Annotated in this window: 55 protein-coding genes (2 of these 55 cut by a window edge); 40 read left to right on the top strand and 15 right to left on the bottom strand. The window is 67.6% G+C overall.

Annotated elements, in window-relative coordinates; translation table 11 throughout:
- Both FHY06_RS23850 and FHY06_RS23845 read left to right on the top strand, forming a co-directional pair.
- Positions 1-92, top strand: partial view of a porin gene (locus FHY06_RS23850; protein WP_184606509.1) — the end only. 1,069 nt of this gene lie to the left of the window's left edge; only the last 92 of its 1,161 coding nucleotides appear in the window; its start codon lies beyond the left edge, outside the window; the stop codon is at positions 90-92.
- Between the two features lie 382 nt (positions 93-474).
- On the top strand, positions 475-1,086 hold the full coding sequence (locus FHY06_RS23845) for a sensor histidine kinase (RefSeq protein WP_184606508.1): 612 nt from the start codon (positions 475-477) through the stop codon (positions 1,084-1,086).
- Between the two features lie 24 nt (positions 1,087-1,110).
- On the opposite strand, the gene FHY06_RS23840 is transcribed toward FHY06_RS23845, so the two are convergent.
- The gene (locus FHY06_RS23840; protein ID WP_184606507.1) at positions 1,111-2,037 is read right to left on the bottom strand and encodes a LysR family transcriptional regulator; all 927 of its coding nucleotides are present in this window, start codon (positions 2,035-2,037) and stop codon (positions 1,111-1,113) included.
- Between the two features lie 118 nt (positions 2,038-2,155).
- Between FHY06_RS23840 and FHY06_RS23835 the strand changes: the two genes are divergently transcribed.
- Positions 2,156-3,121, top strand: a complete 966-nt coding sequence (locus FHY06_RS23835; RefSeq protein WP_132801826.1) for an alpha/beta fold hydrolase — start codon at positions 2,156-2,158, stop codon at positions 3,119-3,121.
- Between the two features lie 106 nt (positions 3,122-3,227).
- Positions 3,228-4,019, top strand: coding sequence for an SDR family NAD(P)-dependent oxidoreductase (locus FHY06_RS23830; protein ID WP_126186316.1), 792 nt, complete (start codon positions 3,228-3,230; stop codon positions 4,017-4,019).
- A 125-nt stretch (positions 4,020-4,144) separates the two neighbouring features.
- Here the strand turns inward: FHY06_RS23830 and FHY06_RS23825 are convergent, their stop codons facing one another.
- On the bottom strand, positions 4,145-5,125 hold the full coding sequence (locus FHY06_RS23825) for a LysR family transcriptional regulator (protein WP_184606506.1): 981 nt from the start codon (positions 5,123-5,125) through the stop codon (positions 4,145-4,147).
- A 43-nt stretch (positions 5,126-5,168) separates the two neighbouring features.
- On the opposite strand from FHY06_RS23825, the gene FHY06_RS23820 reads away from it, so the two are divergent.
- Genes FHY06_RS23820 through FHY06_RS23810 form a run of 3 tightly spaced genes read left to right on the top strand, consistent with a single transcriptional unit; the run spans position 5,169 to position 8,037 of the window.
- Entirely contained in the window at positions 5,169-6,482 is a 1,314-nt protein-coding gene (locus FHY06_RS23820; RefSeq protein WP_184606505.1) for an MFS transporter, read from the top strand.
- Complete coding sequence (locus FHY06_RS23815) at positions 6,479-7,384, top strand: polysaccharide deacetylase family protein (protein WP_126186319.1); 906 nt, start codon at positions 6,479-6,481, stop codon at positions 7,382-7,384. Before FHY06_RS23820 ends, FHY06_RS23815 begins: the two co-directional genes overlap by 4 nt.
- The gene (locus FHY06_RS23810; protein ID WP_184606504.1) at positions 7,384-8,037 is read left to right on the top strand and encodes an aspartate/glutamate racemase family protein; all 654 of its coding nucleotides are present in this window, start codon (positions 7,384-7,386) and stop codon (positions 8,035-8,037) included. The genes FHY06_RS23815 and FHY06_RS23810 overlap by 1 nt, the downstream gene beginning before the upstream one ends.
- 104 nt (positions 8,038-8,141) lie before the next feature.
- Here the strand turns inward: FHY06_RS23810 and iaaH are convergent, their stop codons facing one another.
- Positions 8,142-9,578, bottom strand: a complete 1,437-nt coding sequence (iaaH, locus tag FHY06_RS23805) for an indoleacetamide hydrolase (RefSeq protein ID WP_184606503.1) — start codon at positions 9,576-9,578, stop codon at positions 8,142-8,144.
- Positions 9,579-9,716: 138 nt separating this feature from the next.
- On the opposite strand from iaaH, the gene FHY06_RS23800 reads away from it, so the two are divergent.
- The 12 genes from FHY06_RS23800 to FHY06_RS23745 all read left to right on the top strand — a co-directional run bounded on the left by FHY06_RS23800 (position 9,717) and on the right by FHY06_RS23745 (position 20,915).
- Positions 9,717-10,724: an ABC transporter substrate-binding protein gene (locus tag FHY06_RS23800; RefSeq protein ID WP_126186322.1), complete on the top strand. Its 1,008-nt coding sequence runs from the start codon at positions 9,717-9,719 to the stop codon at positions 10,722-10,724.
- A 27-nt stretch (positions 10,725-10,751) separates the two neighbouring features.
- Positions 10,752-11,606 carry an ABC transporter ATP-binding protein gene (locus FHY06_RS23795; protein WP_126186323.1) on the top strand — a complete coding sequence of 285 codons (855 nt, stop codon included), beginning with the start codon at positions 10,752-10,754 and terminating at the stop codon, positions 11,604-11,606.
- Positions 11,603-12,361: an ABC transporter permease gene (locus tag FHY06_RS23790; protein WP_126186324.1), complete on the top strand. Its 759-nt coding sequence runs from the start codon at positions 11,603-11,605 to the stop codon at positions 12,359-12,361. Before FHY06_RS23795 ends, FHY06_RS23790 begins: the two co-directional genes overlap by 4 nt.
- Positions 12,340-13,098: an ABC transporter permease gene (locus tag FHY06_RS23785; RefSeq protein ID WP_019658673.1), complete on the top strand. Its 759-nt coding sequence runs from the start codon at positions 12,340-12,342 to the stop codon at positions 13,096-13,098. The genes FHY06_RS23790 and FHY06_RS23785 overlap by 22 nt, the downstream gene beginning before the upstream one ends.
- A 147-nt stretch (positions 13,099-13,245) precedes the next feature.
- Positions 13,246-14,022 (top strand): class II aldolase/adducin family protein, encoded by a 777-nt coding sequence (locus FHY06_RS23780; protein WP_184606502.1) that lies wholly within the window; start codon positions 13,246-13,248, stop codon positions 14,020-14,022.
- Positions 14,023-14,069: 47 nt separating this feature from the next.
- Positions 14,070-14,909 (top strand): TauD/TfdA dioxygenase family protein, encoded by an 840-nt coding sequence (locus FHY06_RS23775; protein ID WP_019658675.1) that lies wholly within the window; start codon positions 14,070-14,072, stop codon positions 14,907-14,909.
- Positions 14,910-15,006: 97 nt separating this feature from the next.
- Positions 15,007-15,741 (top strand): GntR family transcriptional regulator, encoded by a 735-nt coding sequence (locus FHY06_RS23770; protein WP_019658676.1) that lies wholly within the window; start codon positions 15,007-15,009, stop codon positions 15,739-15,741.
- Positions 15,742-15,796: 55 nt separating this feature from the next.
- Entirely contained in the window at positions 15,797-16,630 is an 834-nt protein-coding gene (locus FHY06_RS23765; RefSeq protein WP_184606501.1) for an SDR family oxidoreductase, read from the top strand.
- Positions 16,627-17,802 (top strand): pyridoxal phosphate-dependent aminotransferase, encoded by a 1,176-nt coding sequence (locus FHY06_RS23760; RefSeq protein ID WP_184606500.1) that lies wholly within the window; start codon positions 16,627-16,629, stop codon positions 17,800-17,802. The genes FHY06_RS23765 and FHY06_RS23760 overlap by 4 nt, the downstream gene beginning before the upstream one ends.
- A gap of 13 nt (positions 17,803-17,815) precedes the next feature.
- A complete protein-coding gene (locus FHY06_RS23755) occupies positions 17,816-18,697 on the top strand; it encodes an alpha/beta fold hydrolase (protein ID WP_184606499.1) in 882 nt (293 codons plus the stop codon).
- Positions 18,697-19,977, top strand: a complete 1,281-nt coding sequence (locus FHY06_RS23750) for a Zn-dependent hydrolase (RefSeq protein ID WP_184606498.1) — start codon at positions 18,697-18,699, stop codon at positions 19,975-19,977. Before FHY06_RS23755 ends, FHY06_RS23750 begins: the two co-directional genes overlap by 1 nt.
- Entirely contained in the window at positions 19,974-20,915 is a 942-nt protein-coding gene (locus FHY06_RS23745) for a cupin domain-containing protein (RefSeq protein WP_184606497.1), read from the top strand. Before FHY06_RS23750 ends, FHY06_RS23745 begins: the two co-directional genes overlap by 4 nt.
- Before the next feature lie 98 nt (positions 20,916-21,013).
- On the opposite strand, the gene FHY06_RS23740 is transcribed toward FHY06_RS23745, so the two are convergent.
- Both FHY06_RS23740 and FHY06_RS23735 read right to left on the bottom strand, forming a co-directional pair.
- Positions 21,014-21,262 carry a hypothetical protein gene (locus FHY06_RS23740; RefSeq protein WP_019658682.1) on the bottom strand — a complete coding sequence of 83 codons (249 nt, stop codon included), beginning with the start codon at positions 21,260-21,262 and terminating at the stop codon, positions 21,014-21,016.
- A gap of 185 nt (positions 21,263-21,447) precedes the next feature.
- On the bottom strand, positions 21,448-22,344 hold the full coding sequence (locus FHY06_RS23735) for an oxidoreductase (RefSeq protein ID WP_184606496.1): 897 nt from the start codon (positions 22,342-22,344) through the stop codon (positions 21,448-21,450).
- Positions 22,345-22,429: 85 nt separating this feature from the next.
- Here FHY06_RS23735 and FHY06_RS23730 point away from each other — a divergent pair, with 85 nt between their 5' ends.
- Positions 22,430-23,314 carry a MurR/RpiR family transcriptional regulator gene (locus FHY06_RS23730; protein ID WP_184606703.1) on the top strand — a complete coding sequence of 295 codons (885 nt, stop codon included), beginning with the start codon at positions 22,430-22,432 and terminating at the stop codon, positions 23,312-23,314.
- The gene (locus tag FHY06_RS23725) at positions 23,314-24,174 is read left to right on the top strand and encodes an EamA family transporter (RefSeq protein ID WP_184606495.1); all 861 of its coding nucleotides are present in this window, start codon (positions 23,314-23,316) and stop codon (positions 24,172-24,174) included. Before FHY06_RS23730 ends, FHY06_RS23725 begins: the two co-directional genes overlap by 1 nt.
- A gap of 158 nt (positions 24,175-24,332) precedes the next feature.
- Here FHY06_RS23725 and FHY06_RS23720 read toward each other — a convergent pair whose 3' ends face one another.
- Positions 24,333-25,223 (bottom strand): LysR substrate-binding domain-containing protein, encoded by an 891-nt coding sequence (locus FHY06_RS23720; protein ID WP_165924554.1) that lies wholly within the window; start codon positions 25,221-25,223, stop codon positions 24,333-24,335.
- A 112-nt stretch (positions 25,224-25,335) separates the two neighbouring features.
- Here FHY06_RS23720 and FHY06_RS23715 point away from each other — a divergent pair, with 112 nt between their 5' ends.
- The 8 genes from FHY06_RS23715 to FHY06_RS23680 are packed head-to-tail and all read left to right on the top strand — an operon-like array spanning position 25,336 to position 32,874.
- A complete protein-coding gene (locus FHY06_RS23715) occupies positions 25,336-26,349 on the top strand; it encodes a Bug family tripartite tricarboxylate transporter substrate binding protein (RefSeq protein ID WP_184606494.1) in 1,014 nt (337 codons plus the stop codon).
- Positions 26,350-26,359: 10 nt separating this feature from the next.
- Positions 26,360-27,178, top strand: a complete 819-nt coding sequence (locus FHY06_RS23710; protein ID WP_184606493.1) for an alpha/beta fold hydrolase — start codon at positions 26,360-26,362, stop codon at positions 27,176-27,178.
- A gap of 52 nt (positions 27,179-27,230) precedes the next feature.
- Positions 27,231-28,658, top strand: coding sequence for an FAD-dependent oxidoreductase (locus FHY06_RS23705; RefSeq protein WP_184606492.1), 1,428 nt, complete (start codon positions 27,231-27,233; stop codon positions 28,656-28,658).
- A complete protein-coding gene (locus tag FHY06_RS23700) occupies positions 28,655-29,473 on the top strand; it encodes a sugar phosphate isomerase/epimerase family protein (RefSeq protein WP_184606491.1) in 819 nt (272 codons plus the stop codon). The genes FHY06_RS23705 and FHY06_RS23700 overlap by 4 nt, the downstream gene beginning before the upstream one ends.
- Complete coding sequence (locus tag FHY06_RS23695; protein ID WP_184606490.1) at positions 29,460-30,275, top strand: shikimate dehydrogenase family protein; 816 nt, start codon at positions 29,460-29,462, stop codon at positions 30,273-30,275. Before FHY06_RS23700 ends, FHY06_RS23695 begins: the two co-directional genes overlap by 14 nt.
- Positions 30,272-31,162: an alpha/beta fold hydrolase gene (locus FHY06_RS23690; RefSeq protein WP_184606489.1), complete on the top strand. Its 891-nt coding sequence runs from the start codon at positions 30,272-30,274 to the stop codon at positions 31,160-31,162. The genes FHY06_RS23695 and FHY06_RS23690 overlap by 4 nt, the downstream gene beginning before the upstream one ends.
- A gap of 23 nt (positions 31,163-31,185) precedes the next feature.
- The gene (locus FHY06_RS23685; RefSeq protein WP_132753062.1) at positions 31,186-32,247 is read left to right on the top strand and encodes an SMP-30/gluconolactonase/LRE family protein; all 1,062 of its coding nucleotides are present in this window, start codon (positions 31,186-31,188) and stop codon (positions 32,245-32,247) included.
- Positions 32,248-32,277: 30 nt separating this feature from the next.
- On the top strand, positions 32,278-32,874 hold the full coding sequence (locus tag FHY06_RS23680; protein WP_184606702.1) for a nuclear transport factor 2 family protein: 597 nt from the start codon (positions 32,278-32,280) through the stop codon (positions 32,872-32,874).
- Positions 32,875-32,972: 98 nt separating this feature from the next.
- On the opposite strand, the gene FHY06_RS23675 is transcribed toward FHY06_RS23680, so the two are convergent.
- The gene (locus FHY06_RS23675; RefSeq protein ID WP_184606488.1) at positions 32,973-34,649 is read right to left on the bottom strand and encodes a tannase/feruloyl esterase family alpha/beta hydrolase; all 1,677 of its coding nucleotides are present in this window, start codon (positions 34,647-34,649) and stop codon (positions 32,973-32,975) included.
- A gap of 214 nt (positions 34,650-34,863) precedes the next feature.
- On the opposite strand from FHY06_RS23675, the gene FHY06_RS23670 reads away from it, so the two are divergent.
- From FHY06_RS23670 to ligD, 3 genes are all read left to right on the top strand, one after another.
- Entirely contained in the window at positions 34,864-35,502 is a 639-nt protein-coding gene (locus FHY06_RS23670; RefSeq protein ID WP_132753068.1) for a TetR/AcrR family transcriptional regulator, read from the top strand.
- Between the two features lie 297 nt (positions 35,503-35,799).
- Complete coding sequence (ku, locus tag FHY06_RS23665; protein ID WP_184606487.1) at positions 35,800-36,750, top strand: non-homologous end joining protein Ku; 951 nt, start codon at positions 35,800-35,802, stop codon at positions 36,748-36,750.
- 31 nt (positions 36,751-36,781) lie between these two features.
- Positions 36,782-39,319: a DNA ligase D gene (gene ligD, locus FHY06_RS23660; RefSeq protein ID WP_184606486.1), complete on the top strand. Its 2,538-nt coding sequence runs from the start codon at positions 36,782-36,784 to the stop codon at positions 39,317-39,319.
- A 96-nt stretch (positions 39,320-39,415) separates the two neighbouring features.
- Here ligD and FHY06_RS23655 read toward each other — a convergent pair whose 3' ends face one another.
- The 6 genes from FHY06_RS23655 to FHY06_RS23630 form a co-directional block, all read right to left on the bottom strand.
- A complete protein-coding gene (locus FHY06_RS23655) occupies positions 39,416-40,198 on the bottom strand; it encodes an exodeoxyribonuclease III (protein ID WP_184606485.1) in 783 nt (260 codons plus the stop codon).
- Positions 40,199-40,243: 45 nt separating this feature from the next.
- On the bottom strand, positions 40,244-40,579 hold the full coding sequence (locus tag FHY06_RS23650; protein ID WP_184606484.1) for a hypothetical protein: 336 nt from the start codon (positions 40,577-40,579) through the stop codon (positions 40,244-40,246).
- Between the two features lie 291 nt (positions 40,580-40,870).
- Positions 40,871-42,355: a serine hydrolase domain-containing protein gene (locus FHY06_RS23645; protein WP_184606483.1), complete on the bottom strand. Its 1,485-nt coding sequence runs from the start codon at positions 42,353-42,355 to the stop codon at positions 40,871-40,873.
- Positions 42,355-43,347 (bottom strand): Bug family tripartite tricarboxylate transporter substrate binding protein, encoded by a 993-nt coding sequence (locus FHY06_RS23640; protein ID WP_184606482.1) that lies wholly within the window; start codon positions 43,345-43,347, stop codon positions 42,355-42,357. Before FHY06_RS23640 ends, FHY06_RS23645 begins: the two co-directional genes overlap by 1 nt.
- Before the next feature lie 65 nt (positions 43,348-43,412).
- Complete coding sequence (locus FHY06_RS23635) at positions 43,413-43,718, bottom strand: DUF4387 domain-containing protein (RefSeq protein ID WP_184606481.1); 306 nt, start codon at positions 43,716-43,718, stop codon at positions 43,413-43,415.
- Positions 43,711-45,087 carry an acyclic terpene utilization AtuA family protein gene (locus tag FHY06_RS23630; RefSeq protein ID WP_260310621.1) on the bottom strand — a complete coding sequence of 459 codons (1,377 nt, stop codon included), beginning with the start codon at positions 45,085-45,087 and terminating at the stop codon, positions 43,711-43,713. Before FHY06_RS23630 ends, FHY06_RS23635 begins: the two co-directional genes overlap by 8 nt.
- A gap of 92 nt (positions 45,088-45,179) precedes the next feature.
- Here FHY06_RS23630 and FHY06_RS23625 point away from each other — a divergent pair, with 92 nt between their 5' ends.
- From FHY06_RS23625 to FHY06_RS23590, 8 genes are all read left to right on the top strand, one after another.
- The gene (locus FHY06_RS23625; protein WP_184606479.1) at positions 45,180-45,989 is read left to right on the top strand and encodes a GntR family transcriptional regulator; all 810 of its coding nucleotides are present in this window, start codon (positions 45,180-45,182) and stop codon (positions 45,987-45,989) included.
- 387 nt (positions 45,990-46,376) lie between these two features.
- Positions 46,377-47,852, top strand: a complete 1,476-nt coding sequence (locus FHY06_RS35075) for an NHL repeat-containing protein (RefSeq protein ID WP_184606478.1) — start codon at positions 46,377-46,379, stop codon at positions 47,850-47,852.
- 479 nt (positions 47,853-48,331) lie between these two features.
- Positions 48,332-49,180 (top strand): STAS domain-containing protein, encoded by an 849-nt coding sequence (locus FHY06_RS23615; RefSeq protein WP_184606477.1) that lies wholly within the window; start codon positions 48,332-48,334, stop codon positions 49,178-49,180.
- 20 nt (positions 49,181-49,200) lie between these two features.
- The gene (locus FHY06_RS23610) at positions 49,201-49,575 is read left to right on the top strand and encodes an STAS domain-containing protein (protein WP_020723284.1); all 375 of its coding nucleotides are present in this window, start codon (positions 49,201-49,203) and stop codon (positions 49,573-49,575) included.
- Complete coding sequence (locus FHY06_RS23605) at positions 49,565-49,969, top strand: anti-sigma regulatory factor (RefSeq protein WP_184606476.1); 405 nt, start codon at positions 49,565-49,567, stop codon at positions 49,967-49,969. Before FHY06_RS23610 ends, FHY06_RS23605 begins: the two co-directional genes overlap by 11 nt.
- Complete coding sequence (locus tag FHY06_RS23600) at positions 49,960-50,979, top strand: ATP-binding protein (RefSeq protein ID WP_184606475.1); 1,020 nt, start codon at positions 49,960-49,962, stop codon at positions 50,977-50,979. The genes FHY06_RS23605 and FHY06_RS23600 overlap by 10 nt, the downstream gene beginning before the upstream one ends.
- Before the next feature lie 3 nt (positions 50,980-50,982).
- Positions 50,983-51,855: a sensor histidine kinase gene (locus FHY06_RS23595; RefSeq protein WP_019657173.1), complete on the top strand. Its 873-nt coding sequence runs from the start codon at positions 50,983-50,985 to the stop codon at positions 51,853-51,855.
- Positions 51,852-53,867, top strand: coding sequence for a hybrid sensor histidine kinase/response regulator (locus FHY06_RS23590; protein ID WP_184606474.1), 2,016 nt, complete (start codon positions 51,852-51,854; stop codon positions 53,865-53,867). The genes FHY06_RS23595 and FHY06_RS23590 overlap by 4 nt, the downstream gene beginning before the upstream one ends.
- Before the next feature lie 205 nt (positions 53,868-54,072).
- On the opposite strand, the gene FHY06_RS23585 is transcribed toward FHY06_RS23590, so the two are convergent.
- Positions 54,073-54,990 (bottom strand): MBL fold metallo-hydrolase, encoded by a 918-nt coding sequence (locus FHY06_RS23585; protein WP_184606473.1) that lies wholly within the window; start codon positions 54,988-54,990, stop codon positions 54,073-54,075.
- A gap of 7 nt (positions 54,991-54,997) precedes the next feature.
- On the bottom strand, positions 54,998-55,276 hold the 3' end of the coding sequence (locus FHY06_RS23580) for a Bug family tripartite tricarboxylate transporter substrate binding protein (protein WP_184606472.1). Its footprint extends 717 nt past the window's final position; 279 of the gene's 996 nt are visible here — the last part of the coding sequence; its start codon lies beyond the right edge, outside the window; its stop codon occupies positions 54,998-55,000.

Genomic DNA, 55,276 nt, shown 5'->3' with positions numbered 1-55,276 from the left:
GCACGACCGGCTACGGCAGCACGGGCACGGGCTACAGCGGCCTGCCGCGTTCGTCCACAGGCTACGACTTCGGCATCCGACACGCGTTCTGAGCGTGCGACCTCGCCGTGCGAAGGAACGGGCGTGCACCCGCCGCCTCTTTTCCTTCGCGCGGCTCTTTCTTTTTCCGCTTCCTTCTTCGCTTCTGCCAACCGGCAGTGAGCTTCCAATCATGAACCGATTCCGACTTCTCGCGAGCGTGCTGGCGGCATCCGGACTGACCGGCTGCATCATGCTGCCCCCGCCGCCCGTGCCCTATCGTCCACCGCCGCCGGGTTTCCGCGGCGAAGGCCCGTGGCCGATGCGCTTCGACAATGCGCAACGTCTGCCGCCTCCGGAGAGGAGTGCTTGCGAGGTCGACCGGGCGCCAGCTCAGGAACGCTGCACGCGCGACCCCTCTGGCGAATACACGCCTCGGCCTGCGGGAGTGCGCTGATGGCCGGCGCGGGGCAGCTGCAAACGGGGAGCCTTGGTTTCATCATCGCTGCCGTGATCGTGCTGGGCCTTGGCGGCGTGGTCGGCACGATGTGCTCGCTGTTCTTCGCCAACCTGCGGCAGGGCGCCAGGGCGCGCGAGCTCGCCGCGCAGGCCCGCCAGGAGACGCTGCAGCGCCTGAGCGCCAGCCGACCGCAGGACATCCGTGCACTGCTTGGCGCTGCCTCGATCCGGCCCGATTCAGGAGCCATCCGCCTCGACGTCAGGCTGCCGCCGGAAGCAATGCGCGTGTTCGCGATCGAGTCGGAGTTGCATGAGCTGCTGGCGAAGGTCATGGCCTATGCCGCCGGCGTGATGCGCGCGGGCGCCACGCTCCAGCTGTCGGCGCATGCCGATCGCGAGCAAGCGGTGATCCACTGGCGTGACCTCGATGCCGTCGACATGCATCCTCCACTCGCGAAGTTCTTCGACAGCAGGCATTCGGCCGCGGTGGTGGCCAGCGCGAGGGCCTGCGAGCGCATTGCCGGTCACCATGGCGGACGCATCTATTCGGCCCCGGTTGGCGGCGGAGTGCTGGGGCTCACGCTGCGACTGCCGCTGTTGAAGGGATGAATGCCTGGGATCGGCAGCCCTTGGTCACCTGCCGACGCCCGCTGGTCCGCCTTTCTCCCATGGCGAACCCTGCAAGGCCTCCACCAGGAAGTCGACCATCACCCGCACCTTGGCGCTGAGGTGGCGGCGGCTTGCGTAGATCGCCAGGATGTCGATGGCAGGCATGCGGTAGCCAGGCATGACCTCGACCAATCGACCAGCTCGCACGTCCTCTCCGACCACGAAGCTCGGCTGCCAGATCACGCCGACGCCGGCGATCGCCGCTGCGCGGGCGGTTTCGCCATTGTTGGCCCTCAGGGCCCAGCGCACCCGCACGGACTCCAGCGTGCCGTCGGGGCCTGCGAACTGCCACTCATCCGATGTGGCGCCGTACGTGTAGCCGAGGCACTGGTGCCGGGAAAGGTCCGCCGGGACTTCGGGCATGCCATGAGTCGCCAAGTACTCGGGTGAGGCACACACCAGGTTCTGCGAGCGGCCCAGGCGGCGCGCGATGTGGGTGCCCGACATGGTCCGCGAGATGCGGATGGCCAGGTCATAGCCCTCTTCGACGATGTCGACGACGCGGTCGATGAGCGCGACGTCCAGTTCCACGTCGGGGTACTTCGCCATGAACCTGGGCCACACGGGCGCCAGCACGATGCTGCCGAAACTCAGTGGTGCGTTGATGCGCAGGCGCCCGCGCGGCTGGAGCGAGGCGGTGGTGGCCAGCGCCTCGGTCTCCGCCACTTCCTCGAGGATCGACTTCGCCCGATCGAACAGCGCTTCGCCGCCCTCGGTGAGCGACAGGCGCCGCGACGTGCGGTTGATCAGCCGCGTGCGCAAGTGGGCCTCCAGCTCGTTGACATAGCGCGTCACGTTGGCTGGAGAGGTGTCCAACGCGTCGGCCGCCTTGGTGAAGCTGCCTCGCGCCACCACCGTGACGAACACCTCGTAAGCGCGAAGACGGTCCATGGCGGTTGGTTCCAATCATTCAGGAAAGCTGAATGAGTAAACCATCTTTGGGCACTTTCTGGAAGTGAAGCTGAATCATAAATTTCGCTCACCTCGAAACACACAAAGGAAATTCAGCATGACATCGACCCAGCCCACCTCCCTTTCCAGCCCTGTCCGGCGCACGCTGATCGCTGGCGCAGCCGCGGTTGGCGCCGCACTTGCCATGGGTGCCCCGGCGCATGCCGCACCGGTCGTCGACGCCGTCCCTGGCTTCCGCGCAGGCAGCGCGCAGGTGAATGGCACCCGCATCGACTACCGCATTGGCGGCACCGGCCCGGCCGTCGTGCTGCTGCATGGCTACGCCGAGACCGGACACATGTGGAATCCGCTGATGCCGCTGCTCGCGAAGACGCACACGGTGGTCGTGCCCGACCTTCGCGGAGCCGGCAATTCGTCGAAACCCGAGACGGGCTACGGAAAGAAGAACATGGCCGTCGACATCCATGAACTCGTCCGCTCGCTGGGCATCCGCAGCGCCAGCATCGTGGGTCATGACATCGGGCTGATGGTGGCCTACGCGTACGCTGCCCAGTTTCCTTCGGAGACGGACAGGGTGGTGCTCATGGATGCCTTCCTGCCCGGTATCGGCGCATGGCAGAACGTCTGGCTCCTTCGCGACCTCTGGCATTTCCACTTCCACGGCCCGACGCCGCTGGCGCTCGTGAGTGGGCGCGAGCGCATCTATTTCGAGCATTTCTGGAACGACTTCGCGGCCGATCCCAAACATTCGGTGCCCGAGGCCGATCGCCGGTTCTATGCAAAGGCCTACGCACAACCTGGCGGCATGCGCGCGGGATTTGAGTATTTCAAGGCCTTCGAGCAGGATGCGGCAGAGTTCGCGGAACTGGGCAAGACGCCGCTGCCCATGCCGATGCTGGTTCTCTCCGGCGAAAAGGCGGGCGGCACGTTCCTGATCGAACAGGGCAGGATGGTGGCGACCAACGTGCAGGGCGTGATCGTGAAGGGGTCCGGGCACTGGCTGATGGAAGAGGCGCCAGACCAGGTCATCCCCGCGCTGATCGCTTTCCTGGGCCAGGGCTGATGGGGCTGCCTCCTCACCGACAGCGAGTGCCTGCCGCGCGCCGTCGTGCCGACGGCACGGGTGCAGGCCTTCACGGACACAAACTTCGAACCTAAGGAGAACGGACATGGACCTTCAACTCAGTGGCAAGCTGGCGCTGGTCAGCGGCAGCACGGCCGGGATCGGCTACGCCATCGCGCGCACCCTGGCCCAGGAGGGCGCGAGCGTCATCGTCAACGGCAGGTCGCAGGCGGCGGTCGACGAGGCGGTGGATCGCATCCGCCTGGAGACGCATGGCACGGTGACGGGCTATGCCGCGGACCTCAGCCGGGCCGACGCCGCCGAAGAGGTCGTGCGCCGTCATCCAGGCATCGGTATCCTCGTCAACAACCTCGGCATCTTCGAAGCCAAGGCTTTCGAAGACATCCCCGATGAAGACTGGCAGCGCTTCTTCGACGTCAATGTCCTCAGCGGCGTGCGCCTTGCGCGCCTGGTGTTGCCGGAAATGAAGCGCACGAACTGGGGACGGATCATCTTCATCTCGAGCGAGAGCGCGGTGCAGATTCCGACCGAGATGATCCACTACGGCATGACGAAGACCGCGCAGCTCGCGGTTTCGCGCGGCCTTGCGGAATCGGTCGCCGGCACGAACATCACGGTGAACAGCGTGCTGCCGGGCCCGACGAAATCGCGCGGCGTCGGCGACTTCGTGGAGGGCATGGCGCGATCGAGCGACAAGAGCTTCGAACAGGTCGAGGCCGAGTTCTTCGACCACGTCCGCCCCACGTCGCTGATCAAGCGCTTCGCTTCGCCGCAGGAGGTGGCCTCGCTCGTGGCCTTCGTGGCAAGTCCGCTCGCGTCGGCAACCACCGGGGCCGCGCTGCGCGTCGACGGCGGTGTCGTCAAGAGTGCCTTCTGACGAAGGCCGGCTTTCGAACTGCCGCGAGACCTGCGCGGGACCTGCCTGAGCCCGCGCCTGAGCTGCGACTGGGCCGCTGCTTTGCTCGATCGTCCGGACTCCTAGCCGCCGCTGCGTGGTCCGGCTCAGCGACTGTCCACGTCTGCCGCCTCATCCGGCAGGCCCCGGTTGGTGCGAACGAAGCTCTGCAGATGCTTGAGGAATGCGTTGGCGGCGGGGGTGAGCGCTGCGTCATTTCGCCAATAGACACCCATTTGACGCTTGACGGTCGGTCGAACCAGCATCCGGGCCTGCACGCCTGTGCGGCCCGAGAGCTGTCGGACGTTCACCGGAAGGGCCGCAACGCCCATGCCTGCGGCCACCATGCTGATCAAGGTGGAGGAGAAGGTCGCTTCATAGGCAGGCACCGGTTTGAGCCCGGCGGCCTCGAATGCGTCGTCCGCCAATGCCCGTGACGGGCTGCGCTCGGGCAGGCAGACCAGAGGGTGCTGCGCCAGCTCGCGCCAACTCACCGAGCCGCGTTGCGTCAGCGGATGGCCGTCGGGCATCAACGCCACCAGATGGTCCCTGTACAGGGTGACTTCCGACAGGCCTGGCTCGCCTTCGATGAGCGTTCCCACGCCGAGGTCCACCTCTCCCCGGCGCACCTGGTCGCGGATGGTCTCCTCGAATCCATCCTTGAGGATGCACTGGATACCCGGGTGGCGTTGCCGGAAGGACTGCATGACCCAGGGCAGCAGGGTGGCTGCGACCACAATGGACGCCGCCACCGTGACCCTGCCGCGCTTGACCTGGGCGAGGGCGCGGGATCCGGCGACCGCCGCCTCCAGATCGTCGAGCGCCTTGCGAGCCAACGGACGGAACTCGGCCCCTGCCTCGGTCAACTGGACCACGCGCGTGCTGCGATGGAAGAGCTTCAGGCCGATCTGTGCCTCCAGTTCCTTGACCAGGGTGGACAGGGCAGAGGGCGAGACATGCATGCGCTCGGCCGCGCGCGCGAACGCGCCCGTGTCCGCGACGGCCAGGAATGCCTTGATCTGCCTGAGCGTAATATTCATGTTTGGAGAATAATCGTTCAGATCATTCTGATTGTCTGATGATTGCATGGGTGCTGCAATGACGCGAACACAAGCAATGCAGGAGATGCCCATGACATCAGCTTCCACCGCCCGCGTCGCGCAACAGGCCGACGCACGGTCGGCCCGCAAGACCACCAGCCCCCGGCGCGTCGCCGCCGCAAGCCTGATCGGTACCACCCTGGAGTTCTACGACCACTTCATCTTCGGCACCGCCGCGGCGCTGGTCTTTGCGAAGCTGTTCTTCCCGCAGTCCGATCCCTTCATCGCCACCCTCCTGTCGCTGCTTTCGTACGGCATCGCCTTCGTCGCGCGCCCTGTCGGTGCCGCGATCTTCGGCTCGCTCGGCGACAAGGTCGGCAGGCGCTTCGTGCTGGTCTCGACGCTCCTGATCATGGGGCTGTCCACTTTTCTGATCGGCCTGCTTCCCACCTATTCACAGGTCGGGCTGCTGGCTCCGCTGACGCTTGCGATCCTGCGCTTCGCGCAGGGGCTGGCGCTCGGCGGCGAATGGGGCGGGGCCGCACTGATGGTCAACGAGTTCGATACCGCAGGGCGCCGCAGAGGCTTCTATGGAAGCCTGGTGCAGGTGGCAAGTCCGATCGGAGTGCTCATCGCCAACGGAATGTTCGGCTTCATCAACACCATCACCGACGACGCCGAGTTCATGGACTGGGGATGGCGGATTCCCTTCCTCGCCAGCATCTTCCTGGTCGGCATCGGCTACTTCATCCGTCGCACGGTGTCCGAATCGCCGGTGTTCCAGAGCCTGGAGCACGGTTCGCGCAAGGCCCAGGCTCCGCTGATGGAGACGCTTCGCCACCACTGGCGCCAGGTTCTGCTCGCCATCGGCGTGCGTGCGGGCGAAGGCGTCATCTGGTATGTCTTTTCGATGCTGCTGCTGATCTATGTGCCGACCCGGCTGGGTCTTCCGCGCCAGCTGGCCCTGAATGCCGTGCTGTGGGGTGCTGTCGTCGGCGTGGTCGCGATCCCGCTGTTCGGGGCCTTGTCGGACCGCTTCGGCCGCAAGGGGATGCTGCTGGCCGGCGTCGCCGCATCGATCGTCTGGTCCTTCGCCTACTTTCCGCTGCTGGAGACGCGCATTCCCTCGCTGGTCATCCTGGCTTCCGTGGTCGGCATGGTCTGCCAGGCTTCCTTGTGGGCGCCGCTGGCCGCCTTCATTCCCGACATGTTCGAGTCCAGGGTGCGGTGCACCGGCGCATCGCTGGGCTTCCAGCTGGCAGGCGTCTTCGGCGGCGCGCTGGCACCGAGCATCTGCATCTGGCTGCTCGATCGCTTCGACAATCCCCTGTACATCTCCTTCTATTGCGCGATCGGTCTCGCGACGATTGCCTTGTGCGTGTCGAAGGCCAGGACGCAGCAATGAACGCGCCGGCCAGGGATTTCGTCGGCTATGGCCGCAGCCGGCCCGACTTCGAATGGCCGGGCGGCCGGCGGGTCGCCGTCAGCGTCGTTGTCAACTACGAGGAAGGCGGGGAGAACTGCGTCCTGGAGGGCGACACCCATTCCGAGGCACTGAACAGCGACGTGGCCGGTGCAGTGGCTCGTGCAGGCCGCCGCGACCTCGTGGTGGAGTCGCACTACGAGTACGGAAGCCGGGTCGGCCATTGGCGGATCCTGGAACTGCTGCGCGAGTGCGGCTTGCCTGCCACCTACTTCGCGGTGTCCGGCGCACTGGAGAAGAACCCCGAGGCGGCGCGCTCGATCGTCGATGCCGGCCATGAGGTGGTTTCGCATGGTGCGCGCTGGATCGACCACGACGGCATGCCCGAGGCGAAGGAACGCGAGCACATGGTGCGATCGCTCGATGTGCTGGAGCGCCTCTGCGGCCAGCGCCCGGTCGGCTGGTACACCGGACGCGTCAGCGCCAACACGCGCGCCCTGGCGGTGGAGCAGGGGCTCATGTACGACAGCGATGGCTACAACGACGACCTTCCCTACTGGACGGACGTGCGCGGTCATTCCCATCTGGTGCTGCCCTACAGCTTCGATTGCAACGACATGCGCTTCGCTTCGGCGCCGGGCTTCGACACGCCGGACGATTTCACGGACCACCTGCGCCGCACCTTGGCCTGCCTCCGCCGCGAGGCGAACCGTCACCCCGCGATGATGTCCATCGGGCTGCACCTGCGCCTGGCGGGAAGGCCCGGACGCGCGGATGCGTTGCGCGATTTCCTGCGGGAGGCGTCCGCTTTTCCCGATGTGTGGTTCTGCCGTCGCCGGGACATCGCCGACTTCTGGCGCAGCAGGTTCCCGGCGGGCCGTTGATGAGAACGCTGTTCCTCAATCCCAACTCGAGCGACGAGATCACCGCCACGCTGCGGCGGCACATCGCGCGGTGCGGGTGGCACGCCGACGAATGGGAGGTCGCGAAAGTGGAGGGCGCCCCTCGGATCATCGGTACCGCGCTGGAGAACGCGCAGGCAGTCGAGGCCCTGGATCGGAGCCTTCGCAGCCTTCGCGCGGGCTTCGATCGGGTCGTGGTGATGTCTTCGCTCGACACGGGCTATGACATCGTGCGCGGGCAACTTGGGGACGCGGCCTTCGGCTTCACCCGCAGCGTGCTCGCGCAGCACCGAAGCCTGGGCCGCAAGCTGCAGGTGATCACCTTCGACATGAGCATGACGGCGCTGTACGAGCGTGCGTTCGACGCCACGGGCCACGGCTCGGTCGTGGGCAACTGGAGGGTCTTGGACGCCATGCCTGCTGCCGTGGCGGCCCGGCCGGACGATGCGCTCGCAGAGCTGCGGAGATTCTGCCGCGAACTGGAGCCCGCTTCGCAGGACAAGATCTTCGTGGTGGGTGCCGTCGGCCTTGAGCTGGCCGCGGCATTGCGGGCAGAGGGGCTGCATTCGGTCATCGACCCCGTGGCCGATCTCCTGGCCTGGCTGCGCGCTGCCGAATCAAGCGCTTCCGGTTAGCGTCCCTGCCTCTGGGTTGATCTCGCCCCGGCCGCGCGATTGGCTGTATGGCTTCGATGCGCGCGAGCCTTGCCCTTGCCCATCAGGGCTTTCGCCAGTGGGTGTCAGCAGCGCAGCTGCACCGCGTTCGCAACGGGCGCCGGGGGCAGCACCGCTTCCACGCCGAGGGCCAGCGCCAGCAGTGCCGAGTCGGTGCCCTCGGCGCCGGTCAGTTCCAGTCCGGCGGGCAGGCCCTCCAGGGTCAGTCCCATCGGCAGGCTCAATGCCGGCAGGCCGGCCATGCCGGCGGGGCCGGTGTTGCGGATGTAGGCCGAGAAAGCGGTGGTGGCGCGGCCGCAGAGCATGACTTCCACGTCTTCGCCGATGCGCGCGGCGGTCAGCGGGCTCGTCGGAAAGACGAGCGCGGCGAGCGCGTGCCGTGCGAAGCATTCCCGGTAGGCCGCCTGCATGCGTGGGCGCAGCGTGTGCAGTGCGCGCGCGTAGGCCTCGGGGGTGATCGCGGTCGCGCCGAAGAGGCGCTCGAAGAGCGGCCGCACGTCGGGGCTGACCACGGCATCGGCGAGCGCGCGCGCATCGAAGGGGCGGTCGTGCCGCGCGAAGTAGGCCGCCAGCGCGGGCAGGATCTCGAACAGCGAGATCGTCATCGATCCTTCGCGAAACAGCGCATCGGCCTCGGACAGGTCGCAGGGCACCAGCACGGCGCCGGCCTCCGCGAGCCGTTCGAGGCTCTCGCGCGCCAGCCGCTCCACGGGCGGATCGAGCTCCTCCCAGAAGCAGGCTTGCGGCACGCCCAGCCGCACGCCCGCGAGCGGCGTGGCGCCGAGCTGAGCCGGGCTTCCCGCCACCGCGTGGTCGATCAGGACGCAGTCATCCACGCACCGCGCCATGACGCCGGCAGTGTCGAAGGTCGGCGAGATCGGCACGAGGCCTTCGTCGGGCCAGCGGCGCACGGTTGGGCGGAAGCCCGTCAGTCCGCACAGCGCGGCGGGGACGCGCACCGAGCCGCCGGTGTCGGTGCCGATGGCGGCCGGCGCGGCGCGCAGGCCCAAGAGTGCTGCGTTGCCGCCGCTGGAGCCCCCGGTCACGCGGGCGGGGTCGAAGGGATTGCGCGAGGGGCCGAAGCCGTGGTTGTGGCCCGTGACGCCCTGCGACCACTCGTGCAGGTTCGACTTGCCGAGCACCAGCGCGCCCGCATCGAGCAGCCGCTGCGTCACGCCCGCGTGGAGGCGCGGGCGGTGATCGGCCATCCACGGGCTGCCGGCTGTGGTCGGCATGCCGGCGACGTCGATGTTGTCCTTGAAGGCCAGCGGCACGCCGTGCAGCGGACGTGTTCCCGGCGCCGGGCGCGGCGCGGCGTCGAGCGCCGCGGCGGCGGAAAGGAGCGCGGGCGGGTCCAGGTGCAGGAAGGCGCCGTAGGACGCGGTCGCGCCGGCCCTGTCCAGCAGGGCCTGCGCGTAATCGGTGACGCGCAGTTCGCCGGACCTCATCAGGGCGGCAGCCTCGCGGGCGGACAGGTCGGTCAGCGCATGCATTCGGTTCATGGGAAGTTCGAAGTGGGGCGGAAGCTGCACTCCGGTGCATGTTTCGGGCCAATTTCCACTTCCGTGCGCCGAAAACAGCCTGAAACAGCATGGCATGAATACTGCTTAAAGAAGTTTTTGTATTCACGAGGCCATCCAATGTCTTTCAAGTCCTTGCGTATCCTGGCCGCCGTCGCGACGTCGATGGCTCTTCTGGCGGGCATGCCCGCGTCCGCCGCCGAGAAGGTTTCGCTGCGCCTCAAATGGCTGGCGCAGGCGCAGTTCGCCGGCTTCTACGTGGCCAAGGCCAAGGGGTTCTATGACCAGGCAGGCCTCGACCTCACGATCAACCCCGGCGGTCCCAATCTCAACGTCGAGACGCTGGTGGCCTCGGGCAACGACACCTTCGGCTTGGCCGGCGGCACCGAGACCGTGCTTCTCGCCCGCGAGAAGGGCCTGCCGCTCGTATGCATCGGCGTGACCGTGCAGAACACGCCCTTCACCTATGTGACCTACAAGGATTCCGGGATCACCAAGGTGAAGGACTTCGCGGGCAAGAAGGTCGCCACCTGGTTCACCGGCACGCAGTACACGCTGTACTCGATGCTCGCTTCGGCTGGCGTGAAGCAGAGCGACCTGACCATCGTTCCCCAGTCGGGCTCCATGGCGCCGTTCGTCGAGAAGCAGTTCGACGTGGCCGCGGCCACCTACTACAACGAGCTCAACACGCTCAAGGAGCAGGGCCTGGGCGACAAGCTCACGCTCATCAAGCCCGACGACTACGGCGTGGTGGTGCAGCAGGACACGGTGCTGGTTTCCGAGAAGTACCGCAACGAGAAGCCGCAGCAGGTGCAGGCCTTCCTCACGGCCACCATCAAGGGCTGGAAGTACGCGCTGCAGAACAAGAAGGAGGCCATCGACATCGTCATGGCCGCGGCCCCCAGCCTCAACCGTGCGCACCAGGAAGCCATGCTCGACGAATTCGAGAAGCTGGTGAAGGCCGGCAAGGGCTCCACCGACGGCATCCTCGCCATCGACCTGCCCACCGTCGAGAAGATGCAGACCCAGCTCGTGGGCTACAAGGCGCTGAAGGCTCCGGCGGATCTCTCGAAGGCCTACGACCCCAGCTTCTGGACGCAGGTGCCCGTGGCCGACAAGAAGTTCTGAGCCCCATTGCCGTCGCGACCCGAAGCCATGAAATTCATGCCCCATGAAGTGATGCCGCCCGCCGCCGTGGGCGATACGGCGCCGCCCATGCTCGAACTGGTCAACGTGTGGAAGCGCTTCGGTGACGCGCAGGCGCGCACCGTTGCGGTGTCGAGCGTCAACCTGCGCATCGCCAAGGGCGAGTTCGTCACGCTCGTGGGCCCATCGGGTTGCGGCAAGTCGACGCTCTTCAACATGATCGCCGGGCTGCTGCCGCCCGACGACGACGGCTCGCTGCTGTTCGGCGGCGCGCCGCAGCGCGACGGCCAGCTGCTGGGCAAGGTGTCGTTCATGCCGCAGCGCGACCTGCTGTTTCCGTGGCGCACCGTGCTCGACAACGCCATCCTCGCGCTTGAAGTGGAGGGCGTGCCGCGCAAGGAAGCGCGCGAGCGGGCCCGTGCGATGCTGCCGGAGTTCGGTCTCGCAGGTTTCGCGGGGCACTATCCGCACCAGCTCTCGGGCGGCATGCGCCAGCGCGTGGCCCTGATGCGCACCTTCCTGTTCGAGCGCGACCTGATGCTGCTCGACGAGCCCTTCGGTGCGCTCGACGCACTCACGCGCAGCCGCATGCAGCACTGGCTGCTTGAGATCTGGGCGCGCCATCGGCGCACGGTGCTCTTCATCACGCACGACATCGACGAGGCCATCGTGCTGGGCGACCGCGTGCTGGTGATGAGCGCCCGCCCGGGCACCGTCAAGAGCGAGACCGCGATCGACCTGCCTCGTCCGCGCGATCCCTCGGTGGTGCTGACGCCGGAGTTCATCCGCATCAAGCAGCGCCTGCTCGCCGAGATCGAGGAGGAAAGCCGCAAGACCTTCGCGCAGGAGGGCACTGCTTCGTGAACGCCTTCTTGCAGCGTGCAGTGCGCTCTCCCGCGCTGGCCTTCGTGGGGCTGGCTCTGGTGTGGGAGCTCTGCGTGCACGCCTTCGCGCCATCGCCAAGGCTGCTGCCCGCGCTCAGCGCCATCGCGCAGGACGCGTGGTCGGTGTGGCCCCAGCTGGTGCGCGGCTTCGGCCGCACTCTGCTGGAGACCGTGCTCGGCTTCGCGACCGGTGCGCTCTTCGGCTTCTTCTGCGGCACGGTATTCACCTACTCGCGCTGGATGGAGCGCTCGGTGTTCCCGCTCTTCGTGGTGTCGCAGACGGTGCCGGTGGTGGCCTTCGGCGCGCTCATCGTCATCTGGTTCGGCAACTCGCTGCTGGCCAAGGTGATGACCGCCTTCTTCCTGACCTTCTTCCCGGTGACGGTGAACACGCTGCGCGGGCTCAAGTCCTGCGACCCGCAGCGCGTCGCGCTGATGAAGAGCTTCGGCGCGGGCCGCTTCGTCATGTTCTTCAGGCTGGCCGTGCCTTCGGCGCTACCGCAGGTGATGGTCGGGCTTCGCGTGGCCATCGGCCTGAGCCTGATCGGCTCGGTGGTGGGAGAGTGGTTCGGCGAGACCGTGGGCCTGGGCGTGATGCTCATGGAAGCGATGAATGCCGACCTCGTGGTGCGCCTGTGGGTCGTGATGTTCGCCTGTGGGCTGATGGGTGCGCTGCTCTACGGGTTGCTCACCTTCGTGGAAAGGAGGCTCGTATGGTGGCGCAGCGAAAGCTGATGGCATCGCCCGTCGTTCCGGTGGTGCTGTGCATCGTCGTGCTGCTGGTGGTGTGGGAGGGCGCGATCCTGCTCTTCGGCATTCCGCCATTCGTGCTGCCGAGCCTGGACGCGATCGTGCGACACGCGTTCAGCGATACCGGCCGGCTCATGGCCGCGCTGCTGTCCACCCTGGGCGAGGCCCTCGGCGGCTATGCGCTGGGCAGCCTGCTCGGGCTGCTGCTGGCGGTGGTGCTTCTGCTCGCGCCTCCGCTGGAGCGCATCGTGATGCCGCTGGCCGTGGCGGTGAACGCGGTGCCGACGGTGGCCTATGCGCCGCTCTTCCTGATCTGGTTCGGCCTCGGCGCGGCATCGAAGATCGCCCTGGTGGCGCTGGCCGTGGGCTTCACCATGCTGGTGAATGCGCTGCACGGACTCAAGCAGGCCGATGCCGCGGCGGTGAACCTGATGCGCAGCTTCGGGGCAGGGCAGCTGAAGATCGTCTGGCGCCTTCGCCTGCCGGTGGCGATGCCGTCGGTGGTCACGGCGCTGCGTGTCTCGGTGCCGCGCAGCATGATCGTGGCGATCGTCGGCGAGATGCTCGGCGCCTACGCGGGGCTCGGGCGAATGATCTATGAATCGACGCAGCAGGTGGACCTGCTGAGCGTATGGGCGGCGGTGCTGGTGGCGTCGATCGCGAGCATGGTTTTCTACGGCCTGCTGGTCTGGATCGACCAGAAACTGGTGTGGTGGCGATGAACGAACAACACCCCGGTCCTCGCGCACTTCGTGTCGCGCACGCCTTCCCGCTTGCAGGGGGCAACACCAGCGGGCCGGCGAAGCCGGTTCCGCGGTGTTCCGCGAACAGACATCGGACCTGGCGTGGCGCGTGACGAAGCAATCGATATGACAGCGATCAAACCCCATCCTTGCGTGTACCCTGAAACCGAAGCCGAACTGCGCGTGCAGCTCGCCGCCTGCTACCGGCTGGTGGCGCACTTCGGCATGGACGACCTGATCTACAACCACATCTCGGCGCGTGTGCCGGGGCCGGAGCACCACTTCCTCATCAATCCCTACGGGCTGCTGTTCTCGGAAGTGACGGCTTCCTCGCTGGTGAAGATCGACCTGGAGGGCAACAAGGTCGACGAGACCGACGCCGAGGTCAACCGCGCCGGCTTCGTGATCCACAGCGCAATCCATGCGGGACGTCCCGATGCGCTGTGCGTTCTGCACACGCATTCGGAGGCCGGCACGGCGATCGCCGCCATGCCCAACGGCCTTTCGCCGCTGAGCCAGTTCGCGATGCGCTACCAGGGCCACACCGCCTTCCATGACTACGAGGGCGTGGCGCTGGAGACCGGCGAGCGCGAGCGGCTGGTGCGCGACCTGGGCGCGCACCACACGCTGGTGCTGCGCAACCACGGCATCCTGACCGTGGGGCGCACCATCCCCGAGGCCTTCATCCTCATGTACTACTTCGAGAAGGCGGCCAAGGTGCAGCTGCTCGCGCAGGGTGGGCTCGCCCCCGGCGAGTCGCTGGTGTATCCGCAGCCCGAAGTGAGCGCGCTCGCCGCGCGCCAGTTCACCGAATTCGCCGGCGACATCCTGCCGCCCGGTACGCGCGAATGGCCTGCGTTCCTGCGCATGCTGGAGCGCACCCAGCCCGACTACCGGCTCTGAGCGCCGGCAACTTCCCTACTCCTCATCCACAGAGACTCATTCCGACCATGCAACTCGAGAACCTCACCTCCTTCATCGGCACCGAAGTCAAAGGGCTGGACCTGCGCGAGCCCGTGAGCGACGACGACTTCGCGGTGCTGCGCGAGACGCTCAACCAGCGCTCGGTGCTGCTGTTTCGCGGCCAGCGCATCAACGAATCGCAGCACGTGGCCTTCTCGCGGCGCTTCGGACCGCTGCTGGGCCACGTGCTCACGCAGTTCCTGAAGAAGGAGCATCCCGAGGTGTACGTGCTGTCGAACGTGTCGGAAAACGGCAAGCCCATCGGCAACCACAAGGAAGGCTGGAACTGGCACTCCGACCTTTCGTACAAGGCCGAGCCTTCCATGGGCGCGCTGCTCTATGCGCTCGAGGTGCCCCCGGTGGAGGGCGACACCTTCTTCGCCTCGATGCACGCCGCCTACGACGCGCTCGACGACGCCATGAAGGCGCGCATCCGCCACCTCACCGCCACCCACAGCTATGCCAACTACTACGGCAAGGCCTTCGCCGACCGCAACCCGCTCACGCCCGAGCAGCTGGCCGCCACGCCCGACGTGGTGCACCCGCTGGTGCGCACCCATCCCGAGACCGGCCGCCTCTCGCTCTACGTGGGCGAGGACGTCGTCAAGCAGATCGACGGCCTGCCCGCCGAGGAGAGTGCGGCGCTGCTGGCCGAGCTGAACGCGCACGCCATCTCGCCGGAGTTCAGCTACCGCCACAAGTGGCTGGCCGGCGACCTTCTGGTGTGGGACAACCGCTGCACCATGCACCGCGCCACGCCCTACGACGACAACACGTACCGCCGCGTGATGCACCGCACCACCGTGGCGGGCGACAGGCCGTTCTGACCGGATCGCCGCAACCCCGCCACGATAGAGACCAGAGACGCGTCGAGGGCCTGTGCCCGACAAGAAGCGAACACAACCACAACAAGGAAGGCAGAACATGGAACCGAACGACCCCGAGATGGTGGAGCCATCGGCGCTGCGTGCGCGCGAGCGCCAGCGCGGCAAGGGCGCCACGCTGTCAGACGAGCTGAAGGACACGCTGGAGGACCTGATCGTCAGCGGCGTCATGAAGCCCGGCGCGCGGCTCGACGAGGCCGAGCTGGCCGAGCGTTTCAAGGTCTCGCGCACGCCGGTGCGCGAGGCGCTCAAGGCGCTGGCCGCCACCGGGCTGGTCGACCTGCGCAGCCGCCAGGGCGGCGTGTGCGTGGCGCGCATCTCGCTGCCGATGCTCATCGAGATGTTCCAGATGATGGCCGTGATGGAAGGCCTGTGCGCCAAGTTCGCCGCTCGGCGTGCCAGCGAGGCGCAGAAGCAGCGCATGAGCCAGCTGCACGACGAGCTGACCAGCATCCTCGCCTCGGGCGACCACTCGCGCTTCTACGACGTGAACCAGGACTTCCACGACGCGCTCTACGAGGCGTCCAACACCCACTACCTGGCCGAGCAGACCCGTGCGCTGCGCAAGCGGGTGCGTGTGTACCGCCGCTACGTGACCTTCCAGCCCGGGCGCATGAGCGCCACCATCGGCGAGCACGGCGCCATCCTCGACGCCATCCGGCGCAACGACCCGGGCGCCGCGTTCAACGCCGCCATCGACCACGTGAGCCTGCTGGAGGACGACATCGTCGACCTGATCGCCGCGCTGTCCGAGCAGGACGCGGGCGTCGCCTGAGCCTTCCTTCTTCCATTCCCTTTCCGATCGCATTCCCGCATCCCAGGACAACCCCATGAAACTCGAACTCGAAGGCAAGACCGTACTCATCACCGGTGCCTCCAAGGGCATCGGCCTTGCGGCCGCCCATTCGTTCGCGGCCGAAGGCTGCCATCTGCAACTCGCTGCGCGCGACGGCGTCGCACTCGCCGCGGCCAAGGAGGAAATCGAGAAGCTCCACCCGGTCAAGGTCAACATCCACCCGAAGGACCTGGCCGCACCCGGCGCGATGGTCCAGCTGGCCGAGGCGGCCGGCCACGTCGACATCCTCGTGAACAACGCGGGCGACATCCCCTCCGGCCCCATCGAGTCGCTCGACTTCGCGGTGGTGCGCCGCGGCTTCCAGCTCAAGGTGCTGGGCTACATGGAGCTCAGCCAGATCTACTACGCGCGCATGAAGGCCGCGGGCGGCGGCGTGATCGTGAACGACATTGGCAACTCCGGCGAGAACTGGGACGCCAACTACATCGCCGGCTCCACCGGCAACGCGGCCGTGATGGCCTTCACGCGCGCGCTCGGCGGCGTGAGCCTGGACGACGGCATCCGCGTGGTGGGCGTGAACCCGGGTCCGGTGGCCACCGACCGCATGGTCAAGCTCATGAAGCGCCGCGCGCTCGACACCCATGGCGACGAGGGCCGCTGGGAAGAGCTGTTCGACAACTACCCCGGCGGGCGCCCTGCCACGCCGGTGGAAGTGGCCGAGCTGATGGTGTTCCTGGCCTCGCCGCGCGCGAGCTACATCACCGGCACGGTGGTGACCATCGACGGCGGCATCGCGGCGCGGGGCTCGATCATCAAGACCAGCAAGAAGGCCATGGCGGCCGAGCAGGCGCAGAGGCTCGCGGCATGAACGCGGCGCTGAACCCCGCGAGCGCAGTGCCGGCCGTGACGAGCGATGCGGAAACCCGCAACCGCTACTTCGATCGCCTGTTCTCCAACCCCGATCTGATGTGGCTGGGCCAGAACACCAACCACTTTCCGCTGCACCCCGCCGTGCGCAAGGCGCTGCACGATGCCATCGACGACGAGAGCTTCCACGCCTACGCGCCGCCGCTGGGCATGGAGGCGCTGCGCTCGGCCATCGTGGCCGACCTCGGCGTGCCCGACCAGTCGGCCGTGGTGACCGACGGCGCGGTGTCGGCGCTCGCGCTGGCCTGCCGTGCCTTCTGCGCGGCGGGCAAGGGCTTCGTCACCACCGACCCCGGCTGGAAGTGGCCGCTGCAGTTCGCGGCCAAGGCAGGCTCGGCGATCACCGAGATTCCGATCTACGGACCCGAGCACGGCTTCAAGCTCTCGGCCGAGGCGCTGGCCGCGTCGACCGACGCGAACACGGCCGTCATCTACCTCGTGGACCCGAACAACCCGCTGGGCACCACCTACACCGAGGACGAGATCCGCGCCTTCGCCGAGAGAGCCCGCGAGATCGGTGCCATCCTCATCCACGACTGCACCTACCGCGACTTCGCCGACAGCCACACGCTGGCCTCGCGCTTCTACCCGGAAGGCACGGTCACCATCGTGAGCTTCTCCAAGTGGCTGGGCCTCGCGGGGCTTCGCCTAGGTGCGCTCGTCGCCTCGCCGGAGCTGCTCGCGCGCATCCTGCCGCACTCGCAAGCCCCGCTGGGCGCGAGCGTGCTGGCGCAGCGCGCGGCCATCGCTGGCCTGTCGGTGAAGGCCGAATGGATGGCCGAGGTGATCACACAGCAGCGCGAGAACCAGCGCATGATCGTCGACGCCTTCGCGAAGCTGCCGGGCTTCGAGGTGCCGGTGTTCCCGTCGCAGGCCAACTTCATCGTCGTCGAATGCAGCAAGGCGGGGGTGACGCCCGAGGCGCTGGTCACCGCGCTGGGCGAGCACGACATCATGGTGCGGCAGGGCACGTACCACACGCCGCGCTTCGGCCATCGCTTCGTGAAGATTTCCACCACCGTGCCCAGGGCCTGGGCGCAGGCGCTGTGCGACGTGTTGCCGCAGGCGGTCGAGCGCGCACGCTCGCTGCCGGCGACTGCGGCGCTGTTCTGAGGAGGCGTCGACGATGGGATTCGCCACCACACCCGACGGCATCCGCCTCTACTACGAGACCGCCGGCAGCGGCACGCCGATCGTGTTCGTGCACGAGTTCGGCGGCGACCACCGCAGCTGGGAACCTCAGATGCGCTACTTCGCGCGGCGCCACCAGTGCGTGACTTTCGGCGCGCGCGGCTATCCGCCCTCGGATGTGCCCGCCGACGTGGAGCGCTATTCGCAGGCCATCGCGGCCGACGACATCGTGGCCGTGATGGACGCGCTGGGGCTCGCACGCGCCCACATCGTGGGGTTGTCGATGGGCGGCTTCGCCACGCTGCATTTCGGCCTCCGGCATGCGAAGCGGGCCTCTTCGCTCGTGATCGCTGGCGCGGGTTACGGCGCCGAGAAGGAGCACGAGGAATACTTCCGCGGCGTCTCGCTCGAGGTGGCGCGGCAGTTCGAGGCGCAAGGCTCCGAGAAATTCGCCCGCACCTATTCGCTGGGCGCGAGCCGCGTGCAGTTCCAGAACAAGGACCCGCGCGGCTGGCAGGAATTCGCGACCTGGCTCGGCCAGCACGACGCCGTGGGCGCGGCCAACACCATGCGCGGCGTGCAGGCGCGGCGGCCCTCGATCTACGACCTGGAAGGCGACCTGCGCGCGATGGCCGTGCCCTCGCTCGTGGTCGTGGGCGACGAGGACGACCACTGCCTGCAGCCCGGCATCTTCCTCAAGAAGACGCTGCCGGCCTGCGGCCTGGCCGTGATGCCCAAGACCGGCCACACGCTCAACCTGGAAGAGCCCGCCGTGTTCAACGCCTTGCTCGCGGAATTCTTCGCGCAGGTCGAGGCCGGCCAGTGGAAGCCGCGCGATCCGCGCGCGCTGCCCAGCCAGATCATGAAGACCGACTGATGGACACCGCCGCAGCCCCCCAGGTGCAGGGCGCCTGGCGCATCGACGCCGAGCGGCTCTGGAGCCGGCTCATGGCGCTCGCGCGCATCGGCGCCACGCCGGGCGGCGGCGTGGACCGGCAGGCGCTGAGCGCGGAGGAGATCGCGTCATGGCACGCGATGATCGACTGGGCGCTGTCGGCCGGGCTGGAGCCGTCGACCGACGTGGTGGGCAACCTCTTCATCGCGCTGCCGGGCGCCGACCGCGATGCGCCGCCCGTGCTCGCGGGCAGCCACCTGGACAGCCAGCCCGGCGGCGGCCGCTTCGACGGCGTGTACGGCGTGGTCGCGGCCCTCGAGGTGCTGACCACGCTGGCCGAGCGCGGCGTGCAGCCGCCGGTGGACATCGTCTGCGTGGCGTGGATGAACGAGGAGGGTTCGCGCTTCGCGCCCGGCATGATGGGTTCGGAGGCCTTCGCCGGCGTGCGCAGCCTGGAGGCCGTGCGCGAGGTGCGCGATGCCGACGGCGTCGCGGTCGGCGATGCGCTCGACGCGCTGCACGCGGCGTTTCCTGCGCTGCGGCGGCGGCCGCTGGGCTTTCCGGTCGCGGCCTACCTGGAGGCGCACATCGAGCAGGGACCGGTGCTGGAGGCGCAGCAATGCACGATCGGCGTGGTCACCGGCATCCAGGGCAAGAAGACCTTCGACATCGTGATCGACGGCGAGCGCGGCCATGCAGGCACGCTTGCGATGGCCGACCGGCGCGACGCGCTGGAAGCCTTCACGCGCATCGCTGCGGCGCTCTACACCGAGATCGGCGGCCACGACGACCTCGTGAAGTTCACCATCGGCCGCCTGCAGGTCGAGCCGAATGCACCCTCGGTGGTGCCGGAATGCGTGACGATGCGCATCGACCTGCGGCATCCCGACAACGCGGTGCTTCGCCACCTGGGGCAGCGGCTGGCCGAGCTGTGCGAGGCCTTGGCTGCGCCGTGCCGCGTGCGGGTGACGGCGCTGGTCGACGCGCCTTCCAACGGGTTCGATGCTTCGCTGCAGCAGTCGATCGCGCGGGCTGCAGGACGCATCGGCGTGCCGCACATGCCGATCCTCTCGGCCGCGGGCCACGACGCGCGCCACATGGCACCGCTGTGCCCCAGCGCGATGATCTTCATTCCGTGCCGGGGCGGCGTGAGCCACGCGGAACACGAATGGGCCGAGCCGGCGCACGTGGCAGCCGGCGCCGACGTATTGCTGAACGTGCTGCTTCCCTACGCGGCAGCCGGGGAGGGCGAGACACCATGAATGCCACCGTGGCCGCCGACGTGGTCGACATGGCCGACCTGCCGATGCAGCACCCGCACGCCCCGGCCAGCGCGGCGCAGGCCAGGGCGCGCTTCTTCAACTCCGGCAACGCCTTCAACGTGAAGCTGCCGGAGGTGCCCGCGCGGCTGTTCGCGCCGCCGCAGGAGGGGCGCTTCGGCGTGTTCGACTGCGACCAGTCTCAAGCGCTCGGCTGCGGCTTTGCGGCCACCACGCCGCTGATGCTGGCGCGCTACGTGCGCATTGCGGCACGCGACACGCTGCTGCCGCTGGATGTGTGTGCCACCGGCTCGGTCTGGTACGTGATTTCCGGGGGCGGACGCGTGACGGGCGCGGTCGAGGGTTTCGCCTTCGGCGCAGGCGACGTGTTCCTGCTGCCGGGCGCAACGGGCTACCGGCTGCAGGCCGGTGCCGAAGGTGCGCTGCTCTGGAGCGTCGGCAATGAGCCGCAGCTGGCTTTCGAGCGTGCGCAACCGGCGCCCGTGACCGATGCGACCATCGACGCAGTGCACTATCCGGCCGCGGAGATCGAGCGCCAGCTGGCGCTGATCTTCTCCTCCGGCACGCGCGAGGAGACCTCAGGCCGCGCGCTGATCTTCTCTTCCGACCGGCAGGCCGCTGCGCGCAACCTCACCCCCACGCTGACGCTGAGCTTCAACACGCTGCAGCCGCACACCCACCAGCGAACGCATCGCCACAACTCGGCCGCCATCACGCTGGTGGTGCAGGGCGAGAGCTGCCATTCGATGGTCGGCGGCGAGCGCTGCCCCTGGGCTCCCTGGGCCACGCTGGTGACGCCGCCGGGCGCACCGCATTCGCATCACAACGAGGGCGCGCAGGGCGCCCGCTTCCTGATCGTTCAGGACGGCGGGCTGCACTACCACGCGCGCACGATGGGGTTCGAGTTCCTGGAAGCTTGAGCGGCGAGCTGCAACGCTCGAGCAGGCCCTGCGTCAACACCAGGCGATCGACCCCCCGGCGATCCACCACGCCGGAGACTCCCCGGCGCCGCGCTTGGTCAGCCTGCGTTCTTGAGCGACTGCTTGGCCTTGTTGGCCGAGTTCTTCGCGCGGTTCTTGTGATAGCCGGACTTGACGTTGTTGACTGTCTTGCCGATCGGCCCGCTCTTCTTGGCCTTGCTTTCGGCCTGTTTCTCATCGATCTTGTGCTGTACCGCATCCGTGGCTTCGGAAGCAGCCTTGCCGACCTGCGCGCCGGCCGTCAGCACGGTGAGCGAGGCGATGAGAGCAAAACAAACCTTCTTCATTTCTTTCCTCCAGGGTTGTGATCGCTCGATCATCGTGTCGGCACCCTGTGCGGTGTTGTCAGCCAATGTCTCGCCTGGGGATCGGCGCAGGGGGCCTTGCGGACTTGCGGATGCCCGCTCGCGGAGGTCCCCCCGAGCGCTTCCGTGCGGCTGCGGAACCTATGGCGATGCCCGTCGGCCGGCAATCAGCCGGGGCCGTCGCTCGCAGCCGCGAGCAGCGGCACCAGCACATCGCTGATCGGCGTCGGAATGCCGTGCGCCCGGCCGCGGCGTGAGACGACGCCGTTGCGAATGTCCCATTCGAGTGGCCGGCCGGCTTCGCGATCCGTGAGGATGGACGTGCCCATGTCGGCGGGAGACGCCTGGAACTTGTCGAGGATCGCCTGCGGGACCTCGTCGCCGAGCTCGGCGCCTTCGGCGCGTGCCACCGCCAGACATTCCTGCAGATAGCCCAGGGTGAGCCTGGAGATGTCGGACCGGCCGAACATGCCCGAGCGGCGATGCGTGAGCGCCATGAGCCCCGCCACCGCGTTCTGCAGCAGCTTGCGCCAGGCCAGGGTTCTGAAATCCGCCGCCAGCTCGACGAAGCAGCGGGTGCCTTTCATTGCGTCGGCGATCAGGCGGGAAGCCGGCGTGTCCGGCAGGCTGAGGCGAGCGTCGCCGCGCAAGTGCACCGAACCATCGGGTTGCGCCTGTGCAGGAAACCACACGACGGCGGGCACGATGCGCCCACGTGGGCAATGCGGAGCGACCCGCTCCAACTGCTCGACGCCGTTCTGCAGAACGCACACGACGGTTTCCGGACCGGTCAATGCGCCAAGCCATGCTGCGGCTGCCTCGGTCTGTGTCGCCTTGACGGCCAGAAAGACGAGGTCGACCGGGTGATCGACCTGGGTGGGATCCGTCCGGACCGGACCGGGAATGGTGATGAGGCGATCGCCATCGCGCATCGCCAGATGATCGCGTGGGGTGCGGCCGCACAGCAACGGCGTGCGGCCGACCTCGTGCAGCACCGCCGCGATCGTGGTGCCGATGGCACCCGGACCCACGACGGCGACGGATGGACTGCTATCTGGATTCATGCAAAAGGACTCCTGCGGCTTGGTTGCAGCGCAACTGCCCGGGCGGCGGTTGTCTGCTTCGGAAGAGCAATGTAATATATTCCAGATGATCGATGAAGTTGGTAATGGAGTTTCTTCGGAAGAAGGGCGACTAGGGCAATGGCTGGGGAGCATCCAGGCCCGCTGCGGCGATCTGGCTGCCAGCGAAGCGAAGGTGGTGGCGCTGCTGCTCGCCGATCCCTTGTTCGTCGGTGCCAGCACGACTGCGCAGGTTGCCGCTCGTGCGGGCGTTTCGCCACCGAGCGTGGTCCGCGCCGCGCGTGCGATCGGGTTCACCGGGTTCACCGAACTCAAGATCGAGATCGCACGCGCCCGGGGCACCACCCGGTTCTTCGCGCCGCCCGAAGTGCTTGCTGCGGATGCAACGTCGGCCACGGTGCTCGAAACATCCATCCGCGCAGGCACCGACGCACTGACGGCGCTCGGCGGGGCCGTCGAACTCCCTGCGTTCGATGAAGCGGTCCGCACGATCCAGTCTGCGCGACAGGTCATCGCATTCGGGGCCGGCCCGTCGTCGACGGTCGCCGCCGACGCAGTCTTCCGTCTGCGCGCGGTCGGCGTGACGACCATCGGCATCCAGGACTACCTGTCGGCCATGATCGCGACGCGCCTCCTCGGCCCCGGCGACGTCGTCATCGCCGTCAGTTCGACCGGACGCACCTCGACCACGCTCGCCATCGCCGATGCAGCGTCGTCCGCCGGGGCTTCGCTCATCGCCATCACCAACCAGTACGGCACCCCGCTGGCGACCCTCGCGGATGTCGCGCTGGTCGTCGGCGGTGCGCCGCTGCCGGCGCAGATGGCCGCAGCAGGCAGCCGGCTGGCGCAGCTCGTCGTGATCGACGCGCTGGTCGCGATGCTCGCGTTGCGCGATCCGCAGCGCAGCCGCCTGGCAGAGCGCGCAGGCATCGACCTGCCCGACATCATCTGATGCAGCCGGGCACCGTCGCGCTGGTCCTCGCTGCGGCGGCAGCCCATGCGCTGTGGAACATCGCGTCGAAATACAAGCGCGGCGACACCTTTGTGTTTGTCTGGGCCTATACCTGCGCCTCGGCGCTGCTGTGGGTGCCGATCGGCATGGTCCTCATGGCCAAGGGGCAGCAGGTGCTCGATTGGCGGCTCGCGGTGGGCTCCGCCGTCTCGGCCGCCTTGCACATCGCCTACTCGCTGATCCTGCAGGTCGGCTATGACCGCGCGGAGCTGGGCGTGGTCTATCCAGTCGCCCGCGGCACGGGGCCCATGCTGACGATGCTGTTCGCGGTTGTCCTGTTGGGCGAACGGCTCACCACGGTGGCCCTGCTGGGCGCGTTGCTCGTCATCGCGGGCATCCTCGTCGTCGCGGGCAATCCGTTCGGAGGCAGCCGCCGCCGTCCGGTGCCGGGGATCCTCTGGGGGGCCGCGACAGGTGCCACCATCGCCGCATACACCCTCTGGGACAGCTACTCGGTCACCTCGTGGCACCTGGCGCCCGTGAGCTATTACGCAGGCACGCTGCTGCTGCAGGGCCTGATCCTGACACCCATCGCGCTGCTGCGGCGGCATCGGATCCCCGGCGTCTTCCGCGTCGACGCCGTGCCGATCCTCATCGTGGCCGTGTTGTCCCCGCTGGCCTACGTCCTCGTTCTCACCGCCATGCTGAGCGCGCCGGTGGCACTGATCGCGCCGCTGCGCGAGTCGTCCATCGTCATCGGCGCCTTCCTCGCGTGCTGGCTCTTTCGCGAGGACCATCTCGCGCGCCGCATTGCCGGGGGAGTGATCGTGCTGGCGGGAATCGCGGCGATCAGCCTTTGATGCTTCATCTGCGCGAGCGCGAGGCAATCAACGATCTCGTCGGCTCGACCTTCGGCGCGGGTCGCGTCCGGCATGGGTCGACTGACGAGGGGGTGTGGAGGCCGGTGCGATGACGCGACCGCGCATCGTCTGCACTGGTCCTCGCGACCGCCGCCGGCTCAGCGCCTCGCCTTGCGCAGCTTGTGGATCAGGAACGCCTCCAGCAGCTCCACCGCCTTGCGCCCCGGGCCCGGGGTGGCCGCCAGCCACACCTCGCATTCGGGCATCGCAGGCATGCCCTCGCGCGCACCGAGCACCTTGAGCCGCTGGGAGATCGTCGCTTCCCGGAAGACGCCGATCGCGATCCCCGCGCGCACGGCGGCCTCCAGTCCCGTGACGGTGGTGCTCGTGTAGGCGATGCGCCATGGAATGCCCGCCTGGTCGAGCGCGTGCGTGGCCCAGTCGCGCAGCATCGCTCCCTCGGGGTTCAGCGCCAGCGGCAGCGGACGCTGCAGGTGCGTGGCCGAACCCGCCGTCGAAGCCCACACCACGCGCGACTTCGACAGCCGCAGGCCCTCGCCCGAACCCACCGGCCCGATGCCGATCACGAGGTCGTAGCGTGCGCCGAGTTCCCTGTGCATCAGCGACGAAACGCCGTGCTGCAGCTCGACGTGGATGCGCGGATGCAGCTTGCAGAACTCCGCGATGAGTGCGGGCAGCACGCGCGTGGCGTAGTGCTCGATGGCGCCGATGCGGATGCTGCCCGAGACCTCCTGCGCGTCGATGTCATGGAAGAGCTGATCGTTGAGGCTGAGCATCTGGCGCGCGAGCGGCAGCAGCTGCTGGCCCTCCAGCGTCGCGGCGAGCTTGCGCGTGCCGCGCTCCACGAGCTGCACGCCCAGCTGCTCTTCGAGCCGCTTGAGCTGCATGCTCACCGCCGACTGCGTGCGCGACAGCGCCTTGGCCGCCGTGGTGAAGCTGCCCACGCGCAGCACGGTGTCGAGCACGCGCAGCAGATCGATGTCGACGGTATGGCTGCGCGGAGCGCGCGGCGGGGTGGATGCGGGCACAGGACTCCCGGGGAAGGCATCACGAAACGTGATGCGAGGGATCATAAAGTATCACGTTGCACGCTGCATGGCGGGCCAAGAATGCATCCAACAACAAGCGACGGAGACAGCCATGCACACCGATCCCGACTTTTCCTCGCGCCGGCGCCGCCTGCTGTGCGGCACGCTCGCCGCCTCGGTCCTCCCGGCCTCGCTCGCGCCTGCAGCCGCGAGCGCTGCAGCGGGCAACTGGCCGCAAAAGCCGCTGCGCCTGATCGTGGGCTTTCCGCCGGGCTCGTCGCCGGACATGCTGGCGCGCGCCGTGGCCGAACCGCTCGGCCAGGCGCTGGGGCAGCCGGTCATCGTCGACAACAAGGTCGGCGCGGCGGGCAGCATCGGCGTGGCGTCGGTGGCGCGGGCCACCGACGGCTACACCATCGGCCTCACGGGCAACGGCCCGCTGACCACGGCCAAGGCGCTCACACCCTCCACACCCTATGACGTGGCGCGCGACCTGCGTCCCATCTCGCTCGTGGCCACCAGCCCCTTCGTGCTGGCCGGAAGCATGGCGATGCCGGCCACCGACCTGCGCGGCTTCCTCGAGTTCGCCAAGGCGCAGGGCGACAAGCTCAGCTACGGCTCCATCGGGCCGGGCTCGGGCTCGCACCTTGCGATGGAACTGCTGAAGACGCACACGGGCATCCGCGCCGTGCACGTGCCGTTCCCCGGCTTTCCGCAGGTGGCGACGGCGCTGATGGGCAAGCAGATCGACCTGTCGTTCATGATCCCGTCGATCGCCGTGCCGCAGGCGAAGAACGGACGGCTGCGCCTGTATGGCGTCAGCACGGCTGCGGCGTTCCCCGGCTCGGGCGACGTGCCGCCGATCCAGTCGGCGCTCGACAGGCAAGGCTTCGACGTCGCCTCGTGGAACGCGGTCTTCGGTCCGGCGAGCCTGCCCGCACCCATGGCCGAAAGGCTCTCGCAGGAGATCGCGCGCATCCTGCAGACGAGCGAGTTGAAGCAGCGTCTGCTCGAACAGGGCTGGCTCGCGGCCGGCAGCGCGCCCGGCGTCCTCGCACACAAGATCGCCGAGGACACGGCGATGTGGGGCGGCGTGATCCGCCTGACCGGCGCGCGCGCCGAATAGGAGGCGGGCGATGCAACGCAGACAGCTCTTCATCACCAGCCTGGCCGGCGCCGCCGCTGCGCTCGTGCCGCCCGTGCGGGCGACCGAGAACGCTGCCGATCCTGCGTCCAGGCCGGCCTTCGTGCTCGTGCACGGTGCCTGGCATGGCGGCTGGTGCTGGTCGCGCGTGGCGGCACGGCTGCGCGCGGCGGGACACGCCGTCCATGCGCCCACGCTCACGGGCCTCGGCGAGCGGCAGCATCTGCTGTCGCCGCAGGTCAACCTCGACACGCACATCGCCGATGTCGTCAATCTGCTCGAGTGCGAGGAGCTGCAGAACGTCGTGCTCGTGGGCCACAGCTATGGGGGGATCGTGATCTCGGGCGTGGCGGACCGCGCCCGTGACAGGCTGCGTCAACTCGTGTTCCTGGATGCGCTGCTGCTGGATTCCGGCAAGAGCCTGTTCTCGGACTTCCCCGATGCCGTGGTGCAGCAGCGCCTGAAGACGATCCGCGAAACCGGTGCAGGCGTGGGCGCCGCTCCTGCGTTGCCGCCGTCCGCCTTCGGTGTGAAAGACCCTGCCGATGCAGCCTGGGTGCAGCGACGCATGACGCCGCAGCCCGTGGGCACCTACCTGCAGCCGCTGCAGTTGAGAGCGCCGTTGGGCAACGGTTTGCCGAAGACCTACATCGAATGCACTGTCGATCCGATCGCGACCCTGGATCCCACCAAGGCGCGCGTGCGCGCGGATGCGGGATGGCGCATGCGCACGCTCGCCACGGGCCACGACGCGATGGTCACCGCGCCGGGGCCGCTGAGCGACATGCTGCTGAGTGAGCTCGCCGCCTGAACCCATTGATTCATTCGTTCACTCCTACCTTCCTTTTTCTCGAAAGCCCGCGATGGGAACCCTCACCTCCGAAGAACGCTATTTCTTTCGCTCCGACGTCAATGCCAGGCAGAGCCAGCGCCGGCAGCGCGTACCGGGCGGCCATGTCACCGAGCCCGCGCGTGAAGTGCCCGTGCACACGGAGTGCGACGTGCTCGTCCTGGGCGGCGGGCCGTCGGGCGTGGCCGCTGCCGTGGCGGCCGCGCGCAACGGTGCGCGTGTGGTGCTGCTGGAGCGCTACAACCACCTGGGCGGCCTTTCGACGGGGGGCCTCGTGATCTGGATCGACCGCATGAGCGACTGGCAGGGCCAGCATGTCATCCAGGGACTCGCCGCAGAGTTCATGGCGCGCATGGGCGCCGAGGCCGTGGCCGGCCCGCCGCGCGACGAATGGGGCTCGCAGGCCCCCGACGCCGCCGCCTATTGGGGTCTGCGCACGGCCGCCTTCCACGGCGTGGTCACGCATTCGCCGACCATCGACCCGGAGATGCTCAAGGGCGTGTATCACCAGATGGTCCGCGAGGCGGGAGTCGACCTGATCCTGCATGCCTGGATGGCCGCGCCGATCCAGGAGATGGGTCGCGTGAAGGGCGCGATCTTCGAGAGCAAGCAGGGCCGCCGCGCGATCCTGGCGAACGTGGTGGTGGATACCACCGGCGAGGGAGATCTCTACGCGGCGGCGGGCGCGGCCTTCGACTCCGACATCGACGCGCACGACATCCACCATTGCATCAATACCTCGTGGCTTTTCGCAGGGGTGGACATGCAGCGCTGGCTCGACTTCAGGGCAGGCGAACCGGAGGCCTTCTCGGCCTTCATGGCGCGAGGGCGGGAGGCGCTGGGCAGCTTCGAGAAGCCGATCGTCTCCTGGCGCCCCGATGTCGCGACCTTCCTCGGGCCGCGCAAGGCGGGCTACAGCGCGCTCGACGTGGACGAGATGACGCAGGTCGAATGGGAGTCGCGCCAGAGCATGAGCGAGCACCTGGCTTTCTATCGGGCGCACGCCCCGGGCTTCGAGAAGGCGTGGGTCATGCTGATGGCTCCGCAGATCGGCACCCGCCACGGGCGGCGCCTGATCGGCGTGAAGCGCGTGCTGCGCAGCGCGTGGGACGCGGGCGCGGTGGAGCCCGACGAGATCGGCATCAGCCCGAGCCCGTCGCCGCGCTTTCCCTCGATCTCGGTGCCCTACGGCGCGCTGGTACCCGCGTCGCTCGACGGCGTGCTCGCGGCCGGCAAGCACATCGCCTGCGACACCAACTCCCATGGCTTCCTGCGCGAGATCCCCCAGTGCTGGCTCACGGGCCAGGCGGCCGGCACGGCTGCGGCGCTGGCGGCCGACAGCGGCGTGCTGCCGCGCGACGTGGATGTGGCGCGGCTTCAGTCCCTGCTGCGCGCACAGGGTGTGCCGCTGCGAGAGGCCAGCGTGCCGGTGACAGCATGAAGTTCCGTCTCTCGCTCGCGCACCTGGGCATGCTCGATGCGCCTCCGCCCTTGCTGGTCGAGGCCGCGCATGCGGCGGGCTTGCGCGGGGTCGGCATCCGCCTTCAGCCGGCGCGACCCGGCGAAGCACCGTTCCCGATGGAGGAGGGCGGGCCGATGCTGCGCGAGACGCTCGCACGCGTGCGCGACCTGGGCATGACGGTGCACGACATCGAGATCGTGCGGATCAGGCCGGGATTCGACGTGCAGGCGCTGTCGGGCGTGCTCGCCTCGGCACAGCGGCTGGGCGCGCGCAGGCTCATGGTCAACGTGGACGATCCGGACCTTGTGCGCGCGGCGGACAACATCGGGGCACTGGCGGCCCGTGCGCAGTCGCACGGCCTCGTGCTGGGACTCGAGTTCATGATCTACACGGCGGCACGCTCGCTGCACGTCGCGCGAGAACTCGCCGTCGCCTCGGGCTCACCTGCGGTTCGCGTGCTCGTCGACGCGCTGCATTTCTTTCGCGCGGGCAGCGCGCCCGACGAGATGGCCGGCCCGCACGTCGACCGCGATTTCATGCAGGTCAACGATGCGCTCGCGCGTCGCCACCCGGGCCTGTCGCCCGCCGAGGAGGGCCGTGCGCACCGCCTGTTCCCCGGGGAGGGCGAGTTGCCCGTGCATCGCCTGCTGGCGCAATTGAACGACAACGCCATCCTCTCGATCGAGGCGCCGAGCGCCATCCGCATGGCCACGCTGGACGTGCATGCGCGCGCCGCTGCAGCGTACCGTGCCACCCGGGATTTCCTGAAAGCAAATGACCATGACCACGAATGACACCCTCGACGGACTGCGACTGGACGGCCAAACGACCGTCCTGGGCATCATCGGCGACCCCATCGCACAGGTGAAGGCGCCGCTGCCATTGACGCGCTTGCTTCAGGCGCGGGGCATCAACGCGGTGCTGGTGCCGCTGCATGTGCACGGCGGCGACGTGGCGGCGTTGCTGGGCGCGCTGCATGCGGTGCGCAACGTCGCGGGCATCGTCGTCACGGTGCCGCACAAGCAGCGCGTGGCCGGGCTGTCGATCGAGCTGATGCCCTCGGCAAGGCAGGCTCAGGCCGTGAACGTCCTTCGCCGCACCAGCGATGGCTGGCAGGGTGACCTGCTCGATGGTGCGGGGTTCGTTGCAGGGCTCTCGCGCAACGGCTTCGACGTGAAGGGGCGCAGCGTGGGCATGGCCGGTGCGGGAGGCGCGGGCAGCGCGATCGGGCTGGCCCTGGCGGCGGCGGGTGCGGCGTCGATCGACGTGCACGACGTCGATGCCGCGAAGTGCGCGGAACTGGTCGAGCGCCTGCGCGCGCTCGGACATGCAGCGAGCCATTGGGATGCCGCGAGCCCTCGCGAGCTCGTCGTCAACGCGACGCCCATGGGCATGAAGCCGGGCGATGCATTGCCGTTCGCGCTCTCGGCGATCCAGGCCGGGCAGACGGTCGCGGAGGTCATCATGGAGCCCGCCACCACGCCTTTGCTCCTGGAGGCGCAGGCGCGCGGCGCGCGCATCGTCCACGGCCGGCACATGATGAACGAGCAGCTCGAGGCGATGGCCGACTTCTTCTTCGGCAAGGTGCAGCCATGAGCGCGCCGTTCTTCCCCGGCTTCAAGGTCCATCGCGCCGAGCTTGGCAATGCCACGATCCACGCCGAGGTCGGCGGCAGCGGCCCGCCCTTGCTGCTGCTGCACGGCTATCCGCAGACGCATGTGGCGTGGCACCGCGTCGCGCCCGCGCTCGCCCGGCATTTCACTGTGGTCGCGCCCGACCTGCGCGGCTACGGCGACAGCACCGGACCCGACGGCGATCCGTTGCATATCCATCACTGCAAGCGCACCCTGGGCGGCGACCAGGTCCGGCTCATGAAGTCGCTGGGCTTCGATCGCTTCGCCATCGTCGGCCACGACCGCGGCGCGCGCGTGGCCTACCGGCTGTGCCTCGACCAGCCCGGCGTGGTCAGTGCCTTCACCTCGCTCACGGTGGTTCCGACAGAAGCGATGTGGCGCCGCGCGAACATGGACTTCGGGCTCAAGGCGTTCCACTGGTATCTGTTCGCACAGCCGTTCGACCTGCCCGAGCGCCTGCTCGACGCGGATCCCGCGTACTTTCTCGACTGGTCGCTGCGCAGCGCGGTGCTCAGGTTCGACGCGGTCACGCCGCAGGCGCTCGCCGAATACCACCGTGCGTTCGCCAAGCCGTCGGTGCGCCACGCGATGATCGAGGACTACCGGGCTGCCGCGTCGATCGATCTTCGGCACGACAACGAGGACCTCGCCGCCGGCCGCCGCATCGCCTGTCCGCTGCAGGTGCTGTGGAGCGCATCGAACACCGCGCGGCCCGACCCCGTCGAGATCTGGCGCCAGTGGGCCGACCACGTGGAGGGCGCGGCCATCGATTGCGGCCACCTGATGGCGGAGGAAGCACCCGACGAGGTGCTGGCGCACGTGCTGCCGTTTCTGCAGCGTCACGCCTGACGATCGAAAGGAGAGACCGAGCCATGCGACTGCCGATGATCCTTGCGGCGCTGCTGTGCGTCCTGCAAAGCCACGCTGAAGTGCCGACACCGGCGCGGCAGCAGGAGTTCTTCCCCGCACCGAGCTTCGAGCTCGTTCATTCGGGAGGCTGCGGTGTGATGGAAGGCATCGCGAGCGCCTCGGATGGCAGCGTGTACTTCACCGAGATCACGCGTTCGGTCGGCTGCTCCGACGCGGGTGGCGTGCAGGGTGGCCGCATCTGGGTCGTGCCGCCCGGCGGCAGGCCGCGCATCTTCCGCGAGCCCAGCAACATGGCCGCCGGCCTGGCCATCGACGCACAGGACCGGATGGTCACCGCCGAGGGCGCCGACTACGGCGGGCGCCGCGTCTCCATCACCGACCTGCGCACCGGCGCCTACCGCGTGGTCGCCTACTTCCACGAGAACCGCCAGTTCAACGCACCCAATGACGTGGCGATCGATCGTGCGGGCCGCATCTATTTCTCGGACCTTCGCCTCTTCGGCCCCGAAACGATCGAGCAGCGCATCAACGCCGTCTACAGGATCGACCCGCCCGGGCCCGGCGCCAAGGGGCTGTGGCCGCTCACGCGCATCCTGGGCGACAACTCGAAGATGAACGGCATCGAGCTCTCGCCCGACCAGCGTACCCTCTACGTGGGCTTGTGCGACCCTGGTACGAATGCGCTCGGCGAGCAGGGGCAGGCGGCGCTCGACCGGACCGGCGCGGGCGGCCTCGTCGCGTATCCGCTCGATGAGGCCGGCCGGCCGGGGGCGCCGCGCGTGTTGCTCGATCTTCAGAAGTCAGGCTGTGTCGACGGAATGGCGACCGACAGCGAAGGCAACGTGTACCTCGCGCTGCCCGGCGCCGCGTCGGGACCCGGCATCTATGTGATGACGCCGGGCGGTGTGCTGGCTGCGCGCCTTGCGCTGCCCCACAACGAAAGCCCGGTCAACCTGGGATTCGGGCGGGGGCCGGAAGCGGGCACGCTGTATGTGGCCACCGTCGGCGCAGGCAAGGTCTATCGCCTGCGCACCGGCAAGACCGGCTCGCTGCCGCCACGTTGAGTTTTTTTGGAATCGAACAGGAACATGGACATGACCGATGCATGGAGCGACAAGCTCGCAATCCGCGAGCTCCTCGAGAACTGGGCCGTATGGCGCGATGCCGGCGACTGGAAGCGCTTCGCCACTGTGTGGCACGACGACGGCTTCATGCACGCGACCTGGTTCCAGGGGCCTGCGCGCGAATTCATCCGGGTCACCCAGGAGGGCATGGCCAAGGGAGTGAGCATCCTGCATTTCCTCGGCGGCACGTCGATCGATCTGGCGGGCGAGCGCGCCATTGCGCAAACCAAGATGACGATCTCGCAGCGCGCGGAGGTTCAGCGCGTGCTCTGCGACGTGGTGTGCACGGGGCGCTTCTACGATTTCCTCGAGAAGCGCGACGGCCGCTGGGGCCTGGTCGTTCGCCAGCCCATCTACGAGAAAGACCGCATCGACCCCGTCGATCCCGCCGTGCCGCTGCAACTCGACACCGACCGCCTGGCTGCCTTTCCCGCAGGCTATCGTCACCTGGCCTATGTCCAGACCCAGATCGGCTATGCCGTGAAGCGCGACATGCCGCAGCTGCAGGGGGCGGAGGTCGAGGCGCTCTATGCGCGCGGCCAGACGTGGCTGAACCACGAGAGATAGTGGTCCCTGCGATGTGCTGCTTCGACATGGCGAGCGAGGCCGTTCAGCATGCTGAAGATCGCGCGAGACCTTTGCCCCTCACGCTGCGCTGCTGTGGCTCATGACGTGCAGGAATAGCTGGTGGCTGCATTCACGTCCCCGGCGCCGCTGTACTTCGGGTACTGGGGGTACTGGCAGACAGGCATGCTGCGCGTCGTCGTCCCGCTTTTGAACGTGTATGTCATCTGAGTGGGAGCCACACCGTTCTCGACCCATTCCATGATGGAACTGGCCCAGTCCACTTCCTGCAGGCCTTGTCCGGCGGAGTGGCTGCCGCCCGGAACGATGAAGAAGCGCGTTGCGGTGGCCGGGTCGGCAAGGCCGTTGAACCTGGCGATGCCCGTCATGGTCGTCCAGTTGCGGTAATGGTCGTTTGGCGACAGGAGGCCATCGCTGCCATCGTGCCAGGAGATGAGCTTCTTGCCCGCCATGATGAAGGCGGCGATGGCAGCCTTGTCGTGGTCGGCGCCGATTCGCGAGAGGCCGCTGCCAAGCATGTAGTAGTCGGATTCCAGCTGGAACCCGGACTGTCGGGCCGACGTCAGCCATGCAGGGTCTCCACTTGCCAGCAGGGCGAAGCCGCCGCCGAGTCCGCCCCAACCCTGGCCCAGACCTTTGGCCCATGAGTAGCCGGACAGGACGGTGGTTCCGTTCTGAAGCTTCAGGTCCGTGATGAAGGATTTCATCGTCGTGACCTGGGCAGCCGTCAGGCATATCGAGGGGTCGCTGTTCGCCCCGGCAGCGCCGCATTGAAGGGTGGCGGGGTCGAATCTGCATGCCTGCGGATTGCCGATGACCCCGTCCGTCACGCCATCGAGCGAGTCGCACGCGGACAGCGCTGCGGACCAGGCCGCATTGTTCTGCGCACTGCTCAGGGCGGCAGCCGTCCCGGAATAGGAAGCGGCCTGCAGCCATGCGCTCGTCTGTCCAGTCATGTCCATCGTCTCGCAACCGGACACGATGCCGTCGAACTCCTCAGGCCAGCGCTGCGCCGCAATGTAGGCGTTCCGGCCACCGTTGGAGCAGCCGTTGAAGTAGCTGTGCGTCGGGGCTGAGCCGAAGAAGGCCTTGGCGACCGCCTTGCCGAAGTAGACCGTCGTGCCCAAGGCCTGGTACGCATAGTCCGTTGCCGACTGGCGCCCCTCCGGGGTTCCGTTTCCCCACACTGACGGAGCTGCCTGCGCAGGCACGGATGCGCGGTTGCCACCGTTCGACGCGGCGTAGACCGCTGCCTTGAGCGCGACAGCAGGACTGAGCGATGTGAGTGTGCCCTTGGAGTCGGTCGTCAGCGCAGAGGGGATGCGACCATCGAAACCACCACCGCCTTGTTGCCAGTAGCGCCCTGTCCAGTTGTCGGGCACGTCGACTTCGATGTCGAGATAGGGCGCTCGAGTACCGAGCACCTGGCAGAAGCCGGATGAACTCACTGTGTCCACCGCTTCGAAGCGCGTGGTTTTCGTGACGCTTACTCCTGCGATGACTTGGCCGGTCAAGGCGTTGCAGGTGGCTTTCAGCTGTTCCGCCGTCGGCCCGGCAACCGGTGCGGGCGCGGGCGCCACTGCCGGTGCGGGGGCTGGCACCGATTCCGGGGCTGGCGCCGGTGCGGGAGCAGGAATGGGTGCAAACACGGAAGCCGGTGTATTGCCGCCGCCGCCGCCACAGCCTTGCAACGACAGACTCGCTGCAATCACTAGCCCGCTCAACAGCAAGGCATGAGGTAAGGGTTCATCGCGCATGGTTGTCTCCAGTTGTTTGAGTTGGTGTCGCGTACCAGCTGCGGCTGGCTTCTCTCGGTCCAGTGTTTTCCGATTAGCGACCGACCGGTCGGTCCGAAAACATCGCGAGGCTACCGTAGTCGTTGGAACGCACGCAAGCGCGGGGCCGTCGGGACAAACCCCTATCATTCGGCCACCGACTGAGCGCGTTCGCCCAGGGCCATCATTTCCATCCATGAGCGTTGACCAGATCTCGTCCCGAACCAACGAACAGCGCACCTTGATCTCAAGGAAGGCGGCTGAGTTGTTCGCTCGCAAAGGCTATGCGGCCACCTCCATGAACGAGATTGCAGAAGCCAGTCACCTCTCGAAGCCAGGGCTGTACCACCACTTCAAGGACAAGGCCGAGGTGTTGTTCCACATCGTTGACGGCCACGTTTCGCGTCTCGCAGATATCGTCACGGGGGTGGAGTCCCTGGGGCTGGCTCCTGAACGCAGGTTGCCCGAGCTCATCGAGGCGTTCATGCTCGAATACGCCGAGGCGCAGAACGAGCATCGGGTCCTCACCGAAGACGTACGCTTTCTGGATGCCGAGGCGCAGGCGTGCGTGCTCGACAAGGAGCGCACAGTGGTCCGGGTGTTCTCGGACGCCGTCGTTGCAGCTCGCCCCGACCTGGACAGCACGCAACTCCCCAAGCTGCTGACGATGTTCCTCTTCGGAATGCTGAACTGGATGTTCACCTGGTTTCAGCCCAACGGGCGCCTTACGCATGCGGAGATGGCACCCATTGCGACCCAACTCTTCCTTCATGGCGTTTCAGGGTTGGAGGTCGAGCACCCGGCCGCGCGTGCGAAGCTGCATCGCAGGAGCTGACCCGCGTTCGACGCGGTATTTGTGCGGGCACGGCCCCGCGGGATCGCGTCGACTCCGGGCGACCACACCGAGATGCCTGCTCACGCGTTTGGAAAGCCCCATGGAGAGCGGGCAGTCGCGGTTCAATGAGGGCCCTGCCAGCTTCGTCCACGCGCCGGCAATGGCGGGTGAGGAGAGTCGCTGTCCTGCCATTGCGACCGCCGATGTCCCACAGCATCCTGCGGCCGCAGCCGCGAAAGTAGCGCTCGAGGTGGCGACGCCACGACGATCTCTTGCGCGGCTGAAAAGGAACTCGACATGGCTACTGGCAGCAGAACCCTCTGGAAAGGCGCCATCACTTTCGGACTCGTCCACATCCCGGTAGGTCTGCACACCGCCAGCGTCGAGCAGGGCATCGATTTCGACTGGCTGGACAAGCGCAGCATGGACCCGGTCGGCTACAAGCGGATCAACAAGAGGACCGGTCGGGAGATCGACAAGGACAACATCGTCAAGGGCTTCGAGTATGAAGACGGCAAGTACGTGGTGATCTCGCCCGAGGAGATCGAAGCCGTCTACCCGCGCACCACCCAGACGATCGAGATCCAGCGCTTCATCGATGCGCAGGAGCTTCCCTTCCTGTATCTGGAACGCCCTTACTACGTCGCGCCGATCAACAAGGGCCAGAAGGTCTATGCACTGTTGCGGGAGGTGCTCCTGAAGACGGGCAAGGTCGGCCTGGCCAAGGTGGTGATCGCCACCAAGCAGCATCTGGCGGTGCTGGTGCCCTCCGGCAGGGCGATGGTGCTGAACCTGCTGCGGTGGGGCGACGAGGTCAAGACGCTGGAAGGCCTCGATCTGCCAGCCGCGGGCGTGAAGGGCGCCAACGTGAGTGCGGCGGAGATGAAGATGGCCGAGCAGCTGGTCGACAGCATGTCCGGCAAGTGGAAACCGGAGGACTTCAAGGACGAGTTCAAAAGCGCCGTCATGAAGATCGTTCAGAAGAAGGTCAAGGCCGGGGACACCGAGACCGTGATCGAGCCCGAGGAAGACGCGCCCGAGGACAGCTCGAACGTGATCGACCTGACCGAGCTGCTCCAGCGCAGTCTCAAGGGTGGCAAGGCTTCCAGGGCCGACGCTCCCGCCGCGAGGAAGCGCGGTGCCAAGGCGGCTGGCAAGTCGAGCGGCACCGCGCGCAAGACCGCTTCGAAGACCGCTTCGAAGACGGCTTCGAAGAAGGCGGCAGCCCCCACCCGCAAGGCGGCCTGAACACGCGCTCCGGCCCGGAGAGGGACGCCCGATGGCCAAGAACGATGCGCTGTCCACGTACAAGGCCAAGCGGAACTTCGCCGTCACCGCGGAGCCTGCCGATGGTGGCCGGCCCAGCCCGCACGCGTTGACCTTCGTGGTGCAAAAGCATGCCGCTTCGCGGCTGCACTACGACTTCCGGCTCGAACTCGACGGGGTGATGGTGTCCTGGGCCGTGCCCAAGGGGCCGAGCTTCGACCCGAAGGAAAAGCGGATGGCCATCCATGTGGAAGACCATCCGATCTCCTATTCCTCATTTGAAGGCACGATCCCGCCCAGGCAGTACGGCGCAGGAACCGTCATCGTCTGGGACAACGGCACGTGGGAGCCTGTGGGCGACCCCCGCGCGGGCCTGGCCGCCGGGAAGCTGGTGTTCCGGCTGCACGGCCAGAAGCTCGAAGGATTGTGGGAGCTCGTGAAGATCGCCAAGGGCGGCGAGCGTCAGGAGCCCTGGATCCTGTTCAAGAAGAAGGATGCCTTCGCGCGCGCCCATGCCGAGTACGACGTGATCACGGCCCTGCCGGACAGCGTCATCGCCAAGCCCCTCCGGCCGACCCGCCGCGAGACGGATGCGCCTGCGGCGAAGCGCGCCGGGAAGGCGTCAGGACCACTCAGGCCGGCGCGCAAGACGGCGCTTCCCGCCGAGATCAAGCCGCAACTGGCAACCCTCGCCGCTGGCGTCCCTGCAGGCGGCGAATGGCTGTTCGAGATCAAGTTCGATGGCTACCGGTTGATGGCGCGGTTCGACAGGCGCAAGGTCGCGCTCATCACCCGCGGCGGGCACGACTGGTCGGCACGCATGCCGACGCTGGCGCAGGAGCTCGCCGGCCTGGGCCTTCACGCGAGCTTCCTGGATGGAGAGATCGTCGTGCTCGGGGACAGCGGCGCACCGGACTTCAACGCGCTGCAAAACGCCTTCGACCGCGGCCAGGGTGCCGAGCACATCGTGTTCTTCGTCTTCGACGTGCCCTTCTTCGAGGGGCACGACCTGCGCTCGCTGCCCCTGTCGCAACGCCGGCATCTGCTGCGCGACTTCCTCGCGGAAAAAGCCACCGAGCACGTGCGCTTCAGCGACAACTTCGAAGCCGATCCCGCATCGCTGCTGCGCTCCGCGTGCCGGATGCAGATGGAGGGCGTGATCGCGAAACGCGCCGATGCGCCGTACGTTTCCCGGCGCAGCGAAACCTGGCTCAAGCTGAAGTGCAAGCTGCGGCAGGAGTTCGTGATCTGCGGCTACACCGACCGGACGGACCGCACCGACCAGGTCGGAAGCCTCCTGCTGGGCATCCACGATGACCGCGGCAAGCTGGTGTCCGTGGGAAGTGTCGGCACCGGCTGGAGCAGCGAGGAGGCCAGCGAGCTCAAGCAGAGGCTGCTGCCGCTTGCCGCGGCCACGTCCCCGTTCGACAAGGGCGACCCGAGGCCGGGCCGCTGGTCCAGGCGCAAGGTGGGCAGCGAGCGTTGGGTGAAGCCGCGGCTGCTGGCGGAGGTGAGCTTTGCCGAGTGGACGCCGGACGATCAGATCCGGCACGCCTCCTTCATCGGACTGCGCGACGACAAGCCGGCGAAGGTCATCGTGCGCGAGCGGCCCCGGCAGCTCGGGACGTCCGCCGCGCCGGTTGGCACGAAGGCCGGTGGACCGTCTGCCACCTCCGTCAAGGTGAGCCATGGCGAGCGCGTGATCGACGCGGCCACTGGCGCCACCAAGCTGGACCTGGTGCGCTACTACGAGTCCATCGCGCAATTCATCCTGCCCCATCTGAAGGGACGGCCCTGCTCTCTCGTGCGCGGGCCCACCGGTGTCGGCGGAGAGCTTTTCTTCCAGAAGCATGGCGAGAAGATCGGCATTCCCGGCATCACCGAACTGCCCGAAGACCTGTGGCCCGGCCATGCGGCGCTGCTCGAGATCGGCAGCGCCCAGGCGCTGGCAGGTGCGGCGCAGATGAACGTCATCGAGTTCCATACGTGGAATTCCACCGCGAAGAACATCGATAGGCCCGACAGGATGGTGTTCGACCTGGACCCCGGCGAAGGAACGAGCTGGGAACATGTGCAGGAGGCTGCGACGCTGGTGCGCGCGCTGCTCGATGCCCTCGGCCTGCAGGCGTGGCTCAAGACCAGCGGCGGCAAGGGTCTGCACGTGGTCGTCCCGCTGGCACCGCGCTACGACTACGAGACCGTCAAGGGCTTCTCGCAGGCGATCGTCCAGCACCTGGCACGAACGATCCCGACACGCTTTGTGGCCAAGAGCGGGCCGAGCAATCGTGTCGGCAAGCTCTTCGTCGACTACCTGCGCAATGGCCATGGTGCGACGACGGCGGTGGCGTTCTCCGCGCGGGCGAGGCCCGGACTGGGCGTGTCGATGCCGGTGGCCTGGGACGAACTGGTACAGCTCAAGAGCGGGTCGCAATGGAACATCCGAACCGCGCGGGAGTACCTTTCCTTCCAGACGGTGGATCCCTGGGAGGGCTACTGGAAGAAGCGCCAGCCGCTGGCTGAAGCGATGAAGCGGCTTGGGTACAGGAGATAGGCCCATCGCCGCGCCTTTCGCCGCGAATCTCTAGACAACGTTCGCCGTGCGCAGTCTGTGTGCCGCCGAGAACCTCGCCGATGCAGGCGCGTTTGTCTACGCCTTGGGCATGTCGAGTTCGATCCACACCGGCGCATGGTCGCTCGCGCCGGTGCGCCCGCGCACGTCGCGGTCCACGCCAGCACTGCGAAGCATCGGCGCGAGTTCCGCGTTCAGCAGCAAATGGTCGATGCGAAGTCCGGCGTCGCGTGGGTAGCGGTTGCGCCAGTACGTCCAGAAGGTGAACGGCACGCGCTCAGGATGGCACGTGCGGATCGCATCGGTCCAGCCTTGCTTGAGAAGCTTTGCGAACGCCGCCCGGCTTTCGGGCTGCAGCAGTGCGTCGTCTTGCCATGAGGCCGGGTTGTAGATGTCGGCATCGGTCGGCACGACGTTGTAGTCGCCGGCCAGTACGACGGGCATGCCGCTCGCGAAGAGCTTCTTCGCATGCCTGTTGAAGGCTTCGAACCACTTCAGCTTGTAGTCGAACTTCGGCCCCGGCTGCGGATTGCCGTTGGGAAGGTAGAGGCAGCCGATCAGCACGCCGTCGACCACCGCCTCGATGTAGCGGCTCTGCGTGTCGGCTTCCATGCCCGGCAGCCCACGTCCGGTGTCGATCGGAGTTTTTCCGCGCGCGAGGATGGCGACTCCGTTCCATGCGCGCTGCCCGAATGCGACGATGCCGTAGCCCGCGCCGTGGATCGCATCGATGGGCAGGTTGCCATCGGGCCTCTTGAGTTCCTGCAGGCATGCGACATCCGGCTTCGATTCGGCCAGCCATTCGAGCAGGCGCTCAAGGCGACTGTTGACGCCGTTGACGTTGAATGTGGCGATCTTCATCAGGCCCCGGGCAACGGGCGGGATGGCGGGAGGAACAGCGCGAAATCACGCGCCTTCAGGTGCGCAGACGCTGTCCGGGGTGATCCTCGGCCGGTCGACAGGCACCCGCGAGAACAGCTCGAGGGCCGGGCGTGACCTGTGCGTGCGCCGCACTGGCGCGATCGTGGCGGGCTGTGGCAATGTCGCGCCCGACGTCCTCGCCAGGCTGGCGAATCGAAGATCCGCCTCCTTGCGCAGCTTGGCAATCTGCTCGATGCGGTGGTTCGGAATGCTCCGGCGTCCGCCCTGTGTGTGCTGGTGAAGCTGGTGGATGGCCGTGTAGGCGGCAGCTTCCGCCGCCAACCAGTCAATGAAAGCAGCGGGGTCGGCTTCTTCGGCCATCGGGTTCCTTCAGTGGTGTTGCGCACGAAGAATGAAAGGTCTGCCCGAAGTCGCTTGTAGTCCGTCGCCGTCAAGGTTCGCCCGAATGCGCTGTCATGCGGCTCTACTGGGACCGATGATTCGCAAAGAGGAGCTGAGGGACGCCGTCCGGACCAGGAGGTCTGAAGTTCGCACGCTCTGCTTTCACGGTGCAGAACACCTCAGTTGCTTTGCAGCGAATCGTGATGCGAGTTCATCGAACTGGCGGCAATTCGTACTCGTCCGCCATTGCTTTCACCTCATGGGTCAGGCCTATCTTCGCAGCCGAATCGCCGGCAGGCTCGTCGTGCCCCCGTTGACGTTGACGGTGCGCTCCAGCACCAGGTGGTCGCTGCCGAACGTCAGGACAAACCGATCGCGGAATGCCGTCTCCACGTACTGGCAATTGATGGTCAAGGTATCCGGGGCGCTCCAACCCGCGGCAGCCATCGTCATAAGTCGGTCGGGATCGTAGCCGTGGTGCAAGCCCATGCCCGGCAGGGTGGTCTCGCCTTCGACACAGAGCCTGAGCAGGCCGGCGTCGATGGCATGCGTGCCCGCCGCGGTTTCCAGGACGAGCTGGCAGCGTGTCGACCCATCGAAGCGCACGGTGGCCGCGACCACGCCGGGCTCGTTGGGCGAGGCTTCGAAGCGGATGCCGTGGATCGCTTCTGCGCACCCCGCAGCGACGGAGTGGGGCGCGATCGACAGGAACAGGGACGAGAGGCGATCGGCCAGTTCCTTTGCGTGGCCAGGATCGGCATCAGGGCCCGCGAGGATCTTCGGCAGATGCTCCCATACCAGCGGCGGGATACCCACGTCGGGGCGGCTGATGGACCCGGGCACCGCTCCGGTGATCGCCAGCGACAGCCCGTGCTCCGGCAGCACGAACGCGTATTGGCCGAAGGCGCCGAATGCATAGAAGCCGGGGCGCCCGGGCAGCGCCCACCAATGCAGGCCATAGGGTCTGCCGGGCGCACCCTGGCCCACCGCTTCCACCCACGACTCTGAAAGGATTTGGTGGCCATTCCACATCCCCTTGTTCGCGTGAAGCACGGCGAGCTTGAGCAGGTCCTCGGTGGTGGCGCTGGCTCCGTTGCCGCCGGGATTGATGCTCTCGGGGCCGATATCCCAGCGCACCGAGGTGATGCCCAGCGGCGCGAACAGGCGCGGCACCAGGAAGTCGTGCAGCGGGACACCGGCCGTGCGCGTCACCAGCGCTGACAGCATGAAGCTGGTGGCGCTCGAATACTGGAAATGGGTGCCGGGCACGTGCGGAACCGGGATCTTCAGGAACTCGTCGATCCAGCTCGTCGTGATGCTCCGCCATTGCGATCCCGAGGTGCCCCGGTCATGGCCGCTGCACTGCGTCAGGAGGTCGCGCACCGTCATCGCGCGCAGGTTCGCAGACGCCGCAATCGCGGCCTTCTCCGGAAAATATGCCAGTACCGGATCGTCCAGGGCGAACAGCCCCTCCTGGATTGCCAGTCCGACGCCGGTGGCCGTCAGCGCCTTGGTGACGGAGTGCAGCATGTGCACCCGGTCGGCACTGTACGGGTGCCACCAGCCTTCGGCCACGACACGGCCATGGCGGGCCAGCATGAAGCTGTGCAGTTCAAGGCCGCCCGACTCGACGGCATCGACGAAACCGAGGATGCCCGCCGCAGAGAGACGCTCTTCCGCCGGCGTGGACCGGGGTAGCGCCGAGGTGCCGTTCCGAGCCAGCCGATCTCGCGTGCGCGCTTCGGACGAGGCCATCAATCGACCTGCGCGCCCGACTCGCGCACCACCGGCGCCCAGCGCGCGATCTCGCTGGAGAGGAAGCGACCGAAGGCCTCGCTGCTGCCACCGGCAGGCTCTCCGCCGCTCTTGCGGATGAACTCGACGAATTCCTCGTCGCGCAGCACCTGGTCCATCGCGGCGTTGAGCCGCTGGACCACCTGTGGCGGCGTGCCCGCGGGTGCAAACAGGCCGGACCAGACGCGCGCCTCGAAGCCTGCCATGCCCTGTTCCTGGAATGTCGGCAGGTCGGGCGTCGAGGCCACGCGCGTGGGGCTGGTGATGCCCAGCAGCCGGACCTTGCCCTGGCGCGCCTGCGGCAGGATGGACGCGCCGGCGTCGAAGGCGCAGGCGATCTGCCCGCCGAGCAGGTCCTGCAGGACCAGCGGCGAGCCGCGGTACGGAATGTGGGCGATCTGCAGGTCTGCCCGAGTCTTCAGCAGCTCCATCGTGAGGTGCTGCGTGGTGCCGTTGCCGCCCGAGCCATAGCTGAGCTTGCCGGGTCGTGCCTTCACGTAGGCGATGAACTCCTTCAGGTCTCTCACCGGCAACGAGTTGTTGACGGCCAGGTAGAGAAAGCCGTTGTTGATCTGCGCGACCGGGACGAAGTCCTTCACCGGGTCGTAGGGCATCTTCTTGTACAGCGAAGGATTGATCGCCATCTGCCCGCCCGACGACAGCATGAGCGTGTAGCCGTCCTTCGGTGCCGACTTGGCCAGGTCGCCGACGATGAAGCCATGGGCGCCGGGTTTGTTGTCGACGAAGACTGGCTGGCCCAGGATCGCGGCCAGGCGCTGCGCGATCTGCCGGGCGCTCGCGTCGCTGGAGTCACCGGGCGGCGTCCCGATCAGGATGCGGATGGGTCGCGCGGGCCAGTCGGCCTGCGCGCGGCCCATCAGGGGCAGGCCGGCGGCCGCGATCGCCAGCGTGTCGCGCATCAGCCGGCGCCGCGTCAGGGGGGTGGGGGTCATTCTGCAAGTCTCCAGGTTCGTTCTGATGATTCAAGAAGGCGGCAGGTCAACCGCAGTGGCGCTGTTCAGAGCGCCAGGTCCAGCAGCCGCACATACTGCTGCCCGCCGTGCATGTCGCGCTCCAGCGCGCCGCCCTGCGGTTGCTGGCGCGGGTAGGAGAGCTTGAGCACGCACAGGTCTGGGATCGCGAAGCGCTTGACGTCGGCGGACGCGATGCCGAAGAGCGGCGCCAGCGCGTCGGCCTGCAGCGCAGGGGCGTCGACCCAGCGCGCATAGGCCTGCGCATCGGCGAAGAACAGGTCCACGGTGATCCAGAAGGGCCCCGCGTTCTTCGAGCGGATGTGGCGGCAGACGTCGGCAAGCCTAGGCATGGAGCACCTCCGGTGCCTGCACGTAGGCGATGCGCACGCGCTCCAGCGGGTCGTCCACTTCCACCACGTGGTTCAGGCTGAACTCGTAGACGGCGCCGCGTTCCACCTCGGCGGGCGAGAAGGGAAAGGCATAGCTGGGCAACTCCATCTCGCGCTCCAGTGGCATGTGGAAGAACAACGGGTTGCAGGTCTTCGCGATCTGCGTGGCCTGCTCCTGCGTGGCGGCGGTGGCGACGAACATCAGGCCGACCTCGACCGGCACATGCGGCTCGGGACTGCCGCTGACGGCGTTCCAGCCATAGGGGCGCAATGAAATGCTGTAGTCCCCCGCCGATGCGCCCATCGTCTCGCGCACGCGCTGGGTCAGCGCCGCCTGCATCTGCGTGAGGAAACGGGGCAGGGCGGCGAGAACCTTGGGATCGCGGATTCCCACCAGCATCAGCGTCTGGAAGGCGGTGGCCGCGGCACCTTCAAGCTTCATGGTGTAGCGGCCGCGCTCGAAGTGCGAGCCGGTGACGCGCACGCTGCGCTCGTCGAGGGCCTGGTACTGCACATGCCTCACGTCCAGCACGCCGCCCGGTTCATGCAGCAGGAAGGGGTCGGCGTTCTCGTAGAGCATGTGCGCGGAGACCGTGTAGGGCGTACAGCGGTTGCCGGTGCGCAGCGGCTCGACGTCGAAGTGGTCCTGGCCCACGCGGATCATCACGCCGCCGTCGCGGGTGCTCACGGTGCACAGGCCACCGCACTCGGCGGTCTTGCCTGCATGCCAGGCGGCGCCAGCGTGCATGCCGTGCATGAGCGGAACGGCGGCGAGCACGGCGGTGTCGGTGGTGCGCCCGCCAAGCACGATGTCGGCGCCCGCGCGCAGGGCTTCGATGTAGGGCTCCGGGCCCATCAAGGCAACGATGTGGTCGCAGCGCTCGAATGCTTCGGGATCGACCGCGTCCAGCGGCGGCAGCGGCCGAATGCGCCCTTGCAGTGCGGCATCGCGCAGTCCGGCAGGTCGCTGCTCCGAATAGAGCACGGCGATGCGCGGGGACAGGCCGCATTCGGCGGCGATCTCCAGCGCGATGTCGCGGGTCCAGTCGAGCGCACTGTCGCATCCGGAAGTTCCGCACGAGCCGATGAGCAGGGGGATGCCCGCCCGCTCGCGTGCCTTCATCAGCACTGCCAGATCGGTCTTCACGGCCGCGCGGGAGTACTTGCAGCGGCCCGTCGCCAGATAGGCCGGGCCGCTGTCCGTGGAGCCCGCGTCGCAGGCGATGGCGTGGGCGCCGGCTGCCAGGCCTGCGGCAACGTCGGCCTCCTGAATGCCTGCGCCCAGGGCGCCGGTCGGGACCAGCACATTCACTGTCTTGGTAGGTGTCATGGGGCGAAGCATAGGCGTGTCGTCTGTTGGTCGTCAAGTGGTATACCACTGGTGCTCAATCGGTGCGAGCCCGATGCGATACTCGCCCGGCAATGACAGCCGACAAGACTCATTCCAGGAAGCCCGGTGCGGGCGCGACACGTGCCGGTGCCCGCTCTGCCAAGGCAAGTGCGCCCTCCGCGCGTGCCAAGGCCGCTGCATCCAGGGCGCAGAAGGCCGTCGTCGACGGGGTGGATGAGGAAGTGGTCGAGGCCGATGCAGAGGCCTCTTTGGCCGAACGGGCCCACCGCGCCCTGATGGGGATGATCCTCAGCGGCGAACTCGCGCCCACCGAGGTCATCACCGAGCGGCAGATCGCGCTGCAGTTGGGCATCTCCAGGACGCCGCTGCGCGAAGCCATCCGGCGCCTGGAAGGCGCCCGGCTGCTGGAGCGTCAGCGCAGCGGCATGCTGGTGGTGCGTGCCTTGCCCATCGAGGAATACATCAGCATCCTGGACGTGCGCCGGGTGCTCGAAAGCGAAGCGGCCCGCCTGGCGGCGGGCCAGATCGCGCCAGAAGAAATCGCTCGCCTGCGCAAGCGTGCCGAGGCGGTGCTGGCACTGCCCGAAGACGCGCCGCTCCCCGCAGCCGCGCAAGACGAGGACCTGCACTTGCTCATCGCCGATGCTGCCGGCAACCCGGTGCTGGAGGAGATGATCCTGGGCCTGCGCACGCGCACGTCGATGTTCCGCTTCGGCCGGCTGCCCTCGCGTCGCCGGGACGTGATGCGCGAGCACCTGGCCATCCTCGATGCGCTTGCGGCCGGCAATGCGCAGGCGGCGCGCGAGGCGATGGAGCAGCACATCGACCAGGTCCGCGCGACCATCATCGCGCGGCTGAGCGACTCGCATCGCCGCCGTTAGGACGCGCTTTCCCCTTGCGTCCCATGCCGCGCTCATGCGTGGCGCAGCGTTCTGCAAAGACGCTTGAAGTCTCTATGGGACGAGACGCGATGGACCCATGGTTCGCCCGCGCGCGACTTGAGGGTCGTTGACCTGCCGATACGTTGCGACGGCGGTCGAGGTGACTGGCCGGTTACCGCCACGCTCGCCAGGCACGTCTCGATTGAATCCTAAAGTTTTCCTATTTGTGACCGATATGTGAACACGTGGGCGTCCAGCATTCGGCGAGCCGCCCATCGACGCGTCCGCCAAAGCGGATGCGCCGCCGTTTCGCCCCGTCCCAATCGGTGGATGGGCAATGCCAGCCGCCGCGGGCGGGGCTCTCGCAACCAATATAGGAAAAGACAAGTGACCAATCGGACTTACTGCAGGCCGCTCGCGGCGGTCGGCGCTGCAGCGCTGCTGCTGCTCTCCGCATGCGGCGGTGGTGGCAATGGGGGAGGCTCCTTCTTCGCGGGTGTCGGCGCTGGCGGGAACACCGGCACCAACAGCAACAGCAGCGTTCCTTCGAACAGCAGCAACGGCAGCGGAAATCCTTCTGGAACCGACAGCAGCAACAGTGGCTCGGCCGCGCGCTTCACGATCGGCGGGACCATCTCGGGCCTGGATGCCGACGGCTTCGTGCTGCAGAACAACGGTGGCGACCTGCTGTCCGTGGCCAGCGGCGCCACAGCCTTCAAGTTCGCCACGAGCCTGGCATCCGGCACTGCCTACAACGTGGACGTTGCGCGCCATCCGTTCGGCGAAGTCTGTTTGCTCAACGGCCAGGCGGGCACCGCGAGCGCGGATGTCGTCTCGGTCGCCATCGTGTGCGGCGACTGGGTCGCGGCTTCGGCGAAGGTCGACGTGTTCGCGGGCAGCATCGCGCGCGGCGTGCAGGATGGGGCTCGCCTGGCAGCAGGCTTCTACGGTCCTTATGGCCTGGCGTTCGGTCCCGACGGCGCGATGTTCGTCGCGGACAGCGGCAACAACACGATCCGCGCGATCACGCCCGAAGGCGTCGTCTCCACGCTGGCGGGCGACTCCTCGCTGCTGAACGGGGGGCATGACGACGGCACCGGCACGGCGGCAAGCTTCAAGAATCCCAGGGGCGTGGTGGTCGACTCCAACGGCACGATCTATGTGGCGGACTACGAGAACAACATGATCCGCAAGGTCACGCCCCAGGGCGTCGTGAGCGTCTTTGCGGGCAGCACCGTCGGCGGGAACCTCGATGGCACTGGCGCGAGCGCGCAGTTCCAGTACCCCTGGGGCATCGTGGTCGACGCCGGCGGCAATCTCTTCGTCGCGGACCAGGGCAACCATCTGATCCGCAAGATCACGCCCGCCGGCGTGGTATCGACCTTCGCCGGCACCGGCACGCCGGGGTTCGTGAACGCCAACGGCACCGGCGCGCAGTTCCACTACCCCACGGGGCTCGCGATCGATGCCGCCGGCAACCTCTATGTCGGCGACCAGAACAACAACGTGGTTCGCATGATCACGCCCGCGGGCGACGTGTCGACGTTCGCAGGCAGCGGGACCCCCGCTTCCGTCGACGGCACGGGCACGGCGGCTTCATTCAATCTGCCGATCGGCGTTGCGACGGACGAGGGCGGCAACGTGTACGTGACGGAACTGCTCAGCAACAGCGTGCGCAAGATCTCTACGGCCGGTCGCGTGACGACGCTCGCCGGTGGCAGCGCCGGCGGTGCCTATGTCGACGGCAGCGGCAGCGATGCCCGATTCAACGAGCCGATGGGCGTGGCCGTCGACCGCAAGGGCGACGTGTACATCGCGGATCGCTCGAACAACATGATCCGCAGGGTCACGCGCACGCACTGACGCTGTCGGTGCGATGAAGTCGCCAAGTGAACCCCATCTCAATGGGGATCCTGGCGGCGGGGACCTGCTACCAAGCCGGACACAGCCGAAGGTGTCCGGCTTTCTGCGTTCTGCTTCGAAGAGACTTCTTCAGTCAGATGGGGCGACGACACATGCCTCGATCGGACACAGGTTTGGGGTATCTGAAGAGGTATCAAAACGGCCGTTCTCGGCCCGGAAATCCAGCTCGATGACCTGTGAGGGCAGATCGGCTTCCTGGCCGTGCGAGAGAACATGCGCGGCAGGAGCGAGAGGCACTTGATTGTCGGAGCCGGCCTACATCAAGAAGCGATGTATGGCATTTGCATGGGGCGTTAGCGCAAGGGTTGGCGCAGGTACGATCTTCGGCGTGAAACAGCACGTGACAGTAGGCGCCGCACGCTCATACGCACATGATCGTCGTTTCACATGAACGACTCCAAAAACCGAAGAGGAACCCAATGAGCAACGACTATCAGACGCTGCTGTCCACGCTGCATGAAGAAAGCGGTCGAGTTGTCGAGAGCTGGCTCGACGAGGCCCGCGTGAGCGACCCCGCCGCGCGTCGCAGCGCGCAGGCCGAGGCGGCCGACATCCTGCGACAGCTCGGCGCCGGCCTGCAGGCTGGCGCCGATCCGGCGCGTTTCGACGCGCCGGCATGGGCCTCGCTGCGCGAGACGATGGCCAATCTCTCGCGCACCCGAGCGGCCAAGGGCCAATCCGCGGCGGATACGAGCGTGTTCGTCTTGTCACTGAAGAAACCGTTGTTCGAATCGATCCAGCGCCGCCTCGGCAGCGACCCGGCCGCCATGAGCAGCGCGATGTGGGCGCTGTCGACCACCGTCGACACGCTGGCGCAGCACACGGTCGGCACCTACCAGCTTGCGCGCGAGGAGATCATCCGCCGCCAGCAGGAAGAACTGCTCGAGCTTTCCACTCCGGTCGTCAAGCTATGGGACGGCGTGCTCGCGGTGCCGATGATCGGCGTGCTCGACAGCGGTCGCACGCAGATGGTCATGGAAGCCCTGCTGCAGAAGATCGTCGAGACCGGCTCCGCGCTCGCGATCGTCGACATCACCGGTGTGCCGACGGTCGACACGCTGGTGGCGCAGCATCTGCTGAAGACGGTCACGGCCATCCGGCTCATGGGCGCCGACTGCATCATCAGCGGCATCCGCCCGCAGATCGCGCAGACCATCGTGCACCTGGGCATCGACCTGCAGGGCGTGCGTACCAAGGCTACGCTGGCCGATGCGCTTGCGATGGCGCTGCAGCAGACCGGCTGGCGCATCTCGCGCGACGGCCAGTGACGGCCAAGGCAAGCCAAGCCATGGACCGCATTCCCATTCTCCGCATGGGCGACACGCTGCTGGTGACCATCCAGGTCGACATGCAGGACCAGACCGCTCTCACGCTGCAGGACGACCTGGCCAACCGGATCGCCACCACGGGCGCCTCGGGCGTGATGATCGACATATCGGCACTCGAGATCGTCGACTCCTTTGTCGGCCGCATGCTCACCAGCATCTCGGGCATTGCCCGCATCCTCTCGGCCACCACGGTGGTGGTGGGCATGCAGCCCGCGGTGGCCATCACGCTGGTCGAACTCGGGCTCTCGCTCGAAGGCGTGCAGACCGCGCTCAATGTGGAGCGCGGCATGGAGCTGCTGCGGCGCGCCCGCCAGGAGAACGTCCTTGGCCGTTGAACCGACAGGCACGCTGCCACTGCTGGACGAGCAGAACATCGTCGCGAGCCGGCAGATGGTGCGCGCGCTGTGCCAGGACATCAAGCTGTCGCTGGTCGACCAGACCAAGATGATCACGGCCGCCAGCGAGCTGTCGCGCAACACGCTGATCCACGGCGGAGGCGGGCGCATGCGCTGGGAGTTCGCGGAACGCAACGGGCGGCGCGGCCTGGTGCTGCATTTCGAGGACGATGGCCCCGGCATTGCCGACATCGCGCTGGCGCTCACGGACGGCTGGACCAGCGGCAGCGGCATGGGCCTGGGCCTGCCGGGCAGCAAGCGGCTCGTCAACGAGTTCGAGATTTCGTCGGCCCCCGGCGCGGGCACCCGAGTGAGCATCACCAAGTGGAAGTAGCCACCGTCACGGGCTGGACCCACAAGGCCTTCGCGATCGATGACGCCAGCCGCGTCGGCGAGGCGCGCCGGCATGCGGCGCGCGCCGCGGCCGAAATGGGCTGGGACGAGGTCGATGCAGGCCGGCTCGCACTGGTGGTGACCGAACTCGGCACCAACCTTCAGCGCCATGCGCAGGGCGGACAGCTGCTGATCGCCGCCCGGCCGCAGTCGCTCGAGGTCGAGGTGGTGGCCATCGACGCAGGCCCCGGCATTCCCGACTTGGCACTGGCCATGCGCGACGGCCATTCTTCCAGCAGCACGCCCGGCACCGGGCTGGGTGCGGTGAGCCGGCTGGCCGACGAGTTCGACCTCCATTCGTCGACGCCGGGCGGTACGGTCGGGGTGGCGCGGGTGCGCATGAAGAATGCCGCCGAGCTTCCCGCCTCGGCGTTCACGATCGGCGCGATCTGTCTGCCGGCGCCCTACGAAACGGTGAGCGGAGATGGCTGGGCCTGCGCGCTGGATGGCGACCAGGCGACGGTGTTGCTGGCTGACGGTCTGGGCCATGGCCCCGAGGCGGCCAAGGCCGCGGAAGCCGCCATCGGCGCATTTGCCCGAGCACCGGCAGGCGACGTGTGCGAGACGGTGCAGCGAGTGCACCACGAACTGCAGACCACGCGCGGCGCGGCGGTGTGCGCGGTGCGCATCGATGCGGATGACTCGAGCGTCAGCTACAGCGGGGCCGGCAACATCGCAGGCCGTGTGCTCTCAGGCGTGTTCGACAAATCGATCGTCACGCAGCACGGCACCGCTGGCATGCGGATCCGAAAGCCCGAGCTCGCCTCGCTGGAGCTGCCCGACCACGCGCTCGTGGTGCTGCACAGCGACGGCATCGAGACCCGTTGGACGGTCGACCGCATTCGCCCGCTGCTGCAGCGTGATCCCACGCTGGTGGCCGCCGTGCTTTTGCGCGACCATACGCGGCACCGCGACGACGCGACCGTCGTGGTGATCCGCCGAAAGGAATAACCGATGAACAGTCCCGTCGCCGCAACCGACCGGGAAGACGCGCTGGCCGCAAGCCGTCGCGAGGTGGAGGAGCTGCGCGCGGAGCTCGAGGAAACGAATCGCGGCGTGGTCGCGCTGTATGCCGAACTCGATGCCCAGGCCGAGCAGCTCAAGAAGGCCACCGAACTCAAGAGCCGTTTCCTGGCCTACATGAGCCACGAATTCCGCACGCCCATCAGCGCCATCCGCAGCATTGCCCGGCTGCTCAGCGACCGCGTGGACGGCCCGCTCACGCCCGAGCAGGAAAAGCAGGTCGGCTTCGTCGACACCACGGCCGCCGAACTGGCCGACATGGTCGATGACCTGCTCGACCTGGCCAAGATCGAGGCGGGTCGCGTCGAGATCTCGCCGGCCTGGTTCGAGATGGTCGACTTGTTCTCTGCGCTGCGCGGCATGTTCCGCCCGGTGCTGAACAACCCGTCCACCACGTTGATCTTCGAGGAGCCCGAAGGGCTGCCCAAGCTCTACACGGACGACCGCAAGCTGTCGCAGATCCTGCGAAATTTCGTTTCCAACGCGCTCAAGTTCACGCCGCATGGCGAGATCCGTGTGACCGCCACTCGCAGCGGCGAGCACGCGGTGAGGTTTTCGGTGTCGGACACCGGCATCGGCATCGCGCCCGAACACCACGCAGCCGTGTTCGACGACTTCTCGCAGGTCGACTCGCCCGTGCAGAAGCGCCTGCGGGGCACGGGCCTGGGCCTGTCGCTGAGCCGCCAGCTCGCCGCGCTGCTGGGCGGGAGCGTGGAGCTGGAGAGCGAACTGGGCAAGGGTTCGGTGTTCTCCGTGACGGTGCCTGTGCTGCTGCCGCCGCGGGGGGCAGCCGGGCCGGAATGAGCATGCCGCCCGAACCTCTGATCAGCACGACGATCGACCGGTCGCGCCACACCGTGCTCGTCGTGGACGACAACCCCACGACGCGCTACACGACCGCGCGCGTGATCCGCGCGGCAGGCTTCGAGACCTTGGAGGCCGGTACCGGCGGCGAAGCGCTGGCGCTCGCGGGCCGCCAGGTCTCGGCCGTCGTTCTCGACGTGCACCTGCCCGACTTCAGCGGCTTCGAGGTGTGCCACGAACTGCGCCTGAAACCCGAGACCGCAACGCTACCCGTGGTGCACCTGTCGGCCGCTTTCGTGCGCAATGAGGACAAGGTCGCCGGCCTCAACGCCGGCGCCGATGCCTATCTGGTCCATCCGGTCGAGCCGCCGGTGCTCATCGCCACGCTGCAGGCGCTGATTCGCGCGCGCATGGCCGAGGAACAGCAGCGCAACAGTGAAGCGCGCTTTCGCGCCATCTACGACCACGCGCCCACCGGCATCGCGCTGATCGATGCCGAAGGCCGCTTTGCCGACGTGAATCCCGCCATGGTGGCCATGCTTGGCCAGTCGCGGGACGCGCTGATCGGCCAGTCGGTGAGCGCGTTCTCCCCCGACGAATGGACAGCCTTCGTGCGGAGCCAGACCTCCGGCACGCAGCCGTCGGCGTCGTCATGGAAGGGCGAGTTCCCGCTGCTGCGGCAGGATGGCTCCTGGATACGGCTCGAATGGACCATGTCGGCGCACATCGAGCCGGGCCTGCGCGTCGGCATCGCGCTCGACGTGTCAGAGCGCTTCGAGCTCGAGGCACGCCGGCGCGAGGTGCTGGAGCGCGAGCAGGCGGCGCGCGCCGCCGCCGAGCGCCTGAACCGCACCAAGGACGATTTCGTCGCCGTGCTGTCACATGAGCTTCGCAACCCGCTCAACGCCATCAGCGGCTGGGTGCATCTGCTCAAGGTGGGCAACCGCACGCCGGAGCAGATGGAAAAGGGCCTGACCGCCATCGACCGCAGCGTGAAGGCGCAGACCCGTCTCATCGCCGACATCCTCGACGTATCGCGCATCAGCTCCGGCAAGCTGCGGCTGCACCGCGAGTGGAACGAGCCGCGCGCCCTGGTGAGCGCGGCCATCGACGCGCTGGCCGTGCCGGCTGCGGCGAAGCGGCTGAACATCGTCTTCGACCAAGGCGACGCCGACCCGCCCGCCTGGCTCGACGCCACGCGCTTCCAGCAGATCGTGTGGAACCTGCTGTCGAACGCCATCAAATTCTCCGCCGAGGAAGGGCACATCCTCGTCGCGCTGCACCGCGAGGGCGACCTGCTCGATCTGACCGTGCAGGACTTCGGACGCGGTATCGGGTCCGACTTCCTGCCGCACCTCTTCGACCGCTTCTCACAGAGCGATTCACCCGACAACCGCTTCCACGGCGGGTTGGGCCTTGGCCTGTCGATCGTCAAGAACCTGGCCGAGCTGCACGGCGGCAGCGTGGCTGCGCACAGCGCGGGCGAAGGGCACGGGACCACGTTGCGCGTGGTGCTCGGTGTGGTGCCTGCGGGCGATGCTCCGCTCGCGCTGACCGATGCCGACGATGCACGCCACGCATCGGCGGTGCAGCCGTCCTCGCCGTCCACCGACCGCATGCTGGCCGGACTCGACGTGCTGCTGGTCGAGGACAACGCCGATGCAAGCGAGATCATGACGGTCGTGCTGTCCGATGCCGGCGCCACCGTGCGCCTGGGCGTCGACTACGACGCAGCGCTGCACCTCTTCGAGCAGAAGTGGCCCGACGTGCTGATCAGCGACATCGGGCTGCCTGGGCGCGACGGCTACGAACTGATCCGCGAGGTGCGTCAGCGCGAACGCACGCGGGGCAGGCCGCGGCTGTTCTGCGTGGCGCACACTGCCTTCACGCGGCCGCAGGATCATGCCAAGGCCACGGAGGCCGGCTTCGATGCCCACCTCGGAAAACCGCTGCAGCCCCACGCACTGCTTGCACTGATCCGCAACCGCCCGGCGGCGCGGGCGGAGGGCTGACGCCGCGCTGCGCAGCCCCATCCTGCGCATCGAGCGCTCAAGCTTGCATCGGACACAGCCACGCCTTGTCAGCCCCGCGGGGGCCGATGCGACGCTTCGCCGCGTGGCTGCGTTCGCGTTGGACACGCGCCGATCTTCCCCGGCCAGGCCTGAATCAGATGCCGGTTGTGAAGTCGGTCTTACCGAGGCGCACCCGCGACACCTGTCACCGGAAGTCGAAGCGGTAGACGTGGTCCGGATGCACGGCATCCTCGCCCGGGGTCAGCTTTCGCAGCACGCCGGCAGTCGGCGCCGGGAAGTGCGCGGGCAGGACCAGCAATCCCGTCTCGGCCAGGTGCGCCATCATGCGCAGGCGCGTCGCGCGCGAATGCTCCGGGTCCAGGCAGAAGCGGGTGTTCCAGTGCGGATAGCAGCACTGCAGCGGGTGATGAAACAGGTCGGCGGTCAACAGCACTTCACGATGGCTGCCACTGACGGACACACCCACATGGCCCGGCGTGTGACCAGGCAGGGGCACGAGCGCGATGCCGGGAGCGATCTCGTGGTCCATGGCGACCAGGTCTGCCTGCCCCGCATGGAACAGGGGCCACACCGAATCGCCGATGTAGTCGCCAGTCCGCACAAGTGCGGGGTGTCCTTCGTTGTTCCGCCAGTATTCCCACTCGGGATGCGTGAACAGGTAGCGCGCATTGGGGAACGTGGGCTTCCATTCATCCCCCACACGCTGCGTGTGCCATCCGACATGATCGACGTGCAGGTGCGTCGATACCGCGAAGTGCACGTCCTGCGGCTGCACACCGGCGGCGGCGAGGCGCTCGAGCCATCGCCATCGCTTGTTGTCGAAATCCGGACGCAATCGCTGCTTGCAGTCGCCCACGCAGGTGTCCACCAGGATGTTGAGGCCGCCGGACTGCAGAAGGAACGACTGGATGGTGATGACCAGCCGGTCCGATTCGGCATCGTAGAAGCGCGGCGACAGCCAGTCCAGGTTTGCCTGGATGATTTCAGGCGTCGAGTCCGGGAAGATCTCGGCCGGGCGCAGTATGGGGTCAGACGCCTCTTCCACCCGCGTCACGCGGACGCCGCCGAGGTCAAGGGTAAGGGCCGCGATGTCGTTCTGCATGTCGCACTCACTCCAGCTTGATCTTTGCCGCCTCGATGACGGTGCGCCAGACCGTCGCTTCGCGCGCGAGCTGGGCCGCGAAGTCCGCCGGGCTGTTGCCGACCGTGGTCGTCCCGAGCTTGGCCAGCTGCTCGATGACCGCCGGCTGGCGCAGCGCTCCCTGGATCGCCGCGGCCAGCTTTTTGATGATCGTCGGATCGGTTTTCGCCGGTGCGGAAAGGCCCCACCAGTTGCCCACCTTGAGGTCCGGCATACCGAGCTCGGTCACGGAAGGCGTGTCGGGCAG

The sequence above is a fragment of the Variovorax atrisoli genome, assembly GCF_014195185.1.
In the GTDB taxonomy this organism is placed as follows: Bacteria; Pseudomonadota; Gammaproteobacteria; order Burkholderiales; family Burkholderiaceae_C; genus Variovorax; species Variovorax atrisoli.
Note: the sequence above shows the minus strand (reverse complement) of the source record. Positions and strands in the feature narration are given on the sequence as shown.

What these genes read in the sequence shown, in the direction of transcription:
- FHY06_RS23845 (WP_184606508.1), top strand. Translation starts at nt 475, where the DNA reads ATGGCCGGCGCGGGGCAGCTGCAAACGGGGAGCCTTGGTTTCATCATC.
- FHY06_RS23840 (WP_184606507.1), bottom strand. Translation starts at nt 2,037, where the DNA reads ATGGACCGTCTTCGCGCTTACGAGGTGTTCGTCACGGTGGTGGCGCGA.
- FHY06_RS23835 (WP_132801826.1), top strand. Translation starts at nt 2,156, where the DNA reads ATGACATCGACCCAGCCCACCTCCCTTTCCAGCCCTGTCCGGCGCACG.
- FHY06_RS23830 (WP_126186316.1), top strand. Translation starts at nt 3,228, where the DNA reads ATGGACCTTCAACTCAGTGGCAAGCTGGCGCTGGTCAGCGGCAGCACG.
- FHY06_RS23825 (WP_184606506.1), bottom strand. Translation starts at nt 5,125, where the DNA reads ATGCAATCATCAGACAATCAGAATGATCTGAACGATTATTCTCCAAAC.
- FHY06_RS23820 (WP_184606505.1), top strand. Translation starts at nt 5,169, where the DNA reads ATGACATCAGCTTCCACCGCCCGCGTCGCGCAACAGGCCGACGCACGG.
- FHY06_RS23815 (WP_126186319.1), top strand. Translation starts at nt 6,479, where the DNA reads ATGAACGCGCCGGCCAGGGATTTCGTCGGCTATGGCCGCAGCCGGCCC.
- FHY06_RS23810 (WP_184606504.1), top strand. Translation starts at nt 7,384, where the DNA reads ATGAGAACGCTGTTCCTCAATCCCAACTCGAGCGACGAGATCACCGCC.
- iaaH (WP_184606503.1), bottom strand. Translation starts at nt 9,578, where the DNA reads ATGAACCGAATGCATGCGCTGACCGACCTGTCCGCCCGCGAGGCTGCC.
- FHY06_RS23800 (WP_126186322.1), top strand. Translation starts at nt 9,717, where the DNA reads ATGTCTTTCAAGTCCTTGCGTATCCTGGCCGCCGTCGCGACGTCGATG.
- FHY06_RS23795 (WP_126186323.1), top strand. Translation starts at nt 10,752, where the DNA reads ATGAAATTCATGCCCCATGAAGTGATGCCGCCCGCCGCCGTGGGCGAT.
- FHY06_RS23785 (WP_019658673.1), top strand. Translation starts at nt 12,340, where the DNA reads ATGGTGGCGCAGCGAAAGCTGATGGCATCGCCCGTCGTTCCGGTGGTG.
- FHY06_RS23780 (WP_184606502.1), top strand. Translation starts at nt 13,246, where the DNA reads ATGACAGCGATCAAACCCCATCCTTGCGTGTACCCTGAAACCGAAGCC.
- FHY06_RS23775 (WP_019658675.1), top strand. Translation starts at nt 14,070, where the DNA reads ATGCAACTCGAGAACCTCACCTCCTTCATCGGCACCGAAGTCAAAGGG.
- FHY06_RS23770 (WP_019658676.1), top strand. Translation starts at nt 15,007, where the DNA reads ATGGAACCGAACGACCCCGAGATGGTGGAGCCATCGGCGCTGCGTGCG.
- FHY06_RS23765 (WP_184606501.1), top strand. Translation starts at nt 15,797, where the DNA reads ATGAAACTCGAACTCGAAGGCAAGACCGTACTCATCACCGGTGCCTCC.
- FHY06_RS23760 (WP_184606500.1), top strand. Translation starts at nt 16,627, where the DNA reads ATGAACGCGGCGCTGAACCCCGCGAGCGCAGTGCCGGCCGTGACGAGC.
- FHY06_RS23755 (WP_184606499.1), top strand. Translation starts at nt 17,816, where the DNA reads ATGGGATTCGCCACCACACCCGACGGCATCCGCCTCTACTACGAGACC.
- FHY06_RS23750 (WP_184606498.1), top strand. Translation starts at nt 18,697, where the DNA reads ATGGACACCGCCGCAGCCCCCCAGGTGCAGGGCGCCTGGCGCATCGAC.
- FHY06_RS23745 (WP_184606497.1), top strand. Translation starts at nt 19,974, where the DNA reads ATGAATGCCACCGTGGCCGCCGACGTGGTCGACATGGCCGACCTGCCG.
- FHY06_RS23740 (WP_019658682.1), bottom strand. Translation starts at nt 21,262, where the DNA reads ATGAAGAAGGTTTGTTTTGCTCTCATCGCCTCGCTCACCGTGCTGACG.
- FHY06_RS23735 (WP_184606496.1), bottom strand. Translation starts at nt 22,344, where the DNA reads ATGAATCCAGATAGCAGTCCATCCGTCGCCGTCGTGGGTCCGGGTGCC.
- FHY06_RS23730 (WP_184606703.1), top strand. Translation starts at nt 22,430, where the DNA reads ATGATCGATGAAGTTGGTAATGGAGTTTCTTCGGAAGAAGGGCGACTA.
- FHY06_RS23725 (WP_184606495.1), top strand. Translation starts at nt 23,314, where the DNA reads ATGCAGCCGGGCACCGTCGCGCTGGTCCTCGCTGCGGCGGCAGCCCAT.
- FHY06_RS23715 (WP_184606494.1), top strand. Translation starts at nt 25,336, where the DNA reads ATGCACACCGATCCCGACTTTTCCTCGCGCCGGCGCCGCCTGCTGTGC.
- FHY06_RS23710 (WP_184606493.1), top strand. Translation starts at nt 26,360, where the DNA reads ATGCAACGCAGACAGCTCTTCATCACCAGCCTGGCCGGCGCCGCCGCT.
- FHY06_RS23705 (WP_184606492.1), top strand. Translation starts at nt 27,231, where the DNA reads ATGGGAACCCTCACCTCCGAAGAACGCTATTTCTTTCGCTCCGACGTC.
- FHY06_RS23700 (WP_184606491.1), top strand. Translation starts at nt 28,655, where the DNA reads ATGAAGTTCCGTCTCTCGCTCGCGCACCTGGGCATGCTCGATGCGCCT.
- FHY06_RS23695 (WP_184606490.1), top strand. Translation starts at nt 29,460, where the DNA reads ATGACCACGAATGACACCCTCGACGGACTGCGACTGGACGGCCAAACG.
- FHY06_RS23690 (WP_184606489.1), top strand. Translation starts at nt 30,272, where the DNA reads ATGAGCGCGCCGTTCTTCCCCGGCTTCAAGGTCCATCGCGCCGAGCTT.
- FHY06_RS23685 (WP_132753062.1), top strand. Translation starts at nt 31,186, where the DNA reads ATGCGACTGCCGATGATCCTTGCGGCGCTGCTGTGCGTCCTGCAAAGC.
- FHY06_RS23680 (WP_184606702.1), top strand. Translation starts at nt 32,278, where the DNA reads ATGACCGATGCATGGAGCGACAAGCTCGCAATCCGCGAGCTCCTCGAG.
- FHY06_RS23675 (WP_184606488.1), bottom strand. Translation starts at nt 34,649, where the DNA reads ATGCGCGATGAACCCTTACCTCATGCCTTGCTGTTGAGCGGGCTAGTG.
- FHY06_RS23670 (WP_132753068.1), top strand. Translation starts at nt 34,864, where the DNA reads ATGAGCGTTGACCAGATCTCGTCCCGAACCAACGAACAGCGCACCTTG.
- ku (WP_184606487.1), top strand. Translation starts at nt 35,800, where the DNA reads ATGGCTACTGGCAGCAGAACCCTCTGGAAAGGCGCCATCACTTTCGGA.
- ligD (WP_184606486.1), top strand. Translation starts at nt 36,782, where the DNA reads ATGGCCAAGAACGATGCGCTGTCCACGTACAAGGCCAAGCGGAACTTC.
- FHY06_RS23655 (WP_184606485.1), bottom strand. Translation starts at nt 40,198, where the DNA reads ATGAAGATCGCCACATTCAACGTCAACGGCGTCAACAGTCGCCTTGAG.
- FHY06_RS23650 (WP_184606484.1), bottom strand. Translation starts at nt 40,579, where the DNA reads ATGGCCGAAGAAGCCGACCCCGCTGCTTTCATTGACTGGTTGGCGGCG.
- FHY06_RS23645 (WP_184606483.1), bottom strand. Translation starts at nt 42,355, where the DNA reads ATGGCCTCGTCCGAAGCGCGCACGCGAGATCGGCTGGCTCGGAACGGC.
- FHY06_RS23640 (WP_184606482.1), bottom strand. Translation starts at nt 43,347, where the DNA reads ATGACCCCCACCCCCCTGACGCGGCGCCGGCTGATGCGCGACACGCTG.
- FHY06_RS23635 (WP_184606481.1), bottom strand. Translation starts at nt 43,718, where the DNA reads ATGCCTAGGCTTGCCGACGTCTGCCGCCACATCCGCTCGAAGAACGCG.
- FHY06_RS23630 (WP_260310621.1), bottom strand. Translation starts at nt 45,087, where the DNA reads ATGACACCTACCAAGACAGTGAATGTGCTGGTCCCGACCGGCGCCCTG.
- FHY06_RS23625 (WP_184606479.1), top strand. Translation starts at nt 45,180, where the DNA reads ATGACAGCCGACAAGACTCATTCCAGGAAGCCCGGTGCGGGCGCGACA.
- FHY06_RS23615 (WP_184606477.1), top strand. Translation starts at nt 48,332, where the DNA reads ATGAGCAACGACTATCAGACGCTGCTGTCCACGCTGCATGAAGAAAGC.
- FHY06_RS23610 (WP_020723284.1), top strand. Translation starts at nt 49,201, where the DNA reads ATGGACCGCATTCCCATTCTCCGCATGGGCGACACGCTGCTGGTGACC.
- FHY06_RS23595 (WP_019657173.1), top strand. Translation starts at nt 50,983, where the DNA reads ATGAACAGTCCCGTCGCCGCAACCGACCGGGAAGACGCGCTGGCCGCA.
- FHY06_RS23590 (WP_184606474.1), top strand. Translation starts at nt 51,852, where the DNA reads ATGAGCATGCCGCCCGAACCTCTGATCAGCACGACGATCGACCGGTCG.
- FHY06_RS23585 (WP_184606473.1), bottom strand. Translation starts at nt 54,990, where the DNA reads ATGCAGAACGACATCGCGGCCCTTACCCTTGACCTCGGCGGCGTCCGC.